The sequence below is a fragment of the Thalassobius vesicularis genome (assembly GCF_004799325.1).
GTDB lineage: Bacteria > Pseudomonadota > Alphaproteobacteria > Rhodobacterales > Rhodobacteraceae > Thalassobius > Thalassobius vesicularis.
Genome location: NZ_SSMD01000002.1, coordinates 436,320 through 490,770, shown reverse-complemented (window position 1 = coordinate 490,770; position 54,451 = coordinate 436,320). Strand labels below are relative to the sequence as shown.

The 54,451-nt window shown below is 62.6% G+C and carries 58 protein-coding genes and 1 tRNA gene; 37 read left to right on the top strand and 22 right to left on the bottom strand.

Annotation, left to right across the window (positions count from 1 at the left end):
• The first annotated feature begins 13 nt into the window (after window positions 1–13).
• The 23 genes from rpsN to E7681_RS06170 all read left to right on the top strand — a co-directional run bounded on the left by rpsN (window position 14) and on the right by E7681_RS06170 (window position 18,324).
• Window positions 14–319: a 30S ribosomal protein S14 gene (gene rpsN, locus E7681_RS06280; RefSeq protein WP_136338408.1), complete on the top strand. Its 306-nt coding sequence runs from the start codon at window positions 14–16 to the stop codon at window positions 317–319.
• A 13-nt stretch (window positions 320–332) separates the two neighbouring features.
• Complete coding sequence (gene rpsH / locus E7681_RS06275; RefSeq protein ID WP_136338407.1) at window positions 333–725, top strand: 30S ribosomal protein S8; 393 nt, start codon at window positions 333–335, stop codon at window positions 723–725.
• A 12-nt stretch (window positions 726–737) separates the two neighbouring features.
• Entirely contained in the window at window positions 738–1,271 is a 534-nt protein-coding gene (rplF, locus tag E7681_RS06270) for a 50S ribosomal protein L6 (RefSeq protein WP_136338406.1), read from the top strand.
• A gap of 11 nt (window positions 1,272–1,282) precedes the next feature.
• Complete coding sequence (gene rplR, locus E7681_RS06265) at window positions 1,283–1,642, top strand: 50S ribosomal protein L18 (protein WP_136338405.1); 360 nt, start codon at window positions 1,283–1,285, stop codon at window positions 1,640–1,642.
• Between the two features lie 117 nt (window positions 1,643–1,759).
• Complete coding sequence (gene rpsE / locus E7681_RS06260) at window positions 1,760–2,320, top strand: 30S ribosomal protein S5 (protein WP_136338404.1); 561 nt, start codon at window positions 1,760–1,762, stop codon at window positions 2,318–2,320.
• 12 nt (window positions 2,321–2,332) lie between these two features.
• A complete protein-coding gene (rpmD, locus tag E7681_RS06255) occupies window positions 2,333–2,521 on the top strand; it encodes a 50S ribosomal protein L30 (RefSeq protein ID WP_136338403.1) in 189 nt (62 codons plus the stop codon).
• Window positions 2,522–2,754: 233 nt separating this feature from the next.
• Window positions 2,755–3,222, top strand: a complete 468-nt coding sequence (rplO, locus tag E7681_RS06250) for a 50S ribosomal protein L15 (protein ID WP_136338402.1) — start codon at window positions 2,755–2,757, stop codon at window positions 3,220–3,222.
• A gap of 108 nt (window positions 3,223–3,330) precedes the next feature.
• Entirely contained in the window at window positions 3,331–4,692 is a 1,362-nt protein-coding gene (secY, locus tag E7681_RS06245) for a preprotein translocase subunit SecY (RefSeq protein ID WP_136338401.1), read from the top strand.
• Entirely contained in the window at window positions 4,689–5,264 is a 576-nt protein-coding gene (locus E7681_RS06240) for an adenylate kinase (protein WP_136338400.1), read from the top strand. The genes secY and E7681_RS06240 overlap by 4 nt, the downstream gene beginning before the upstream one ends.
• 209 nt (window positions 5,265–5,473) lie before the next feature.
• Window positions 5,474–5,842 carry a 30S ribosomal protein S13 gene (gene rpsM, locus E7681_RS06235; RefSeq protein WP_136338399.1) on the top strand — a complete coding sequence of 123 codons (369 nt, stop codon included), beginning with the start codon at window positions 5,474–5,476 and terminating at the stop codon, window positions 5,840–5,842.
• Window positions 5,843–5,857: 15 nt separating this feature from the next.
• Complete coding sequence (gene rpsK, locus E7681_RS06230; RefSeq protein WP_136338398.1) at window positions 5,858–6,253, top strand: 30S ribosomal protein S11; 396 nt, start codon at window positions 5,858–5,860, stop codon at window positions 6,251–6,253.
• A gap of 111 nt (window positions 6,254–6,364) precedes the next feature.
• Complete coding sequence (locus tag E7681_RS06225; RefSeq protein ID WP_136338397.1) at window positions 6,365–7,381, top strand: DNA-directed RNA polymerase subunit alpha; 1,017 nt, start codon at window positions 6,365–6,367, stop codon at window positions 7,379–7,381.
• A 133-nt stretch (window positions 7,382–7,514) separates the two neighbouring features.
• Entirely contained in the window at window positions 7,515–7,940 is a 426-nt protein-coding gene (gene rplQ, locus E7681_RS06220; RefSeq protein ID WP_136338396.1) for a 50S ribosomal protein L17, read from the top strand.
• 120 nt (window positions 7,941–8,060) lie between these two features.
• Complete coding sequence (locus E7681_RS06215; RefSeq protein ID WP_136338395.1) at window positions 8,061–9,440, top strand: trypsin-like peptidase domain-containing protein; 1,380 nt, start codon at window positions 8,061–8,063, stop codon at window positions 9,438–9,440.
• Between the two features lie 3 nt (window positions 9,441–9,443).
• Window positions 9,444–10,751, top strand: a complete 1,308-nt coding sequence (locus E7681_RS06210; protein WP_136338394.1) for a replication-associated recombination protein A — start codon at window positions 9,444–9,446, stop codon at window positions 10,749–10,751.
• 79 nt (window positions 10,752–10,830) lie between these two features.
• The gene (gene crcB / locus E7681_RS06205) at window positions 10,831–11,208 is read left to right on the top strand and encodes a fluoride efflux transporter CrcB (protein ID WP_136338393.1); all 378 of its coding nucleotides are present in this window, start codon (window positions 10,831–10,833) and stop codon (window positions 11,206–11,208) included.
• Window positions 11,205–12,248 carry an RluA family pseudouridine synthase gene (locus E7681_RS06200; RefSeq protein WP_136338392.1) on the top strand — a complete coding sequence of 348 codons (1,044 nt, stop codon included), beginning with the start codon at window positions 11,205–11,207 and terminating at the stop codon, window positions 12,246–12,248. The genes crcB and E7681_RS06200 overlap by 4 nt, the downstream gene beginning before the upstream one ends.
• The gene (locus E7681_RS06195) at window positions 12,245–12,925 is read left to right on the top strand and encodes an HAD-IA family hydrolase (protein ID WP_136338391.1); all 681 of its coding nucleotides are present in this window, start codon (window positions 12,245–12,247) and stop codon (window positions 12,923–12,925) included. The genes E7681_RS06200 and E7681_RS06195 overlap by 4 nt, the downstream gene beginning before the upstream one ends.
• Entirely contained in the window at window positions 12,922–13,635 is a 714-nt protein-coding gene (locus tag E7681_RS06190) for an ATP12 family chaperone protein (protein ID WP_136338390.1), read from the top strand. The genes E7681_RS06195 and E7681_RS06190 overlap by 4 nt, the downstream gene beginning before the upstream one ends.
• A 201-nt stretch (window positions 13,636–13,836) precedes the next feature.
• Window positions 13,837–14,853, top strand: coding sequence for an amino acid ABC transporter substrate-binding protein (locus E7681_RS06185; protein ID WP_136338389.1), 1,017 nt, complete (start codon window positions 13,837–13,839; stop codon window positions 14,851–14,853).
• A 129-nt stretch (window positions 14,854–14,982) separates the two neighbouring features.
• Window positions 14,983–16,230, top strand: coding sequence for an amino acid ABC transporter permease (locus E7681_RS06180; RefSeq protein ID WP_136338388.1), 1,248 nt, complete (start codon window positions 14,983–14,985; stop codon window positions 16,228–16,230).
• A gap of 1 nt (window position 16,231) precedes the next feature.
• Window positions 16,232–17,521, top strand: coding sequence for an amino acid ABC transporter permease (locus E7681_RS06175; RefSeq protein ID WP_136338387.1), 1,290 nt, complete (start codon window positions 16,232–16,234; stop codon window positions 17,519–17,521).
• Window positions 17,522–17,532: 11 nt separating this feature from the next.
• On the top strand, window positions 17,533–18,324 hold the full coding sequence (locus E7681_RS06170; protein WP_136338386.1) for an amino acid ABC transporter ATP-binding protein: 792 nt from the start codon (window positions 17,533–17,535) through the stop codon (window positions 18,322–18,324).
• A gap of 141 nt (window positions 18,325–18,465) precedes the next feature.
• On the opposite strand, the gene E7681_RS06165 is transcribed toward E7681_RS06170, so the two are convergent.
• From E7681_RS06165 to argB, 3 genes are read right to left on the bottom strand one after another with little or no spacing between them, the layout of a single operon-like run.
• A complete protein-coding gene (locus E7681_RS06165) occupies window positions 18,466–18,966 on the bottom strand; it encodes a SixA phosphatase family protein (protein WP_136338385.1) in 501 nt (166 codons plus the stop codon).
• Window positions 18,963–19,601, bottom strand: coding sequence for a ferredoxin (locus tag E7681_RS06160; RefSeq protein ID WP_136338384.1), 639 nt, complete (start codon window positions 19,599–19,601; stop codon window positions 18,963–18,965). Before E7681_RS06160 ends, E7681_RS06165 begins: the two co-directional genes overlap by 4 nt.
• Window positions 19,598–20,482: an acetylglutamate kinase gene (argB, locus tag E7681_RS06155; RefSeq protein ID WP_136338473.1), complete on the bottom strand. Its 885-nt coding sequence runs from the start codon at window positions 20,480–20,482 to the stop codon at window positions 19,598–19,600. The genes E7681_RS06160 and argB overlap by 4 nt, the downstream gene beginning before the upstream one ends.
• Before the next feature lie 133 nt (window positions 20,483–20,615).
• Here argB and E7681_RS06150 point away from each other — a divergent pair, with 133 nt between their 5' ends.
• Window positions 20,616–21,350, top strand: a complete 735-nt coding sequence (locus E7681_RS06150) for an SDR family NAD(P)-dependent oxidoreductase (protein WP_136338383.1) — start codon at window positions 20,616–20,618, stop codon at window positions 21,348–21,350.
• Window positions 21,351–21,407: 57 nt separating this feature from the next.
• Here the strand turns inward: E7681_RS06150 and yihA are convergent, their stop codons facing one another.
• The 8 genes from yihA to rpmH form a co-directional block, all read right to left on the bottom strand.
• Window positions 21,408–22,058: a ribosome biogenesis GTP-binding protein YihA/YsxC gene (gene yihA, locus E7681_RS06145; RefSeq protein WP_136338382.1), complete on the bottom strand. Its 651-nt coding sequence runs from the start codon at window positions 22,056–22,058 to the stop codon at window positions 21,408–21,410.
• Entirely contained in the window at window positions 22,058–22,807 is a 750-nt protein-coding gene (locus tag E7681_RS06140) for an MOSC domain-containing protein (RefSeq protein ID WP_136338381.1), read from the bottom strand. Before E7681_RS06140 ends, yihA begins: the two co-directional genes overlap by 1 nt.
• The gene (gene yidC / locus E7681_RS06135) at window positions 22,804–24,591 is read right to left on the bottom strand and encodes a membrane protein insertase YidC (protein WP_136338380.1); all 1,788 of its coding nucleotides are present in this window, start codon (window positions 24,589–24,591) and stop codon (window positions 22,804–22,806) included. Before yidC ends, E7681_RS06140 begins: the two co-directional genes overlap by 4 nt.
• Window positions 24,592–24,698: 107 nt before the next feature.
• Window positions 24,699–26,222 carry a putative bifunctional diguanylate cyclase/phosphodiesterase gene (locus E7681_RS06130; RefSeq protein ID WP_136338379.1) on the bottom strand — a complete coding sequence of 508 codons (1,524 nt, stop codon included), beginning with the start codon at window positions 26,220–26,222 and terminating at the stop codon, window positions 24,699–24,701.
• A 56-nt stretch (window positions 26,223–26,278) separates the two neighbouring features.
• The gene (gene ttcA, locus E7681_RS06125) at window positions 26,279–27,151 is read right to left on the bottom strand and encodes a tRNA 2-thiocytidine(32) synthetase TtcA (protein ID WP_136338378.1); all 873 of its coding nucleotides are present in this window, start codon (window positions 27,149–27,151) and stop codon (window positions 26,279–26,281) included.
• 2 nt (window positions 27,152–27,153) lie between these two features.
• Entirely contained in the window at window positions 27,154–27,387 is a 234-nt protein-coding gene (gene yidD / locus E7681_RS06120; RefSeq protein WP_136338377.1) for a membrane protein insertion efficiency factor YidD, read from the bottom strand.
• Window positions 27,384–27,800 (bottom strand): ribonuclease P protein component, encoded by a 417-nt coding sequence (gene rnpA / locus E7681_RS06115; RefSeq protein WP_136338376.1) that lies wholly within the window; start codon window positions 27,798–27,800, stop codon window positions 27,384–27,386. The genes yidD and rnpA overlap by 4 nt, the downstream gene beginning before the upstream one ends.
• A 20-nt stretch (window positions 27,801–27,820) precedes the next feature.
• The gene (rpmH, locus tag E7681_RS06110) at window positions 27,821–27,955 is read right to left on the bottom strand and encodes a 50S ribosomal protein L34 (RefSeq protein WP_043868490.1); all 135 of its coding nucleotides are present in this window, start codon (window positions 27,953–27,955) and stop codon (window positions 27,821–27,823) included.
• A gap of 330 nt (window positions 27,956–28,285) precedes the next feature.
• Between rpmH and E7681_RS06105 the strand changes: the two genes are divergently transcribed.
• The 4 genes from E7681_RS06105 to E7681_RS06090 all read left to right on the top strand — a co-directional run bounded on the left by E7681_RS06105 (window position 28,286) and on the right by E7681_RS06090 (window position 31,963).
• Complete coding sequence (locus tag E7681_RS06105) at window positions 28,286–28,975, top strand: TVP38/TMEM64 family protein (protein ID WP_136338472.1); 690 nt, start codon at window positions 28,286–28,288, stop codon at window positions 28,973–28,975.
• A complete protein-coding gene (locus E7681_RS06100; RefSeq protein WP_136338375.1) occupies window positions 28,975–30,387 on the top strand; it encodes a dihydrolipoyl dehydrogenase family protein in 1,413 nt (470 codons plus the stop codon). The genes E7681_RS06105 and E7681_RS06100 overlap by 1 nt, the downstream gene beginning before the upstream one ends.
• Window positions 30,388–30,405: 18 nt before the next feature.
• Window positions 30,406–31,791 (top strand): sensor histidine kinase, encoded by a 1,386-nt coding sequence (locus E7681_RS06095; protein WP_136338374.1) that lies wholly within the window; start codon window positions 30,406–30,408, stop codon window positions 31,789–31,791.
• 95 nt (window positions 31,792–31,886) lie between these two features.
• Window positions 31,887–31,963, top strand: a tRNA-Arg gene (locus tag E7681_RS06090).
• A 200-nt stretch (window positions 31,964–32,163) separates the two neighbouring features.
• Here E7681_RS06090 and E7681_RS19260 read toward each other — a convergent pair.
• The 9 genes from E7681_RS19260 to mntR form a co-directional block, all read right to left on the bottom strand.
• Window positions 32,164–32,613, bottom strand: coding sequence for a helix-turn-helix domain-containing protein (locus E7681_RS19260; protein WP_281277649.1), 450 nt, complete (start codon window positions 32,611–32,613; stop codon window positions 32,164–32,166).
• 58 nt (window positions 32,614–32,671) lie between these two features.
• A complete protein-coding gene (locus E7681_RS06080) occupies window positions 32,672–34,123 on the bottom strand; it encodes a S1C family serine protease (protein ID WP_246032419.1) in 1,452 nt (483 codons plus the stop codon).
• Between the two features lie 185 nt (window positions 34,124–34,308).
• Window positions 34,309–34,764, bottom strand: coding sequence for a helix-turn-helix domain-containing protein (locus tag E7681_RS06075; RefSeq protein ID WP_136338372.1), 456 nt, complete (start codon window positions 34,762–34,764; stop codon window positions 34,309–34,311).
• A 264-nt stretch (window positions 34,765–35,028) separates the two neighbouring features.
• Entirely contained in the window at window positions 35,029–35,343 is a 315-nt protein-coding gene (locus E7681_RS06070) for a winged helix domain-containing protein (RefSeq protein WP_136338371.1), read from the bottom strand.
• A gap of 98 nt (window positions 35,344–35,441) precedes the next feature.
• A complete protein-coding gene (locus E7681_RS06065) occupies window positions 35,442–35,627 on the bottom strand; it encodes a helix-turn-helix transcriptional regulator (RefSeq protein ID WP_136338370.1) in 186 nt (61 codons plus the stop codon).
• A gap of 103 nt (window positions 35,628–35,730) precedes the next feature.
• Window positions 35,731–36,531, bottom strand: coding sequence for a hypothetical protein (locus E7681_RS06060; protein ID WP_136338369.1), 801 nt, complete (start codon window positions 36,529–36,531; stop codon window positions 35,731–35,733).
• Complete coding sequence (locus tag E7681_RS06055) at window positions 36,532–37,824, bottom strand: tyrosine-type recombinase/integrase (protein WP_136338368.1); 1,293 nt, start codon at window positions 37,822–37,824, stop codon at window positions 36,532–36,534.
• Between the two features lie 536 nt (window positions 37,825–38,360).
• Window positions 38,361–40,886: a calcium-binding protein gene (locus tag E7681_RS06050; RefSeq protein WP_168733163.1), complete on the bottom strand. Its 2,526-nt coding sequence runs from the start codon at window positions 40,884–40,886 to the stop codon at window positions 38,361–38,363.
• Between the two features lie 122 nt (window positions 40,887–41,008).
• Window positions 41,009–41,437 (bottom strand): manganese-binding transcriptional regulator MntR, encoded by a 429-nt coding sequence (mntR, locus tag E7681_RS06045; protein ID WP_136338366.1) that lies wholly within the window; start codon window positions 41,435–41,437, stop codon window positions 41,009–41,011.
• Window positions 41,438–41,590: 153 nt separating this feature from the next.
• On the opposite strand from mntR, the gene E7681_RS06040 reads away from it, so the two are divergent.
• A complete protein-coding gene (locus tag E7681_RS06040; protein WP_136338365.1) occupies window positions 41,591–42,880 on the top strand; it encodes an Nramp family divalent metal transporter in 1,290 nt (429 codons plus the stop codon).
• Here the strand turns inward: E7681_RS06040 and E7681_RS06035 are convergent.
• Window positions 42,877–43,845, bottom strand: coding sequence for an AraC family transcriptional regulator (locus E7681_RS06035; protein ID WP_136338364.1), 969 nt, complete (start codon window positions 43,843–43,845; stop codon window positions 42,877–42,879). The genes E7681_RS06040 and E7681_RS06035 overlap by 4 nt on opposite strands.
• A 118-nt stretch (window positions 43,846–43,963) precedes the next feature.
• Between E7681_RS06035 and E7681_RS06030 the strand changes: the two genes are divergently transcribed.
• The 8 genes from E7681_RS06030 to uvrC all read left to right on the top strand — a co-directional run bounded on the left by E7681_RS06030 (window position 43,964) and on the right by uvrC (window position 52,634).
• Window positions 43,964–44,731: a 3-hydroxyacyl-CoA dehydrogenase gene (locus tag E7681_RS06030; RefSeq protein WP_136338363.1), complete on the top strand. Its 768-nt coding sequence runs from the start codon at window positions 43,964–43,966 to the stop codon at window positions 44,729–44,731.
• Window positions 44,732–44,743: 12 nt separating this feature from the next.
• Window positions 44,744–45,931: an acetyl-CoA C-acetyltransferase gene (locus tag E7681_RS06025; RefSeq protein ID WP_136338362.1), complete on the top strand. Its 1,188-nt coding sequence runs from the start codon at window positions 44,744–44,746 to the stop codon at window positions 45,929–45,931.
• Window positions 45,931–47,058: an acyl-CoA dehydrogenase family protein gene (locus tag E7681_RS06020; protein ID WP_136338361.1), complete on the top strand. Its 1,128-nt coding sequence runs from the start codon at window positions 45,931–45,933 to the stop codon at window positions 47,056–47,058. The genes E7681_RS06025 and E7681_RS06020 overlap by 1 nt, the downstream gene beginning before the upstream one ends.
• Window positions 47,059–47,125: 67 nt before the next feature.
• On the top strand, window positions 47,126–47,632 hold the full coding sequence (locus E7681_RS06015) for an SRPBCC family protein (RefSeq protein WP_136338360.1): 507 nt from the start codon (window positions 47,126–47,128) through the stop codon (window positions 47,630–47,632).
• A gap of 100 nt (window positions 47,633–47,732) precedes the next feature.
• On the top strand, window positions 47,733–48,527 hold the full coding sequence (locus tag E7681_RS06010; RefSeq protein WP_136338359.1) for a S49 family peptidase: 795 nt from the start codon (window positions 47,733–47,735) through the stop codon (window positions 48,525–48,527).
• Between the two features lie 172 nt (window positions 48,528–48,699).
• Window positions 48,700–49,662, top strand: a complete 963-nt coding sequence (locus E7681_RS06000) for a calcium/sodium antiporter (protein ID WP_136338357.1) — start codon at window positions 48,700–48,702, stop codon at window positions 49,660–49,662.
• Window positions 49,663–49,673: 11 nt separating this feature from the next.
• A complete protein-coding gene (locus tag E7681_RS05995; RefSeq protein WP_136338356.1) occupies window positions 49,674–50,453 on the top strand; it encodes an SDR family oxidoreductase in 780 nt (259 codons plus the stop codon).
• 300 nt (window positions 50,454–50,753) lie between these two features.
• Window positions 50,754–52,634, top strand: coding sequence for an excinuclease ABC subunit UvrC (gene uvrC, locus E7681_RS05990; protein ID WP_136338355.1), 1,881 nt, complete (start codon window positions 50,754–50,756; stop codon window positions 52,632–52,634).
• Here the strand turns inward: uvrC and E7681_RS05985 are convergent, their stop codons facing one another.
• Window positions 52,635–54,356, bottom strand: coding sequence for a histidine kinase N-terminal 7TM domain-containing protein (locus tag E7681_RS05985; RefSeq protein WP_168733162.1), 1,722 nt, complete (start codon window positions 54,354–54,356; stop codon window positions 52,635–52,637).
• Between the last annotated feature and the right edge of the window lie 95 nt (window positions 54,357–54,451).

Below are 54,451 nucleotides of genomic sequence, written 5' to 3'. Positions count from 1 at the left end.
GGGAGAGAGAATTATGGCTAAGAAATCCATGATCGAACGCGAGAAGAAGCGCGAAAAGCTGGTGGCTCAGTACGCCGCAAAGCGTGCTGCTCTCAAAGAGGTCATCTACGATCAAGACAAGCCCATGGAAGAGCGTTTCCGCGCTTCTCTGAAGCTTGCGAACCTGCCGCGCAACAGCTCGGCAACCCGTCTGCACAACCGTTGTCAGCTGACCGGTCGTCCCCACGCTTACTACCGTAAGCTCAAGGTCAGCCGTATCATGCTGCGGGAACTGGGCTCGTTTGGCCAGATCCCCGGTCTGGTGAAATCCAGCTGGTAAGGGAGAGAGTGATATGAACGATCCTATCGGCGATATGCTCACCCGTATCCGCAACGCCCAGCTGCGCGGCAAATCGACCGTTTCGACCCCCGCGTCGAAACTGCGCGCATGGGTCCTGGATGTGCTGGCTGACGAAGGCTACATCCGCGGCTACGAAAAAGGCACCGACACCAACGGTCACCCGACCCTGGAAATCGGCCTGAAATACTACGAAGGCACCCCTGTCATTCGCGAACTGAAGCGGGTCTCGAAGCCCGGTCGTCGCGTGTACATGGGCGTCAATGACATCCCCGTCGTCCGTCAGGGCCTGGGCGTGTCGATTGTCAGCACTCCGAAAGGTGTGATGTCGGACGCAAGCGCTCGCTCCAACAATGTTGGCGGCGAAGTTCTCTGCACCGTCTTCTAAGGAGGGTCTGCAATGTCTCGTATTGGTAAGAAACCGGTTCAGCTGCCCAGCGGTGTTACCGCTTCGCTGTCCGGCCAGACCATCGAAGTGAAGGGTCCGAAAGCGACCCAGACCTTCACCGCAACCGATGATGTTTCCATCACCGTTGACGGCAATGTTGTCACCGTGACGCCGCGCGGCAAGTCCAAGCGCGCCCGTCAGCAGTGGGGCATGTCGCGTACGATGGTGGCGAACATGGTCAAAGGTGTGACCGAAGGCTTCAAAAAAGAGCTGGAGATCACCGGTGTGGGTTACCGCGCACAGATCCAGGGCAACACCCTGAAGCTGAGCCTGGGCTACTCGCATGACGTCAACTTCGAAGTGCCGGCCGGCGTGACCGTGACCTGCCCGAAGCAGACCGAGATCGTCATCGAAGGCAATGACCCCCAGCTTGTGGGCCAGGTCGCGGCAAACATCCGCGAATGGCGCGCGCCCGAGCCCTACAAGGGTAAAGGCATCAAGTACAAGGGCGAGTACATCTTCCGTAAGGAAGGTAAGAAGAAGTAAGGACGAGCAAAATGGCAAACAGCAAACGGACCCTGTTCCTGAAGCGCCGTCTGCGCGTTCGGAACAAGCAGCGGAAAGTGAACGTCGGCAAGCTTCGCCTGTCGGTTCACCGCTCGAACAAGAACATCAGCGTTCAGCTGATCGACGACGTCAAGGGCATCACCCTGGCGGCAGCCTCGTCCTTGGAAAAGGATCTGGGCGTGGTCGGCAAGAACAACGTGGAAGCAGCAGCCAAAGTGGGCGCGGCGATTGCCGAGCGCGCCAAGGCAGCCGGTGTCGAAGAGTGCTACTTCGACCGTGGCGGCTTCCTGTTCCACGGCAAGGTGAAGGCTCTGGCCGACGCTGCGCGTGAAGGTGGCCTGAAGTTCTAAGACCTGCGGGGGGCGCTTGTCGCCCCTCCGATGATCCGGGTCCCGCGCGCCTGTCGTGCGGGACACCAGGATTGAGTTTGACGGCGCAGCCGCGCCACCATCAAAAGGACTGTCCATATGGCAGAACGTGAAAACCGCCGGGACCGCCGCAACGACCGCGAGGAAGCTGCCCCGGAATTCGCAGACCGTCTGGTCGCGATTAACCGTGTGTCGAAAACCGTTAAAGGTGGTAAGCGCTTTGGCTTCGCTGCTCTGGTTGTCGTCGGCGATCAAAAAGGCCGCGTTGGTTTCGGCAAAGGCAAAGCGAAAGAGGTCCCCGAGGCCATCCGCAAAGCCACCGAGCAAGCCAAGCGCAGCATGGTCCGCGTCCCTCTGAAGGACGGCCGTACCCTGCACCACGACATGGAAGGCCGTCATGGCGCCGGTAAGGTTGTCATGCGTACCGCTCCGGAAGGTACCGGGATCATCGCCGGTGGTCCGATGCGCGCCGTGTTCGAGATGCTGGGCATCAAGGACGTCGTGTCGAAGTCGCTGGGTTCGCAGAACCCCTACAACATGATCCGCGCCACCATCGACGGGCTGAAAAAAGAAGCCAGCCCCCGTTCGGTCGCCGCGCGTCGTGGCAAGAAAGTTGCTGACATCCTGCGCAAGGATGAAGCAGCTTCCGCAGAAGCGTAAGGAGAGCGTCCCATGGCTAAAACCATCGTTGTCAAGCAGATCGGCTCGCCGATCCGTCGCCCCGATGTGCAGCGTCAGACCCTGATCGGTCTGGGCCTGAACAAGATGCACAAGACCCGTGAACTGGAGGACACCCCCTCGGTCCGCGGTATGGTTGCGAAGATCCCGCACCTGGTCGAAATCATCGAAGAGCGCGAGTAATCGCTTTCTTGCAAAGAAAGCGATCCGGAATTTTCTGAAAATTCCGGGTCCGCCTTTTGAAACGCCTCGCTTAGTGCGGGGCGTTTTGATGTTTGCGGGGCAGGGGTCTTGCTTTGCGGGCAGGCTGCGTCTATACGCCCCCGGTGGCCTTGTGGCCGCATAAGAATCAATCAAGAAACGCCGTGTTTGCCCGCTCCGTCGCTGGAGGGCAGTTCCGGCAAAGGAGAAGCGACATGAAATTGCATGAACTGCGCGACAACGCTGGCGCCGCACCGAAGAAAAAGCGCGTTGCACGCGGCCCCGGCTCGGGCAAGGGTAAAACCGCTGGCCGTGGTATCAAGGGTCAGAAATCGCGCTCGGGCGTGGCCATCAATGGCTACGAGGGCGGCCAGATGCCGCTGTACCAGCGTCTGCCCAAACGTGGCTTCAGCAAGCCCAACCAGAAGCAGTTCGCCGTAGTGAACCTGGGCCTGATCGCCAAGTTCATCGAAGCCGGCAAGCTGGACGCCTCGGCTGTCATCACCGAAGACGCACTGGTCGCTTCGGGTCTGGTGCGCCGCAAGCTGGACGGCATCCGCGTTCTGGCCAAGGGCGAGATCACCGCAGCCGTCAATCTGGACGTCACCGGCGCCTCGAAATCGGCCATCGAAGCAGTGGAAAAAGCTGGTGGTTCGCTGAAGGTCGCTGCCGCGGCTGAATAACAGGTTGTGGGCGGCGCCAAGGCCGCTTAGATACAACCCAGTTTTCCCTAGAACGCCGCCAGAGCTGGAAAACGCTCCGGCGGCGTTGCTACTAAGAGAGACCGCTTTATGGTATCTGCAGTCGAACAAATGGCAGCGAACACCAGCTGGGCACAGCTGGCCAAGGCCTCGGACCTTCGCAGCCGAATCTTCTTCACCCTCGGGCTTCTGATCGTTTGCCGTATCGGGACGTTCATCCCGGTGCCGGGCATCGACGGCGCGGCGCTTCGCGACTTCATGGAAGGCGCAGCAGCCGGTCTGGGCGGCATCCTGTCGATGTTCACCGGCGGCGCACTGGGCCGCATGGGGATCTTCGCGCTCGGGATCATGCCGTATATCTCGGCCTCGATCATCGTGCAGCTGCTGACCTCGATGGTTCCCGCGCTGGAACAGCTGAAGAAAGAGGGCGACGCAGGCCGCAAGAAGATCAACCAGTACACCCGCTATGCCACCGTGGCGCTGGCGACCCTGCAGGCCTATGGCCTGGCCGCGTCGCTGGAGGCAGGCGAGCTGGTGACCGATCCGGGCATGTTCTTCCGTCTGTCCTGCGTTGTGACGCTGGTTGGCGGGACCATGTTCATGATGTGGCTGGGCGACCAGATCACCAGCCGCGGCATCGGCAACGGTATCTCTCTGATCATTTTCGTCGGCATCATCGCCGAGGTTCCCGCAGCACTGGCCCAGTTCCTGAGCCAAGGCCGTTCGGGCGCCGTCAGCCCTGCCGTGATCGTGGGCGTCTTCGTGATGGTCGCCGTCGTGATCGCCTTTGTGGTGTTCATGGAACGCGCCCTGCGCAAGGTGCACATCCAGTATCCGCGCCGTCAGGTGGGGATGAAGGTCTATGATGGCGGGTCGTCTCACCTGCCGATCAAGGTCAACCCGGCGGGCGTGATCCCGGCGATCTTCGCCAGCTCGCTGCTGCTGCTGCCGACCACGATCAGCACGTTCTCGGGCTCGCAGACCGGGCCGGTCATGTCGACCATCCTGGCCTATTTCGGACCCGGCCAGCCGCTGTACCTGGCGTTCTTCATCGGCATGATCGTGTTCTTCGCCTACTTCTACACCTTCAACGTTTCGTTCAAGCCGGACGAAGTTGCGGACAACCTGAAGAACCAGAACGGTTTCGTGCCCGGCATTCGCCCCGGCAAGAAAACCGCCGAGTATTTCGAGTACGTCGCCAGCCGCGTTCTGGTGCTGGGTTCTGCTTACCTTGCGGCAGTTTGTCTCTTGCCCGAGATTCTGCGTAGCCAACTGGCGATCCCCTTCTATTTTGGCGGGACCTCGGTTCTGATCGTCGTTTCCGTGACCATGGATACGATCCAGCAGGTGCAAAGCCACCTTCTGGCCCATCAGTACGAAGGGCTGATCGAGAAGTCGCAGCTTCGCGGCAAAGGCAAGAAACGCGTACGCAAGGGACCCGCACGTCGATGAACATCATTCTGCTTGGACCGCCGGGGGCGGGCAAAGGAACTCAGGCCGGCCATCTGGTTGAAACTCGTGACATGATCCAGCTCTCGACGGGCGACATGCTGCGCGAAGCCAAGGCCAGCGGCTCGGAAATGGGTCAGGTTGTTGCAAAGGTCATGGATAGCGGCGGTCTGGTGACCGACGAGATCGTGATCGGCCTGATCCGTGAAAAGCTGCAGGGCGAAAAGAAGGGTGGATTCATCTTCGACGGTTTCCCGCGCACCCTGGCCCAGGCAGACGCCCTGGCCGCGCTGCTGCAAGAACAGGGCGAGACGCTGGACGCCGTGATCGAGCTGCAGGTGGATGACGAGGTTCTGGTTGGCCGCATCGTTGGCCGCGCCGAAGAGGCCCGCGCTGCCGGCAAGCCCGTCCGGGCAGACGATAACGAGGAAAGCCTGCGTTTCCGTCTGATGGAATACTACAAGAAGACGGCGCCGCTGATTGGCTATTACCACGCCAAGGGCAACCTGTCGTCGGTCGATGGCCTGGGCGCCATCGACGAGGTTCAGACCGCCATCGCGGCAATTCTGGACTAATCTGGTCAAGGTTGGGGAAGGGGGCTTGACGCCCCCTCTTTTTCTAAATACCCAGCCCTATCTCGCATGAGAACGTGATTCTCGGCGCGCTATTGCGTCGGTAATCTTATCACCTGGATCAGCTGCGGCCCGGCGGAAAAAATCGTCGGGCTTACGTTGTGAAAAAAGGTTCTGGAGCTACGGAACCGCAACGAAAAGGAAAGTGACACGTGGCACGTATCGCCGGCGTAAACATCCCGACTTCCAAACGGGTACCGATCGCCCTCACCTATATCACCGGCATTGGCCCCGCATCGGCCAAAGCTATCTGCGAAGCTGTGAACATCGAAGCGACCCGTCGTGTAAACGAACTGTCGGACGCCGAAGTTCTGGCCATCCGCGAGCACATCGACGCAAACTACACCGTCGAAGGTGACCTGCGTCGCGAAGTGCAGATGAACATCAAGCGTCTGATGGATCTGGGCTGCTACCGCGGTCTGCGCCATCGTCGCAACCTCCCGGTGCGCGGTCAGCGGACCCACACCAACGCCCGCACCCGTAAGGGCCCGGCCAAGCCGATCGCCGGCAAGAAGAAGTAAGGGAGGGTATTACCAATGGCACGCGATACTCGCCGCGCTGGCGGCAAGAAAAAGGTTTCCAAGAACATCGCCGCTGGCGTTGCTCATGTGAACTCGTCGTTCAACAACACCAAGATCCTGATCTCGGACGTGCAGGGCAACGCCATTTCGTGGTCGTCGGCTGGCACCATGGGCTTCAAGGGCTCGCGTAAGTCGACCCCCTACGCCGCCCAGATGGCCGCCGAAGACGCTGGCCGCAAGGCTCAGGAACATGGCGTGAAAACCCTGGAAGTCGAAGTTCAGGGCCCCGGCTCGGGCCGTGAATCGGCACTGCGCGCACTGGCCGCAATCGGTTTCAACATCACCTCGATCCGTGATGTGACCCCGATCGCACACAACGGCTGCCGCCCGCCGAAACGCCGCCGGGTGTAATCGGAAAATCAACGTTTGGGGCTGTGCCTGCGCACGGCCCCATTCCGTCATTTTGAAACCTCGGGCGTCTTGGCCTTCGGACATGGGGACAAGACAGGAATGGAGGGACGCATGATCCACAAGAATTGGGCAGAACTGATCAAGCCGACCCAGCTGGACGTGAAGTCGGGTAACGACCCGCAGCGCCAGGCAACCGTCGTTGCCGAACCGCTGGAGCGTGGCTTTGGTCTGACTCTGGGCAACGCACTGCGCCGCGTGCTGATGAGCTCGCTGCAAGGCGCGGCCATCACCAGCGTGCAGATCGACAACGTGCTGCACGAGTTTTCGTCGGTCGCCGGTGTGCGTGAAGACGTCACCGACATCATCCTGAACCTGAAACAGGTTGCCCTGCGCATGGACGTCGAAGGGCCCAAGCGCCTGTCGATCTCGGCCAAGGGCCCGGGTGCCGTCACCGCGGGTGACATCAGCGACAGCGCTGGCATCGAGATCCTGAACAAGGATCACGTGATCTGCCATCTGGACGATGGCGCCGACCTGTACATGGAACTGACCGTCAACACCGGCAAAGGCTACGTCCCCGCGGACCGCAACAAGCCGGAAGACGCACCCATCGGCCTGATCCCGATCGACGCGATCTACTCGCCGGTCAAGAAGGTGTCGTATGACGTGCAGCCGACCCGCGAAGGCCAGGTTCTGGACTACGACAAGCTGACGCTGAAAATCGAAACCGATGGCTCGATCAGCCCGGATGACGCCGTGGCCTACGCCGCGCGCATCCTGCAGGACCAGCTGTCGATCTTCGTGAACTTCGACGAACCCGAAGCCGCCGGCCGCCAGGACGAGGATGACGGTCTGGAGTTCAACCCGCTGCTGCTGAAGAAAGTGGACGAGCTGGAGCTGTCCGTCCGTTCGGCAAACTGCTTGAAGAACGACAACATCGTCTATATCGGCGACCTGATCCAGAAAACCGAAGCCGAGATGCTGCGCACCCCGAACTTCGGCCGCAAGTCGCTGAACGAGATCAAAGAAGTGCTCTCGGGCATGGGTCTGCACCTGGGCATGGACGTCGAGGACTGGCCGCCAGACAACATCGAAGAACTGGCGAAGAAGTTCGAAGACGCCTTCTAAGATTACGGGGTGGGTGCCTAGCCCACCCTGCCAATGCCCGGGCCTGCCGGGGAACAACAGGGCCAATGCCCCAAGGAGAGCCGGTGACACGCATCGCTGGCCGGACAAAGCAAAACGCTAAAGGAGATACAAAATGCGTCACGCACGTGGCTACCGCCGCCTGAACCGTACTCATGAACACCGCAAGGCGCTGTTCGCAAACATGGCCGGCTCGCTGATCGAGCACGAGCAGATCAAGACCACCCTGCCCAAGGCCAAGGAACTGCGTCCGATCATCGAAAAGCTGATCACCCTGGGCAAGCGCGGCGATCTGCACGCACGCCGTCAGGCCGCTGCTCAGCTGAAGCAGGACGCCTACGTCGCCAAGCTGTTCGAAGTGCTGGGCCCGCGCTACGCCGAGCGTCAGGGCGGTTACGTCCGCATCCTGAAAGCTGGCTTCCGTTACGGCGACATGGCTCCGATGGCGATCATCGAGTTCGTGGACCGCGACGTTTCGGCCAAAGGCGCAGCCGACAAGGCACGCGTCGCAGCTGAAGAAGCAGTTGCCGAAGAAGAATAAGATTTCCGGCCCTCGCGCCGAAATCCGCCCCCGCCTGAGCCTCAGGCGGGGGTTTTTCTTTGTCGGCTTGCATTCGTGCGCCTGCCTTCGCATATCTGGACCAAGCAGACGGAGGATGGCATGTTTCGCATTCTGATGATCGCGCTGCTGGCGATCTCTGGCCCCGCATTGGCCGACACCCGCGTTCCGGCAAGTCAGATGGAGATCCAGCTTGGCTTTGCGCCGCTGGTCAAACAGGCCGCGCCCGCCGTGGTGAACATCTATGCCAAGCGGATCGTGGCCGAACGCTCCAGCCCGTTCCAGAACGATCCGTTTTTTCGGCAGTTCTTTGGCGATGTCGGGCCGACGCGTCAGCGTGTACAGAATTCGTTGGGGTCGGGTGTGATCCTGTCGGCGGACGGCATCGTGGTGACGAATTTCCACGTGGTGGGCGAGGCGACCGAGATCCGGGTCGTGCTGAACGACCGGCGGGAGTTCGACGCCAAGGTCATGCTGGCCGATCAAGAGGCCGACCTTGCGATCCTGCATCTGGAGGGCGCGCAGGACATGCCGCATCTGGCCCTGCGCGACAGTGATCTGGTCGAGGTCGGCGAGCTGGTTCTGGCCATCGGCAACCCGTTCGGCGTGGGCCAGACCGTCAGCAGCGGCATCGTATCGGGGCTTGCGCGATCGGGGGCGGCCGTGGGTAATGCGCGCGGCTATTTCCTGCAAACGGATGCAGCGATCAACCCGGGCAACTCGGGCGGTGCGCTGATCGACATCAACGGCCATCTGATCGGGGTGAACACGCGAATTTTGACGCGCTCGGGCGGCTCGAACGGGATCGGATTTGCCATCCCCTCGAACCTGGTGGCCGAGTTTCTGGCACAGGCGGCGGCAGGCAATCACAGCTTTCAGCGCCCCTGGGCGGGGATGAGCGGCCAGCCCGTGGATGCCGATATGGCCGCCGGTTTGGGGCTGGACCGTCCGGGTGGGATCGTGATCTCGGACCTGCACGCCGACAGCCCCTTTGCCAAGGCTGGGCTGCGCACCGGCGACGTGGTGCTGGAAGTGCAGGGCGAGGCGGTGAACACGCCCGCCGAGATGGTGTTTCGCATGACCGTGGCGGGCATGGGGGCTGATGCGCGCGTGGTTTACGCCCGCGATGGCAAGAACCATGAGGTCTCGGTGCCGATGATCGTCGCCCCGGAAACGCCTTCGCGGGACACGCGCACCCTGACGAAGGCGGCGGTTTTGCCCGATGTGACGCTGTCGAACGTTAATCCCGGCGTTCTGGCGCAGTTCGGCTTACCGTTGTCGGCGACTGGGGTGGTGGTCGAAAACCCGGGCCCCTATGGCGCGCGTGCCGGCCTGCAGCCCGGTGACATCCTGTTGCGCGTCAATGGCGACGAGGTTCCGGATACGCAAGCGGCCGAGCGCGCCCTGACTGCACGGATGAAAACCCTGTCGCTGGACGTGCAACGTGGCTTGCAGCGGGTCAGCATGCGGTTCAGGCTGTAACGCATGGCTGACCTGTTTAACTCTGATGCGCCCGTCGCGTCCCATCCTGCGCACCGCCCCTTGGCGGATCGGTTGCGTCCGCGCAGCTTGGCCGAGGTGATCGGACAAGAACAGGTGTTGGGGGCAGAGGCGCCGTTGGGGGTGATGCTGGCCTCGGGCTCGTTGTCGTCGCTGATCCTGTGGGGGCCTCCGGGGGTGGGGAAAACCACAATCGCGCGGTTGCTGGCGGCTGAAACAGAGCTGCATTTCGTCCAGATCAGCGCGATTTTCACTGGCGTGCCGGACCTTAAAAAGGTGTTCGAGGGCGCGAAGCTGCGGGCGCGGAACGGGCAGGGGACGCTGCTATTCGTCGACGAAATTCATCGGTTCAACAAGGCGCAGCAAGACAGTTTCCTGCCGCATATGGAGGACGGAACGATCCTGCTGGTCGGGGCCACGACCGAGAATCCGTCCTTTGAGCTGAACGCCGCTGTCCTGAGCCGTGCCCAGGTTCTGGTGCTGGAACGGCTGTCGCTTAAAGATCTGGAACGGCTGGCGCAGCGGGCGGAGAAGGAGCTGGATCGCAATCTCCCCCTGACGGGGGAAGCGCGCGAGGCGCTGCTGGAGATGGCGGATGGCGACGGGCGCGCGCTGTTGAACCTGATCGAGCAGGTCGCCGCCTGGAAGGTCGACGGCAAGCTGGACACCGAGGGGCTGTCGACCCGTCTGATGCGCCGCGCGGCCAAGTACGACAAGGGCGGCGAAGAGCATTACAACCTGATCTCGGCGCTGCACAAATCGGTGCGCGGATCGGACCCGGACGCGGCGCTGTACTGGCTGGCACGGATGCTGACAGGGGGCGAGGACCCACGCTATCTGGCGCGCCGGATCGTACGAATGGCGGTCGAGGATATCGGTCTGGCCGACCCGCAGGCGCAATCCATTTGCCTGCACGCCTGGGAGGTATACGAGCGCCTCGGCAGTCCCGAGGGGGAATTGGCGCTGGCGCAGGCGGTGGTTTACTTGGCTTTGGCACCGAAATCGAACGCGGCCTATGCGGGCTACAAGGCGGCGATGGCGTTGGCGCGCAAGACAGGCTCGGCCATGCCGCCCAAACATATCCTGAACGCGCCGACAAAAATGATGAAAGATCAAGGCTATGGCACGGGCTATGCCTATGATCATGACGCCGAGGACGGGTTCTCGGGGCAGAACTATTTCCCTGACGGGGTGGCGCGGCCGGACCTCTATCAACCGGTTGAACGCGGGTTCGAGCGCGAGCTGAAAAAACGTGTCGAGTATTTCAGCAAGCTGCGTGACCGGCGCGGTTGACGCGGCAGGAACGCATCATTTTCGTTGTAAATAAGCTGGTTTGCTTGACTTTCCGCCCGTGCACGATCAGGAGGGGGCCATGTTGACAACGCTACTGCAAGTCGCCCTCGGGGGCGCGATCGGTGCCTCGGGGCGCTATTTGACGGGCTTCGCCGCGCTGCGGTTGATGGGGCCTGGGTTCCCGTGGGGGACGCTGACGGTGAATGTCGTCGGCAGTTTTGTCATGGGCGTGATCGTCGTGGTGCTGGGCCATCTCAGCGCCAACCGCTTTGCGCCGCTTCTGATGACCGGCGTGCTGGGCGGGTTCACCACGTTCTCGGCCTTCTCGCTGGATGCAGTAACGATCTGGGAGCGCGGAGAAACCACGACCGCCGCCGTTTATGTCCTTGTTTCTGTGGTGTTTTCCATCAGCGCACTGATGCTGGGACTGATGGTTGCCCGGGGGATCGTGCAATGAGCCGTGTACAGACTGTGATTGTCGGACCGGGCGAAGGGGACCAGCGGCTGGACCGTTGGCTGAAACGAAAGTTTACCCACCTGACGCAAGGGAATGTCGAAAAAATGTGCCGCAAGGGCGAGCTGCGCGTCGACGGCGCGCGGTGCAAAGCCAGCACGCGGCTGGAGGTCGGGGTCGAGGTGCGCATCCCCCCTCTGCCCGAGCCGGATGAGCAAAAGCCCCTGCAAAAACTGCGGGTTAGCAATGCTGACGCCAAGATGATCCAGGACGCCGTTCTGTACAAGGACGACGATATCATCGTGCTGAACAAGCCGGCTGGCTTGCCGACGCAGGGGGGCAGCAAACAGACCAAACACGTGGACGGATTGGCCGAGGCGTTAACCTTTGGCTACGACGAAAAACCCCGTCTGGTGCACCGTCTGGACAAGGACACCAGCGGCATTCTGGTGCTGGCGCGGACCCGTGCGGCCGCTGCGGCGCTGACCGCCGCCTTCCGCCACCGCAACACGCGCAAGATCTACTGGGCGCTGGTCGCCGGCGTGCCGCACCCCTATCTGGGCGAGATCAAGTACGGGCTGGTCAAGGCCCCCGGCCACGGCAAAAGCGGTGAGGGCGAAAAGATGATCGCCGTGCACCCGCGCGACATGGACGCAACGCCGGGCGCGAAACGCGCGCATACGCTTTATGCGACGCTGTACCGGGTCGGCAGCCGGGCCGCCTGGGTGGCGATGGAGCCGCTGACCGGGCGCACCCACCAGCTGCGCGCGCATATGGCAGAAATCGGCCATCCCATTGCCGGGGATGGGAAATATGGCGGCTCGGGCCAGGAAAACCTGGGCGACGGATGGGGCGCGCAACTGGGCGGGGTCATCAGCAAAAAGCTGCACCTGCACGCGCGCAGCCTGACCATCGAACACCCGGTCAGCCGCAAGATCGTGACCTTTACCGCCCCGCTGCCGCCGCACATGGCCCACAGCTGGGAGACCTTCGGCTGGACCGAGGACCTTGCCGCCGAGGACCCGTTCGAGAGCCTGCGATGACCAAGCCACTGCGGCTGATCGTGTTCGATGTCGACGGCACGCTGGTGGACAGCCAGCAGGATATCGTCGCCTCGATGCGTGGCGCCTATGAGGCGGCCGGTCTGGAAGCCCCGGACCGGGCGGCGATTCTGGCGATTGTCGGGCTGTCGCTGAACGTGGCGATCCCGCGGTTAACCCCCGGTTTACCTGCCGAATCGTATGATTTCCTCGAGAAATCGTACAAGGAGATTTACCATCAACGGCGCTCCTCTCAGGGGACGTTGGTCAGCAGCCCGATGTATCCGGGCGTGCGGGAAATGCTGGGGCAGGTCGCCTCGGTCCCCGAGCATCTGCTGGGCGTGGCGACGGGCAAGTCGCGGCGTGGGCTGGACGCGCTGATCGCGGGCCACGGGCTGGAGGGGCTGTTCCTGACACAACAGGTGGCGGACCATCACCCTTCGAAACCGCATCCGGCGATGCTGCTGGCGGCGCTGGCGGAAACCGGCGTGGACGCGGCGAATGCCGTGATGATCGGCGATACCGAGTTCGACATCCAGATGGCGCGGGCCGCCGGAATGCGCGCGATCGGGGTCAGCTGGGGCTATCACACCCCCGACAGGCTGGACGGCGCGGACGTGGTGGTGCATGAGGTGGCGCAACTGGCGGACACGATCACACGACTATGGGGGCAGGCATGAGCGGCTGGACGGCGAAACGGTTCTGGAAACAGGCAACGGCCGAGGCATGCGAGGGCGGGTTCACCGTGTTGCTGGACGGACGTCGGGTGAAAACGCCGGCGAAGACTCCGCTGGTGGTGCCGACGCTGGCGATGGCGCAAGCGATCGCCGAGGAGTGGGACGCACAAGAGGGCGAGATCAAGCCGCAGATCATGCCGGTCACCCGCAGCGCCAACGCCGCGCTGGACAAGGTGGCGACGCAACACGCCGAAGTGGCCGGGCTGATCGCGGATTACGGCGGGACGGACCTGCTGTGCTATCGGGCGACCTCGCCCGAGGAGCTGATCGCGCGGCAGGCGGCGACCTGGGATCCGGTTCTGGACTGGGCTGCCGAAAATCTGGGCGCGCGCCTGAACGTGGGCGCGGGCGTCATGCATGTCGAGCAGGACGAGGTGATTCTGGCGGGGCTGCATCAGCGCGTGCGGGATATGGATTCGTTTGCACTTGCGGCGTTCCATGACCTGGTCGGGCTGAGCGGGTCGCTGATCCTGGGATTCGCCGCGATTTACGACACATATCCGGCCGAAACCTTGTGGGACATGTCCAGAGTCGACGAGACCTGGCAAGAGGAACAATGGGGCGTCGACGAGGAAGCCGCCGAGCTGGCCGCGACGAAAAAACAGGCCTTCCTGCACGCGAAACGATTCTTTGATCTGAGCCGCCTCGCGTAATTTGATCATTTTTTTGCATTGCCCTGACGTAAACCGGCCGAAGCGAGCGCCGTTTTGCACATCAGTCCCTTGACCTTTGGGACTGAATCCGCCCAATCTTCGGACACTGAGGGGCGAGAGCCCTTTCAAGTTTCTAGCCCGATCTGAGAGGATCGGATCAACCGCCAAAATAATCAGGCGGAAAATCAGGAAGAGGTAAAAATGAAAAAATCCGTATTTCTGGGCGCTTTGACTGTCGCCGGTCTGGCCGCAGGCGTTGCCGCAGCCGGAACCCTGGAGGACGTGAAGGCCCGCGGCAAACTGCGTTGCGGCGTGACCACCGGTCTGGTGGGCTTTGCGGCACCTGACGCGAACGGCCACTGGGACGGTTTCGACGTCGGCATGTGCCGCGCCGTTGCTGCCGCCGTTCTGGGCGATGGCGAAGCCGTGGAATTCGTGCCGACCACCGGCAAGACCCGCTTTACCGCGCTGGCGTCGGGCGAAGTCGACCTGCTGGCCCGTAACACCACCTGGACCTACTCGCGCGATGTCGACCTGAAGTTCGAATTCGTCGGCACCAACTACTACGACGGTCAGGGCTTCATGGTTCCCAAGGCACTGGGCGTGTCCTCGGCCAAAGAGCTGGACGGCGCCACCGTGTGTATCCAGACCGGCACCACCACCGAGCTGAACCTGGCGGACTTCTTCCGCGCCAACAACATCAGCTACGAGCCGGTTCCGATCGAAACCAACGCCGAAGCTCAGCAGCAGTTCCTGGCCGGTGCGTGCGACGTGTACACCACCGACGCCTCGGGCCTGGCCGCAACCCGCGCCACCTTTGAGAACCCGGGCGACTTCGTCGTGCTGCCGGAAATCATCTCGAAAGAGCCGCTGGCACCGCTGGTCCGCCATGGCGACAGCGAATGGGCCGACGTCGCCCGCTGGACCCTGAACGCGCTGATCGCAGCCGAAGAGTATGGCATCACCTCGGCCAACATCGACGAGCTGGCCAAAGGCACCAACAACCCGGAAATCAACCGCGTTCTGGGCACCGAAGGCAACCTGGGCGAAATGCTGGGCCTGTCGGCTGACTGGGCCTACAAGGCGATCAAGGTCAACGGCAACTACGGTGAACTGTTCGAAAAGACCATCGGTTCGAACACCCCGATCGGTCTGTCGCGCGGTCTGAACGCACAATGGACGGATGGCGGCCTGCTCTACAGCCCGCCCTTCCGCTAAGAGCTTGAAAAACAGAGGGGCGCGGGGAAATCCCGCGCCCTTCCTCCTCTTGTGACAAGTGAATAATTCGGCCACCGGCCCATCAGGGACCGCAGAAAAACCACCGGCCGAAAGACGGGGAAACACCCAATGACCACATTGACCGACCCTCCGAAGGAGTCGTTTCGGCTATCTATGCTGATTTACGACACCCGGTACCGATCCATGACCATTCAGGTCGTGGCGATGCTGGGATTCATGCTGCTGTTCGCCTGGCTGATCAACAACACGGCGCAGAACCTGCACGATCTGGGCAAAGAGCCCTCGTTCAGCTTTCTGGCCGATCCGGCCGGCTATGACATCAACCAGCGCCTGATCGACTACGATTCCCAAAGCACCCACCTGCGTGCCGCAGTGATCGGGTTCCTGAACACCATCCTGGTGGCCGTCATGGGCTGCATCACCGCGACGGTGCTGGGTGTGTTCATCGGCGTCGCTCGCCTGTCCAAGAACTGGCTGATCGCCCGGATCATGACCATCTACGTGGAAACCTTCCGCAACGTGCCCGTGCTGTTGTGGATCGTGTTCACCATGGCCATCCTGATCGAGACGCTGCCCGCACCCCGCGCCTATAAGGGGGTCGAGACGGGTGCCCTGGTTCTGACCAACAGGGGGGTCTACGTTCCCGAGCCGCTGTTCACCAACAGCCTGGGCAACCTGCATTTCTTTGCCGGGTCGCCCGCTCGTTTCGACGTTTCGCTGGACCTGATCGCGGTGCTGATCGCGCTGGCCGGCGGCCTGATCGCGCGGCACTTCATCAATGCCCGCGCCCACCGCATTCAGAATGTCACCGGCAAGCGCCCGAAGACCTGGCATATCAACATGGCCGTCGTGGTGCTGCCCGTGGTCGCGGTGCTGGTCGCGCTGGGGTTCTACCTGGGTTACCCGCAACTGAAGGGCTTCAACTTCCAGGGCGGGATTTACATGCGCAACTCGTTGATCGCGTTGTGGCTGGCCCTGTCGCTGTACACCGCCGCCTTCATCGCGGAAAACGTGCGCGCCGGTATCCTGGCTATCTCCAAGGGTCAGACCGAGGCCGCAAGCGCCCTGGGCCTGCGTCCCAAGCGAGTGATGAGCCTGGTGATCCTGCCGCAGGCGCTGCGGGTGATCATCCCGCCGCTGATCTCGCAGTATCTGAACCTGACCAAGAACTCGTCCCTGGCAATCGCCGTGGGCTACATGGATCTGACCGGCACCCTGATGGGCATCACGCTGAACCAGACCGGCCGCGAGCTGGAGACGGTTCTGATCGGCATGCTGATCTACCTGACCATCAGTCTGAGCATCTCAGCCGTGATGAACTGGTACAACAACCGCGTCAAACTGGTGGAGAGGTAACATGAGCGATATCTCTTTTGTTCGCACGGAAATGCTGCCGCAGCAGGCCCCGCCCGCAACCTCGGTCGGTGTCATCGGCTGGATGCGCGCAAACCTGTTCTCGGGCTGGCTGAACTCGGTCCTGTCCGTCGTCAGCGGTGCATTCATCCTGTACGTCGTCTGGTTCCTGCTGTCCTGGACGCTGTCGCCGACCTGGGCTGCGGCCTCGTTGAACGAATGCCGGGAAATCCTGGCGGGTCACGAAGGCGCCTGCTGGGGCGTGATCCGGGACCGCTGGGTGCAGCTGCTGTTCGGGTTCTACCCGTCCGAGCTGTACTGGCGTCCGATCCTGACCTTTGTGCTGCTGTTCGTGGCACTGGCCCCGGTGCTGTTTTCCGAAAAAGTACCGGCCAAGCTGATCTACTTCTCGGCGGCCTTCCCGTTCATCATGCCGTGGATGCTGTGGGGCGGGACGATCTGGGGGCCGCTGACCGCAGCCGCCGGTTTCGTGATCGGCTACGTGGTGTTCAAGGCCGTTGACCGCGCCGTCGGCAGCCTGGCCGGGATCATCGCAGGCGTTGCCGCATCGCTGGTGTGGTGGCTGCTGCTGGCCGGCCCGGTCTCGGGTACGCTGGGTGACGTGCTGAACATCGGCCTGACCCCGGTCGAAAGCCGCTATTTCGGCGGGATGATGCTGTCGATCACCATCGGCGTCGTCGCCATCGCCTGCTCGCTGCCGATCGGCATCGTGCTGGCACTGGGGCGCCGGTCGGACCTGCTGATCGTCAAATCGCTGTGCGTCGGCTTTATCGAGTTCATCCGGGGCGTTCCGCTGATCACGCTGCTGTTCGTGGCGTCGACCCTGCTGAACATCTTCATGCCGCCGGGCACCAACTTCGACATCATCATGCGCGTCATCATCATGGCCACGCTGTTCGCATCCGCCTACATGGCCGAGGTGATCCGCGGCGGTCTGGCGGCCCTGCCCAAGGGCCAGTACGAAGGCGCGGATTCGCTGGGGCTGGACTACTGGCAGTCGCAACGTCTGGTCATCATGCCCCAGGCGCTGAAGATCTCGATCCCCGGCATCGTGTCCACGTTCATCGGCCTGTTCAAGGACACCACGCTGGTGTCGGTGATCGGCCTGCTGGACCCGCTGGGCCTGTCGAACGCCATCCGCGCGGACGCCGCATGGAACGGGGTCGTTTGGGAACTGTACGGCTTCATCGCCTTCCTGTTCTTCGTCTTCTGTTTCTCCATGTCCCGCTATTCCATGTACCTCGAGCGCAAGCTCAGGACCGACCATCACTAAGGAGATCGCACATGTCTGAACTTGCTATCGACCGCGATATCGACCGCTCGAAAATGACCGTCTCGGACGAGGTGGCCATCGAGATTTCCAACATGAACAAGTGGTACGGGTCCTTTCACGTGCTGCGCGACATCAACCTGACCGTCAACCGCGGCGAACGCATCGTCATCGCGGGCCCCTCGGGGTCCGGCAAATCGACGCTGATCCGCTGCATCAACCGCCTGGAAGAACACCAGTCGGGCAAGATCGTCGTGGACGGGACAGAGCTGACCTCGGATCTGAAGAACATCGACAAGATCCGCTCCGAGGTGGGGATGTGCTTCCAGCACTTCAACCTGTTCCCGCACCTGACCATCCTGGAAAATTGCACGCTGGCCCCGATCTGGGTCCGCAAGGTCCCCAAGAAAGAGGCCGAGGCGACCGCGATGCACTTCCTGGAAAAGGTGAAAATCCCGGACCAGGCGCATAAGTACCCCGGCCAGCTGTCCGGTGGTCAGCAGCAACGTGTGGCGATCGCCCGCTCGCTGTGCATGAAGCCGCGGATCATGCTGTTCGACGAACCGACCTCGGCGCTGGACCCCGAGATGATCAAAGAGGTGCTGGACACCATGATCGAGCTGGCCGAGGAAGGCATGACCATGCTCTGCGTGACGCACGAGATGGGCTTCGCCCGCCAGGTCGCCAACCGAGTGATCTTCATGGACCAGGGCCAGATCGTGGAACAGAACGAACCCGAAGAGTTCTTCAACAACCCGAAATCCGAGCGGACCAAACTGTTCCTGTCGCAGATTCTGGGTCACTAAACCCACATCCAAACCAACCAAAGGCGCGCCACACCGGGCGCGCCTTTTCTGTTTCTTTCTGACTGGAAATACTCCCGCCGGAGGCCCGGAAAATTTCAAATTTTCCGGACAAAATTCTTTGAAAGAATTTTGCCCCCGACCTCAGCCATCGATCACTTCCCGGGGGACAGCGAAATCGACAGCGGTGCCGGTACCGAAAGAGACGTCGGCCCAATCGGCAACCGGAAAATTCGCAACCAGCGTGGCGCAGGTCGGGTAGTCGTAAAACCGCGGATGGGTCACCGGACGGGTCAAAAGGCGCTCGGCGAATTCGGCGATGCCGGGGTTGTGGCCCAGCATCAACACGCACCCCGCCGTTCCCGCGCCCTGCAGCACGTCCATCATCATGGCCGGCCCCGCGTGATAGAGGCGCGGCAGGAACTGCGCTTCTGCCTCCAGCTTCAGCCGGGCAAAGGTTTCGCGGGTGCGGGTGGCGTCCGAGACCAGCGCCAGGTTGGGCAGATCCCCTCGCGCGCGCAGCCAGTCGCCCATCGCCGTGGCCGAGGCCCGTCCACGCGGGTTCAGCGGGCGGGCGTGGTCGGGCTGGGTGGGGTCATCCCAATCGGATTTCGCGTGGCGCATCAGGATCAGGCGCAGGCTCATAGGAAGGCCCTCATGTGGAATGCGGATTGCGCCTCGATCCGGCCGAAGCTTTGGCTGATCGGGCAGGCGCGGCGGGCGGCGCAGCCGCGCTCCAGGCAGTCGCGGCCTTCGGGTGTGGCAAGGTAGGCCTTGCACGCGGGCACGTCGTAGCCGCCCCCGGCGAAGGCATCCACCGGGCAGGTGGTGGCGCAGGGTTGGGCGCAGCTGGGGCAGGGCGAGGTGGGCAGGGGTGGCAGCTCCAACCGCTCGGCAAAGCCGAGGGCGCCGCGATACGAGATGAACAGGCCTGCGACGTCATGCACCAGAAACTGGATCGGCGAGGGCCAGGCACGGCCGCTGTCGGTGGCCCAGCGAAAGAACGGGGCATGGGGCGGGCCGCCGAAGGGGTAGAAGGGCTGCGCGCCCAGTTCCTTGGCCAGACCGCCGATCACACGGGCGGACCAGCGATCCATCGGCGACGGCTGGCTGTCCTGTGCCTCGGGGCTGGCCGAGAAGACGGGCCAGAAGGCGGGCTCGTCCGGGCCCAGCAGGACCAGCGTGCCGATCCCGGGCAGGTCCGTGGGATGAAACGCCCCCCGGATGCACAGATGCCGCCCAAGGGCGGCATCGGCAATCTGTTGGTAGCTCGCGCTCATTCGTCCGGATGGGTGGGCGTCACCCGTGGCGCGGTCGAGCGGATGATGGAGCCCGCGCCATGCTCGGTGAACAGTTCCAACAGCGAGGCGTTGGGCAGGCGGCCGTCCAGAATGACCACGGCGCGCACGCCCTGATCCAGCGCGGCCAGCGCGGTTTCGGTCTTGGGGATCATGCCGCCAGCAATGGTGCCGTCGGCGATCATCTCGCGCACTTGTTCGGGGGTGATCTGGGTCAGAACCTCGCCGTCCTTGCCCTTGACGCCCGGCACGTCGGTCAGCAGCAGCAGGCGGTCGGCCTTCAGCGCGCCGGCGATGGCACCGGCAGCGGTATCGCCGTTGACGTTGAAGGTTTCGTTATCGGCCATGCCGGTGGCGACGGGTGCGATGACGGGGATGATCCCGGCGGCACACAGATCGCGGATCACCTGCACGTTCATTTCCACGGGGCGACCGACAAAGCCCAGTTCGGGGTCGTCGGCGACGCAGACCATCAGGTCGTCATCCTTGCCCGAGATGCCGACTGCGCGGCCGCCTTCGTCGTTGATCGCCTGCACGATGCGCTTGTTCACCAGACCCGAGAGGATCATCTCGACCACCTCGACGGTGGCCTTGTCGGTGACGCGCTTGCCGCGGACCCATTCGCTGACGATGCCAAGCTTTTTCAGCATGTCGTTGATCATCGGGCCGCCGCCATGCACGACCACGGGGTTCACGCCGACCTGACGCATCAGCACCATGTCGCGGGCGAATTCAGCCATCGCATCATCGTCGCCCATGGCGTTGCCGCCGAATTTGACGACAACCAGCGAGTTGCTGAAGCGTTGAAGGTAGGGCAGGGCCTCGGCCAGGGTGCGGGCGGTGGCGATCCAATCGCGGTTCATGTTCTGCTTCTTCATCATTTGCGTCCCGAAATTCGTCCTGTGTTACAGGGTCTGACTGGGGGTGCCAAGTGCTACGTTGAACTTGGCGATGGCAGTGCTAGGGTTTCAGCTAATCATCCAGGGGTAAAGAGCAATGTCCGAAAGACAAAAAACACTGTTGCTGACAGGGGCCAGCCGGGGCATCGGCCACGCCACCGTGCGCCGTTTCGCACGCGAGGGCTGGCGGGTGATCACCTGCTCGCGCCAGGCGTTTCCAAAGGAATGCCCCTGGGGCGGCGGGTCGGAAAACCACATCCAGATCGACCTGGCCGACCCCACGGACACGATCAACAAGGTCGAGGAAATCCGCGAGAAACTGGACGGCAAGCTGGACGCGCTGGTCAATAACGCCGGGATTTCGCCAAAGGGCCCGGGGGGTGCGCGGCTGAACACGATCGACACGGATCTGATGACCTGGGGCCAAGTGTTCCATGTGAACTTTTTCGCCTCGGTCGTGCTGGCGAGGGGCCTGCGCGAGGAATTGGCCGCTGCGAAGGGCGCGGTGGTCAACGTGACCTCAATCGCGGGGTATCGTGTGCATCCGTTCGCCGGGGCGGCCTATGCGACGTCGAAGGCCGCGCTGAAGGCGCTGACGCGCGAGATGGCCAATGATTTCGGGCCGATGGGCGTGCGGGTGAATGCGATTGCGCCGGGCGAAATCGAAACGGCAATCCTGTCGCCGGGCACGGACAAGCTGATCGAGGACATCCCGATGCGGCGGCTGGGCCAGACCATCGAGGTGGCCAACACGATCTATTTCCTGTGCACCGACGCATCCTCGTACATCTCGGGGACCGAGATCGAGGTGAACGGAGGCCAGCACGTCTGAGCCGGGCGCCGGATTTTTTGAAAAAAATCCGGTCCGAAATCTTTGAAAGATTTCGGGTCAGATCAGGGTGGAGATGATGGCGCGCAAGGTGGGGATGCCGTCGCCTTTTTCCGAGGAGGTCACGATGATCTCGGGGAAGGCGGCGGGGTGTTTGGCCAGCTTTTCGCGCACCTGCTTGAGGATCGCTTCGCGGTCGGCGGCCTTGACCTTGTCGGCCTTGGTCATCACCACCTGAAAGGTGACGGCGGCGCTGTCCAGCAAGGACAGGATTTCCTCGTCCACCTTCTTGATGCCGTGGCGCGAGTCGATCAGCACGAAGGCGCGGCGCAGGTTCTGGCGGCCCGAGAGGTACTGTTTCAGCAGTTTCTGCCATTTCTCGACCACGGCGACGGGCGCGTTGGCGTAGCCATAGCCGGGCAGGTCGACGAGGTAGTGCTCCTCGCCCACGGTGAAGAAGTTGATTTCCTGCGTGCGGCCCGGCGTGTTCGAGGCGCGCGCCAGGCCCTTGCGGCCGGTCAGCGCGTTGATCAGGCTGGATTTTCCGACGTTGGAACGCCCGGCAAAGCAGACCTCGAGCCGGTCCGACGGCGGCAGGCCGGACATGGCGACGACGCCTTTCAGGAAATCGGTCTGGCCCGCGAACATCAGGCGACCCTTTTCCTGGGTCTGGGGATCGGGCTCTTCGGCGATGGGGAACGGCAGGTGCATTACAGGATCTCTACGGGGTCATTGACGGCGACTGTACCGGATTTCGTGACGACAGCGTAGGTGCCGAAATCCTGGTGGCCGTATCGGGTGTTCAGGGCGGCCAGCGTATCGGCATCCTGCACTCCGGTTTCGGGATTGGTGGTGGTGGCGGCGCAGCGGGTGATGCGCTGGACGATCTCCAGCTCGGCCTCGCCAATACGCAGGCGGCGGCCGATCAGATCGAATTCCTGGAAAGGGGCCCAGCCATCGACCCAAAGGTTGCCGCGGAAGCGGTGGACGGACAGGTCCTGGCCCAGATGGCCGCCCAATTCGCGCAGCGAGGCCATGCCCAGCACCGCAAGGAAGGGGTTCGGCCAGTCGGCCAGTGGTTGGCCGGGGATGTGGACAACGCCAGCGGCGGCGGGGCGGGTGTCGGGCCAAAGGGGGCGCACCCAGTCCAGCAGCGCATCGGCCTGGGCAACCGGGTCCAGCGTGATGGTGCCGGCGCGCGGATGCGTCAGGGTGACCAGGCCGGTCGCCTCGTCCAGCGTGGCGCGGATGGCCATCAGCTCGGGCGCGGCAACGCCACGGACGAAGTTGCGCTTGTGCGCCCATTCGGTGGGGTTGGCGCCGAAAGAGGCGGCCTCGTGCGCGATGGCCCACACCCTGTCAAAGGGCAGAGCGCGCCCCCTTGTCAGGGGCGCGCTTTGCAGGGTCTCGTATCCGATGGATTTGATCGGATGCCTTATGATCTGGGCCAGATGGCTCACGTCTTCTTCTTCTTGAAGCTGGACCGGATGTTGCCGAACACATCGGGGCGATACCCGTGGCTACGCATGATCAGGTACTGTTGCGTGAAGGTGATCGTGTTGTTGGTGATCCAGTACAGAACCAGGCCGCTGGCAAAGTTGCCCAGCATGAACATGAACACCCAGGGCATCCAGGCAAAGATCATCGCCTGGGTCGCATCGGTGGGTGCCGGGTTCAGTTTCTGCTGCAGCCACATCGAGATGCCCAGCAGGATCGGCAGGATGCCGAGGCTGACGATCGCGAAGATGCTGTCAGGGCCGGGAACCGGGGTCGACAGCAGGCCGAACAGGTTCAGGATCGAGCTGGGATCGGGCGCCGAAAGGTCCTGAATCCAGCCGAACCACGGTGCGTGACGCAGTTCCAGCGTGACGAAGATCACCTTGTAGAGCGAGAAGAAGATCGGGATCTGGATCAGGATCGGCAGACAGCCCGAGGCGGGGTTCACCTTTTCCTTCTTGTACAGCTCCATCATGGCTTGCTGGACCTTGGCGCGATCGTCACCAGCGGCCTTTTTCAGCTCTTCCATCTTGGGCTGCAGTTCCTTCATCTTCGCCATCGACGAATAGGATTTGTAGGCCAGCGGGAAAACGATCGCCTTCAGCACGACGGTCAGGGCGATGATCGACCAGCCCATGTTGCCGATGAAGCCGTGCAGGAAGTGCAGCAGCTGGAAGATCGGCTTGGTCAGGAAGAAGAACCAGCCCCAGTCGATCGAGTCGACGAATTTCTCGACGCCCTTGTCTTCGTAGGCGCGGATGACTTCCCATTCCTTGGCCCCCGAGAACATCTGGGTCTTGGCCGAAATGGTGGCACCGGGCGCGACGGTTTGCGTCGGCTGCACGGCCTCGGCCTGGAAGATGTCGCGGCGCTCGTCATACTTGATCGCGGATTTGAAGGCGGTGCCCTTGGCCGGGATCAGCGTGGACATCCAGTAGTGATCGGTAAAGCCGATCCAGCCGGTCTCGGTGACCTGGGTCACGTCGGCGCGGGCGCCTTCACGCTCGCTATAGTCCAGATCTTCGAGGTCGCCATAGGTGGTCTCGGTCAGCTCGCCATCGGCCATGCCAACGGTGCCTTCGTGCAGAACGAAGAACTTCTTGGCGTTCTTCGGCTCGCCGTGGCGGACCAGCACACCATAGGGGGCCAGAGAAATCGAAGCGTCGCCAGCGTTGGTGACGGTCTGCTCGACCGAGAACATGTAGTTGTCGTCGATCGACATGATCCGGCGGAAGGTCTGGCCCTTGCCGTTGTCCCAAACCAGCGTGACGGGGGTCGCGGGCGCAAGGGTGCTGCCGCTTTCGACCGCCCAGACGGTGTTCGGGCCGGGCACGCCTTCGGGCGCGATGCCAGCGCCTGCGGCCCAGCCGAACAGCGCGTAATAGGCGTTGTCAGAGCCGACCGGCGACAGGACCTGCACGGTGGGCGAGTCCTTGGCGATGGTTTCGTTGTAGTCCTTCAGGAACAGCTGGTCGATGCGGCCGCCCTGCAGCGAGATCGAGCCCTTCAGGCGCGGAGTGTCGATGGCCAGGCGCGGCGCGTCCGAGGCGGACTCGGCCGTCACGGACTGGCCCGGCGTGGCAGCAGGGGTCGCAGGGGCGACCGGGCTGGTCACCTCGGTGGTGGCGACGGGCGCGTTCGGATCTTCGGCCGGTTTTTCCGGCGGCGGGAAGAGGAGGAACCATACAAGGATAACGACAAAGCTGAGCGCCGTTGCCAAAATGAGGTTCTTGTTCTGATCGTCCATCGGGATCCTAGCCTGTCCTGGTGAAGTTGTGGGTGGTTCAACAGGGGGCGGCTAAAAAGGTCAAGCGGAATCCCCGGATTTCGCCGGGAATGCGGCCTTTCGCTTGTTCAAACCTGCTTGCGTCCGATCAGAGGGGGCTGTTTCAACTTGGCTTCGTGGGCGCGGATCCAGTCCAGCGTCTGGGCAAAGGGCATCGGACGGGCAATGCCGAAGCCCTGCACATAGCCGCAGCCCAGTTGCGCCAGTAGGGTATGTTCGCCCGCGGTTTCCACCCCTTCGGCCAGGGTTTCCAGGCCCAGCCGTTCGGCCATCGACAGGATCGCGGTGACCATGCGCTGTTGTTCGGGGTCGCGGTCCACTTTCATCACGAAGGAACGGTCGATCTTGATCCGTTTCACGGCAAAGCGGCGGATCGAGGAAATCGAGGCATGCCCGGTGCCGAAATCGTCAAGATCGACGGCGCAGCCATATTGCGACAGGGCGTTGATGTTCAGGGCGATCATGTCGTCGGGCGAGGCAGCGACGACGGTTTCCAGCACCTCGATGGTCAGGCGGTCGGGGGACAGTTCGTGTCGGTCCAGCTCCCACTCGATCCGGTTCAGCAGTTTGGGGTTGCGTAGCTCGGCCTCGGAGAAGTTGACGCCGACCGTGGGGATGTGCACCCCGGCGCGATCCCATTCCGCGATTGCGGTGAGGGAGCGGGACAGCATCACCTCGCCCAGCCGTTCCAGCATGCCGGCGCTGGCCAGAACGGGCAGGAAATCGCCCGGCGGGATGATGCCCTGTTGGGGATGAATCCAGCGGGCCAGTGCCTCGAACCCCGAAATCTGGCCGGTATCGGTAGAGATCTGGGGCTGGAACCACGGGTGGATCTGGCCGTCCTCCAGCGCGCGGGCGGCCTGGTCGGTCAGGTTGGCGCGGGTCAGGCGGGGGGCGCGCATGCCTTCGGACCAGGCGCGGATCGCCGAGGGGGCATTGGCGCGCGCGTCGTCCAGCGCGGCCAGCGTGTTCTGCATCATCTTCAGCCCGTTGCGATGGCTGTTCTGTTGGCTGAGGCTGAAACCGATGGAGCAGGACAGGAACACGCTGGTCGAATCCAGCGCGATCGGTTCCTCGACGGCGGCTTGCAGGCGGCGGGCCAGTTGGATCGCGCTTTCCAGATCCAGCAGGCGGACGGGGGCCAAGACGACGGCGACCATGCCCTCTTCGGGGCGCAGGACCAGATCGCCCTGCCGCAGAATCGCGCCGACGCGGTCGGTCACACGCTCCATCACACGTTGGGTGGCGGCGCGGCCGTAGCGATCCAGCAGTTCGTCATGATCGTCCAGCGCGATCAGGTAGATGGCAAAGGCCTTTTGCTGGGCGTGGGCGTCTTGCAGGCGGGATTCGGCGATCACCTCGATCGGGGGCAATTCAGCCGGTTCGACCGGGCGGGCCATCTGACCAAAGCCCCCCGCCAGCGCGTAGAGCATCGGAAAGCCAAGCGAGATGGCCAGCAGATACCCCTCGCCGCCAATCCAGTAGGAGCCCAGCACCGCGGCGGGCAGGAACGCCAGAATATGCGGCCCGGTCAGGGCATAGCGGAGCCTGGTCCGCAGGGGGGGCAGCGCCGGCAGGCGGGTGTGCGACATGGGTGGCCTCTCTTTCCGGTTGTGGGAAAGCTAGGCGCCCGAGTCTCAACGTGGCCTTAACGCAGCTTGGGAATTTCCGTGTCGATTTGCTGAAAATCGTTCTTACCCAGCGCCAGCCCGGCAAAGTCGAACAGCTTGGGGTCCAGCATGTGCGAGGGGCGGATGTTCATCAGCGCGCGGAACATCACCTGACGCCGACCGGGAGAGTTTTTCTCCCATCCATCAAGGATTTGCTTGACCTGCTGGCGCTGCAAACCGTCCTGAGACCCACACAGATCGCAAGGGATGATGGGGTAGTTCATCAGGCGGGCGAACTTCTCGCAATCGGCCTCGGCCACATGAGCGAGGGGGCGGTAAACGAACAGGTCGCCCTCTTCATTGACCAGCTTGGGCGGCATGGTCGCCAGGCGCCCGCCGTGGAACAGGTTCATGAAGAAGGTTTCCAGAATGTCGTCGCGGTGATGGCCCAGCACCACGGCCGAGCAGCCTTCTTCGCGCGCGATTCGGTAAAGGTTGCCGCGCCGCAGACGCGAGCAGAGCGCGCAGTAGGTCCGGCCTTGGGGCACCTTGTCCATGACGACAGAGTAGGTGTCCTGATACTCGATCCTGTGGGGCACGCCCATCTTTTGCAGGAACTCGGGCAGGACGGTGGCCGGGAAACCGGGCTGGCCCTGGTCCAGATTGCAGGCCAGCAGCTCGACCGGCAGCAGACCGCGCCATTTCAGCTCGTGCAGCACGGCCAGCAGGGTGTAGCTGTCCTTGCCGCCCGACAGGCAGACCAGCCAGCGCGCGCCGGGTTCGATCATGCCGTATTGCTCGATCGCTTCGCGGGTGTGGCGGACGATCCGCTTGCGCAGCTTCTTGAAATCGGTGCTGGAGGGCGCACCGTGGAACAGCGGGTGGATGTCGTCGAGATCGTCGTCCAGCATGGTCATTTCTTCTTTGGCTCGGGGACGGGGTCATAGCCGTCGCTGCCCAGGGGGTGACAGCGGCCGATGCGGCGCAGGGCCAGCCAGCTGCCACGGATCGCGCCGTGTTTCTCCAGCGCCTCAAGCGCGTAGGCGCTGCAGGTGGGCTGGTAGCGGCAGTTATACCCGACCCAGGGGCTGAAGATCAGCCGATAGGCGCGCACGGGCAGGGCGGCGATATGGGCGAGGGGCGTCATGAGCGATCCTGATGCAGCTTTTTCAGCGCATAGATAAGGTCGGATTGCAGGTCGACAAAGGGGCGCGCGGCGGTGTCACCGGCGCGGCCGATCAGAACGTAATCCCATCCGGCATGGCCATGCGCGGGCAGGATCATGCGGGCGACCTCTCGCAGCCGCCGTTTGGCGCGGTTGCGGGCGACGGCGTTGCCAACCTTCTTGGAACAGGTAAAGCCCACGCGGATTCCCTGCGCGGGCTCATCAGCGCGACGTTTGCGCGCCTGTACCATCATGCCTTTGGTGCCCTGACGCCGCGCATTGGCGGCTTTCAGGAACTCGGCCCGGGTTTTGAGAACCGTCAGACAAACGGACACCGCCGGGGGCGTATCCCCGGGGCTGGCACTGCCATCCACGGGGGCCTCCGGCGGTGTCATGTCCGTCTGGTCGACCGAGCTTATGCGCTCAGCGACTTGCGGCCGCGTGCACGACGGGCGTTCAGGACCTTGCGGCCAGCTTTGGTTGCCATACGTGCGCGGAAGCCGTGGCGGCGCTTGCGAACCAGGTTCGAGGGCTGGTAGGTGCGTTTCATCGCTCCGTCTCCAAATCAACTGTGGTCATCATTGGGGCAGGCGATCGGATTCGCCGGACCCAGGTATTCGAAGCCCGGTCTATAGGGGGGGCTTTTTCAGAAGTCAAATGCCCATGGCCAGTTTTGCAACAAAAATGCTGCGGTTTTCGTGCGCGAATGTTTCAGTCGACGAATTGGGCCTGAAAAAACGTTACGTGAGCGGTCACCGGCGATCAACCCGGCGTGAACGGGCTATCATCTGACCGGGCCTGCGCGCATCTTGGCCGCACCGAAGAAGGGGAGACTGCCGTGCAAGAGGGACGGATTTCGCAACGCCGGGGCTGGGCCCGGATGCTGCCGCTGGCGGTGATTCTGGCCGTGGCGCTGGTGGGCGGCTACCTGCTGCGCGACGTGCTGGGGTTCGAGGCGCTGCGGGACAACCGGCAGGCCCTGCTGGCGTTCCGCGATCAGCATTACGCGCTGACGGTGCTGGCCTTCATGGCGGCCTATGTGGCGATCGTGGCGTTCTCATTGCCCGGTGCGCTGGTGGCGACGCTGACGGGCGGGTTCCTGTTCGGCACCTTTCCGGGCGTGCTGTTCAACGTCTCGGCGGCGACCATCGGGGCGGTGGGCATCTTTCTGGCCGCGCGCTGGGGGCTGGGTGAACGCCTTGCCGCCCGGATGGAGGCAGGCCACGGCGCCGTCAAACGCATCAAGGACGGCATCGACGAAAACCAGTGGTCCATGCTGTTCCTGATCCGTCTGGTGCCGGCCGTGCCGTTCTTCGTGGCCAACCTGGTGCCGGCGATGGTGGGGGTGCCGCTGGGGCGCTTCGTGGTCTCGACCTTTCTGGGGATCATTCCGGGCGGGCTGGTCTACACCTCGGTCGGGGCGGGGCTGGGCGAGGTCTTTGCCCGTGGCGAGACGCCGAACCTGGGACTGATCTTTGAGCCGCGCATCCTGCTGCCCATTCTGGGCCTGTGCGCGCTGGCGGCGCTGCCGATCGTAATCAAGGCCACCCGTGGCCGGAAAGGACTGTAATGGCTCAGATCAAGACGGATCTGCTGGTGATCGGCGCGGGCTCGGGCGGGTTGTCCGTGGCCGCCGGGGCCGTCCAGATGGGCGCCGATGTGACCCTGCTGGAGGGGCACAAGATGGGCGGCGATTGCCTGAACTACGGCTGCGTGCCGTCCAAGGCGCTGCTGGCGGCGGGTCATGCGGCCCATGCGATGACGGCGGGCGCGGCGATGGGGATCACACCCGTGGCCCCGCAGGTGGATTATGCGGCGGCCAAGGATCATGTGGCCGCCGTGATCGCCCGGATCGCCCCCGTGGACAGCCAGGAACGGTTCGAAGGGCTGGGCGTGCGGGTGATCCGCGAGTTCGGCCGCTTCACCGGGCCGCGCACCGTGCAGGCGGGCGAGGATACCATCACCGCGCGGCGGATCGTGATCGCGACGGGCTCCTCGCCCTTGGTGCCGCCGATTCCGGGGCTGGCGGATGTGCCCTACCTGACCAACGAAACCCTGTTCGATCTGCGCGAAAAGCCCGGGCACCTGCTGATCATCGGCGGCGGCCCCATCGGGATGGAGATGGCGCAGGCGCATGTCCGGCTGGGTTGCAAGGTCACCGTGATCGAGGGCGCGAAGGCGCTGGGCAAGGATGACCCGGAACTGGCCGCCATCGCGCTGGCGGCGCTGCGGGACGAGGGCGTCGAGATCGTCGAGGGCGCTTTGGCCGAGCGTATCAGTGCGGAAAACGGGATCACCGTGCAGACCTCCAAGGGTGCTTTCACCGGCTCGCACCTGCTGGTCGCGGTGGGGCGCAAACCGAATATCGAGCAGCTGAATCTGGACGCCGCCGGCATCGCCCATACCCGCGCCGGGATCACGGTGGACGGGCGCCTGCGGACCTCGAACCGCAAGGTCTATGCCATCGGCGACGTGGCGGGCGGGCTGCAATTCACCCATGTCGCGGGCTATCACGCCGGGCTGATCATCCGCGAGGCGCTGTTCGGCCTGCCCGCGCGCGTGAACACCGCGCATATCCCATGGGCCACCTATACCGACCCCGAGATCGCTCAGGTCGGCCTGACCGAAGCGCAGGCGCGCGAGCAATACGGCGACAAGCTGGAGGTCGCCCGGTTCGACTATCACCACAACGACCGCGCCATCGCCACGCGCCAGACCCGTGGCCTGATCAAGGTGATGGTGGTCAAGGGGCGGCCCGTCGGGGCCTCGATCGTTGGCCATCAGGCGGGCGAATTGATCGCCACATGGTCGCTGGCTATCGCCAACGGGGTCAAAATGGCAGGGATTTCAGCGATGATTGCCCCCTATCCGACCATCGCAGAGCTTAACAAGCGGGCGGCGGGTGCCTATTTCTCTCCGAAACTGTTTGATAACATGACGGTCAAACGGGTGGTGCGGCTGGTGCAACGCTGGCTGCCCTGACCCCGTGACGGAGCGCCGATGCTGAATACCCTTTCGGGCCGATTCCTGATCCTGACGGTCATCTTCGTGATGCTGGCCGAGGTGCTGATCTTTGTCCCCTCGATCGCCCGCTTCCGCGAGGATTACCTGCTGTCGCGCCTGGAACGGGCGCAGATCGCCTCGCTGGCCTTGCTGGCGGACGACATGATCTCGCCTGATCTGGAGGAAGAGCTGCTGCGCAACGCCGAGGTGTTCAACGTCGTGCTGCGCCGGAACGAGGCGCGGCAGCTGATGCTGTCCTCTCCGCTACCGATGCCGATCCACGCGACGTTCGACCTGCGCAACGCCCCCCCGTTCGAGCTGATCCGCGACGCCATGATGGAGCTGTTCGACCCCGAGCCGCACGTCATCCGAGTCATCGGCAACCCCGTGCGCGAGGCCGGTCTGCTGATCGAGATCACGATGGAAACCGCGCCGCTGCGCATGGCGATGATCGACTATGGCTTGCGCATCCTGCTGCTGTCTGCGGTGATCTCGGCCTTCACGGCGGTGCTGTTGTTCCTGGCCGTGCGGGTGTTCCTGGTCAAACCGATCAAGGGCGTGGTGCGGCACATGCAGAACTATGCCGCCAACCCCGAGGACGCCCGGCGCATCATCCAGCCGACCTCGGGCCTGCGCGAGCTGCGCGAGGCCGAAGAGGCGCTGGCGACCATGCAGACTCAGCTGACCGGCGCGCTGAAGCAAAAGGAACGCCTGGCGCAGCTGGGCGGGGCGGTGGCCAAGGTCAGCCACGATCTGCGCAACATGCTGACCAGCGCGCAGCTGTTCACCGACCGGATCGAGATGTCCGAGGATCCCGGCGTCAAACGTCTGGCGCCGAAGCTGGTGAACTCGATCACCCGCGCCGTGCATCTGTGCGAATCCACGCTGGCCTTTGGTAAGGCCGAGGAACCGGCGCCCCGCCTGTCGCGCGTCTACCTGGCCGATATCGTCAGCGACGTGGTGGACAGCGAACGCCTGTCGGTGGGCGAGCACGATATCTCCTTCGCCGAGGACGTCCCCGGCACCCTGCAAGTGCGCGCCGATGCCGAGCAGCTGTACCGCGTGATTTTCAACCTGGTGCGCAATGCCCGGCAGGCGATCGCGCAATCGGGCGAGGCGGGCGAAATCTCGATCCACGCCGAGGAAGACGAGTCGCGCTGGCTGATCCGAATCTCGGATACCGGCCCCGGCCTGCCGAAAAAGGCCCGCGAACACCTGTTCACCCCGTTCCAGGGCGGCGCCACCAAGGGCGGCAGCGGGCTGGGGCTGGCCATCGCGCAGGAACTGATCCGCGGCCACGGCGGCGCTTTGCGGCTGGTCCATACCGGGGCTGAGGGCACCTCGTTTGAGATTTCTTTGCCCAAAGGTGTGGCGGGTCAGTAAAATAAGGGGCCTGCGAGGGGGCGAAAAAACTTCTGCAAAAACTGTTACTTTTGCCCTTGCAAGTATCCGCAGCAGAGTCTAAACCCCGCCTCCACGGACTGGTAGCTCAGTTGGATAGAGTACTTGACTACGAATCAAGGGGTCGGGGGTTCGAATCCTCCCCAGTCCGCCACTTACCCCTGAAAAGATTGAATAAATCGTCCAACTGAGACGCGTACCCGCCAAAAATCCCGCCTAAGAATTTGCGCTTAGATGGGGTGATGTTGGGTAGGGCGTCTCCGTGAATTAGCTGCTGGTGGACGCGCTTTCCAATTTGGTGTGCTCTGTCGGTTTCTTTCCTGCTTGCTGGATAGAGAATGCAAAGAGCGGCCTCTAAAGGTCCAAGTTCTTCGACGCTGTGCGTAACGCCCAGCGAAGTTTCTGCGCTTCGGAAATTCGCCTGCGCCCTTCTTGTGTTCTAGGCCCCGTACTAGCGCCACCATGAAATTTGCAACGCTTCCTTCCTGGCATTGCTTTGGCTTGGCATGGAGCGCCTTTTCGGGTCTTTGCGCCGCAAAGGTGTTTAGTTTGAGGACGGCTTGTTGTTGCTAAGACCCCATCACGTGCGCGCGTAGTGTTCCGAAAAACCCCCAAGCCAAATCGCGGAGCAACCTGAATGCCCAGTGCGGCCAATATCAATCGTGGTCCGTAGGCAAAAGGCCGAACAGTTGGTTTTCTCTCCCAATACTTGACGGTGTCAGGGTGCAAGCCCGCCAGCCTAGCTAGTGAAGAGCGCGAGAGACCATGGCTGTGCCTTAGTGAGCGAAGGCAATCGCCAGACATGCTTATGGGGTGAAGGTCTGACATTGGGGCCGTGAGCAATCTTTCTAACTGACGGACACTATTTGCACTCAATGAATACCGTGAACTGGCTCGCGATCCGCGCAAGCGCAACGGCTTCCATTGGTTCGTCACTGTCGCCCAAAAGTGGTTGAACTCCGTGTTGTGAGAGAAATAGTTTGGCAATCTCACCACGTACCGCAAAGTTCACATTCTGCGGGATGTCTCCGGTGACTTCCGACAGCTTTTTCGCATTCAGCTTCGCAACAACGACGCCCACAACTTCTCCGTCTCGCCCAACCACTGGTCCGCCTGAATTCCCAGGCTGAACTGGGGCGGAAATTTGCATTTGTGTTGCCTCACCTCGGAGGCCGGTGAGGGAAGAAATTGCACCACGCGTAACATTTAAACCGCCCAATAAGCCCGCATAGGGATAACCGACCACAGTCACGTCTGAATTCAGCAGAGCGGGGCTAGGTGAGAATTTGGCGGGTGCTTTACTTGCCGGTAGTTGGGTCAGCAGCAATGCTAGGTCAAAATCAGGTGAACTGCCCACCAGCTGCGAACGCTGTTTGTCGACAAAGATTTCGCGGCATCCATCTACAACGTGGGCGTTTGTTAGGACGTGGCCGGAAGTCGACACTACAAACCCCGATCCACTCCCTGTTGTTTCACGCTTTTCTGTGGGCTTTTTCTGACTGGCCTCTTCGTCTTTTTGGTTTTCGTCAAACCACCTGAAAAGATCCAAAATTGTCCGGTTCAAGTACCCATCTTTGGTTATGTCCAGTGGGGGTGTCCTGCCCACGACGATGCTTGATGAGACTGCTCCCAGCAGGTTTGCATCCTGCTTGTTGGCGTACAACATTACCGTCGACCACTTGCCATTCACAAAGTCTGATCGAGTGTAAAGTGCTTCTCCTGTGGGCTTGGTTGAGCTTGTAACGGCAAGCCCTTGCTTTCTGACGATATAGGGCTTGCCGTAACCTTCATGCCAATTTTCAGTGAAGCTGTGGATTGAGTTTGCGGCGTCCAAGTCCAACGCCCCGACGGAATATGAGAACGAATTTGTTCTATGCCGATAGTTGGCAAACCGTTCCGAAGGTGGATCAACGACTAGCTTCTTTGATGGTACGAGAAGGGAAATGCCAAGGTCGGGTAGGTATCTAAATTGCCAGCCGTCTCTATCGACCTTGTCAATCAGAGACAGGGCCAAAACTACCATATGCCAGTCTCTTGAAGCTTCGTTCAGTTCTCTCGCTGAAAACCGCGCCAAAGCTCTTTGACTTAACCGTCCCCATGCTCCGTCGAGGAGTCCTTGGTAGTCTCCTTCAAACGCAAGGGCGGCTTGAAGAAATCTTTTGTCCCCAACACTTAGGCGGCTGGCATCAAAGCCTTGCAAAAGATTGGCGTAGTCTTGGGCAATTGTGGGGTGTGGTAAAAACCAAGCTGCCAATATCAAGGCAAGAATTCGCGCAAAGCATTTCATTCTGGTACCCGTTTTCAACCAGCACATCTTTGCACACTACTAATCCGCCGATCAATCGGAACGTCTGTCTTTGGCTTGATGGTGATACGGAACGCCAAGGGAATACTCGCGATCCAGTCCCTATGGCTAGATGTAGATGTGGAACAATCACTGTGCCGTTCAGCAAAGGAAAACGGGCTATCACGTCACAATGCTTGTGACAGTAAGGCCATTTATTCATTGGTTTCGGCGTCAACTGGCACAATGGCTGTGCCACCTCGGCACCATGGCTGTGCGGGGGATTTTTTTTCTCGCCAGGAAATGAAACCTTTACGCGCTGGGCATTTGTCTGCGGTCGGAAGCTCATCCAGCGCCCAAACCGACGCTTTCCCAATACCCGACGGCCCAAGATAGGGCGCTTGGGTCAAGTGAATCAGCCCCCGGCGTTCAAGCTCTCTGAAGTATCCGCCAACGGAATTTCGGTGGACGTTGATAGCGGTTGCTGCGTCCCTGTGGCTGAGGATGATTTCCCCGTTGTTTGACCCGTTGTAGCGACGCTTAAGTTCGATGTAGAGCGCCCTAGGGCCGGGGGCGAGCGTCGCCCAGGCTTCGGATGCTTGTAGCCACTCGGACAACTGGACGTGACGCCCAGTTCCTTTCTTTTTGTATTTGTAGGGGCGCTTGTTCATTCAATCGCTCCGTTCACAAGCAGAGATAGCCACAGGCGCAAGGCGACAACTTGGCTAGGGCAACTGCCAAGAACTAGCAAAGCGCCGCCTGTGGCGCTCTCAGAGCCTGTACGGGCGTTGATCTGCCACCGCCCATTGTTTCGCGTTAGTTGGTAGCTGGGTAGTTGTCCCACAGTCTGTCTCCTTCGATTTTATCTGCCCGGAGTCTCGCGCGGCTGTCAGTCGGCTCAAATGCACAGGCATATTTGCCCAAGTTCTGCCCGATCAGTTCCCGTCGCTGCGTGTCTGAAATACAGGTTGGATCAGGCAATCCAGCCACCAGCGTTTGTGCTTGCCGGGGTGTTCGCCCTTGTGGGTTTCCCATTCGTCGCGGATCGGGATGCCGTGAACATGCTTGGCGGTGTAGATGTACGCGGCCCAGCGCGGCCCTAGGGCTTCGCGCCCTGTGCGGCCTTCCGGTCCTGCCTTGCGCAGTTCTTCAACCGCCCAGCGGACACGGCCATTAAGAATTTCGGTCCGGGTGTCCCCGTTGGCGTCGGTGATTTCGTAGGGGATCGGCCCCCATTTTTTGGATGACATGATTTAGTCCTTTGACGTTGTGCCAGAGGACGGGCGGGGCTAGTTTGTGAATGTGAGATTTTGCCCTCGGCCCCGTCCAGAAATGGCGGGGCTTTCCTTTAGGCAGGATTGGCCCGGTTGCGTTCCCAGGCTTCAATTTCGGACAGCTTCCACCGCGAACATTGCGGCGACAGCTTCACAGGGCGGGGAAAGGTGGCGTCTGTCTTTGCCCAGCGCCACGGCGTTGAGCGGTGAACGCCATAGCGGGCGGCAAGATGTGTGTCTGCTAGATAAGTTTCAGCCATGCGAAGCACTCCAATCGGTTGCAATTAGGAGCATACTGACGCGTCAAAATGGGCTTTGGAACACAGGCAGAACTAGCAAAAGGGAAATCGGGATTTGAGTTGGTTATGCATTACTTTTGCCATCCGTACGCATCTTCAAACCACGTTTGATCGTGTAGATGCTGACGCTTTGTCGCAACGCTTTGGATACCATTTGCTCCACAGTGGCCCATGTGATTCCTAACGCGCCGTGTCCGTTCGGGAAAAGTGCTGTATATACATCTGCTGCCTCTTCTTGCTTTCTTGGGCGGCCGATAGGGGCGGTAATTTCCTCAACTTCATGGGGCCAGCTGAACATTGACGATAGAATTTTTTGTATTCTGTCCACATCTTCGTTGCGGATGCAGACTGACCATCCGTCAAAAGGCGCGGCTGTTCGTGACAATTTACGAACAGCGTCGGCATCTGGGAACGATTGGATTTCCGTTTCAGACGGAACCACGATGCACCCCGTCTGAATATCAAAGATGTAGTATGTGGATTTGCCAGATAGGATTTCTTCGGCGGTTTTTTTCTTGGCGATGTTCACAAGCCCTGCATCAGTTAGGGGCCACTCGAATTCAAACCAGTGCAGCATTTCCTGCGAAAGAAAAAATGTCGGAGACGCCTGCATTGTAGTTCCCGATGGGGCTGAGAGGTACAAAGGTACAGGCTGGCGTTGTAATAAATTGCTAACTAGCCACTCGATTAGGAGCATTCGAGACCGCAGAGCAAATTCGAGAAAATCTCTATCAAACATATCCTTTCCGGTTGGATCATTTTCCGCGACCCAAGGTAAGGCGCATTCTCGAAAAAACCTATCGCCGCGTTCTTGGCACCATTGGAGAGCATAATTGATAGGGGAAAATCCCTCTGGTGCATACATTTAGACTATCCTCACAACTTTGGCTCCGGCCTTGCTGGTTCCGGTCAAATAATCCGCCCAAGCTGCCATCATCGCACGGCGTTTCTCAATCATGTCGCCCCGCCGATATGCCGCCTCTACGGCGTTGCTGACCTTGTGGGCCAAAGCCACCTCGGCCATGTCACCCGGGAAATGAGTGCGCTCGGCCACCCAATCGCGGAACGTGCTGCGTAGGCCATGAGGTACAGCGGGGCGCTTGCTGACGCGATCCACGAAGCCCAAGCCCCCGTCGGCCACGTCTGCCTTGTGAATGCGCTTCATGGTCGCGCTCAGGGTCATGTCGGACAACTGCCCGCCGCGCTGGGCGGGGAATACCAGAGTGTTGTCTGGAAACCGGGGTAGAGCCGCTAGAAGCGCCATTGTTTCATTGCTCAGGGCAACGCGGTGCTCGCGTTCTTTCTTCATCCGGCCTGCCGGAATGGTCCAAACCCCGGCGTCCAGGTCGATTTCATCCCACTGTGCGCCGCGCACTTCTTGCGACCGTGCAGCGGTCAGGGCGGCGAATTCCAAAGCTCTTGCGCCCATGCCGTCTCGGTCGCGGATTGCCGCGAACCAACGCGGAGCGTCGTCTATTTGAATGGCGGGTTGGTTGTCCTGCTTTGCTATCCGGTCAGGTGCGGGCAGAAGCTCTTTCAGGTTTCCGGCCCAGCGGGCGGGGTTGTCTCCTGTCCGGTGTCCGGCAACGGTTGCCCAAGATAGAACCGCCTCAATTCGGCCCCGCAGGCGCTTGGCGGTTTCGGTCTTGGTGCGCCAGATTGGTTCTAACACCCTCAGAACGTCTTGAACGGTGATTTCGTCCACCAGCATGTTCCGCAGATCAGGCATGGCGTAGGTGTTCAGGGTGTTGCGCCACTGGTCGCGGTGCTTTGCGTTCTTGAAGGCGTCCAGCTTCGCAGCAAGACACCTGTCAACGGCGTCTGCAAACGTCAGCCCTCTGCGCTGGGCGGTTTCCAGTGCGGCCCGTGTTGCTTTGCGTTCTTCGACGGGATCAATGCCGCTTCGGATTTTGTCTTTGGTATCACGCGCTCTGTCGCGCGCTTGGGCTAGTGTCACGTCTGGGAAGCCGCCTAGACCGATTTCCCGGCGCTTGCCTCCTACGCTTGCCCGCAGAAGCCAAGAGCGGCCTCCATTGGGTGTAAGTTGCATCAGCAGACCGGACACCCCACCTACCGCAATCGTTATGTTGCCCCCTTTGCCAGGGTGCTGCATCCGTTTCACTTCCAGCGCAGAAAGCTCTTTGGCAACTCGCGGCATTTTTACCCACCATCTTACCCGCCTAAAAATATGTGACGTGTTGCGACAGGTTGCAATGGGTCAAGTCTAAGATGCTTAATAAAATATCGTAAAATAACGGAAATTTTCGATTTGCGGCGCTGGGGTGCAACGTGATATTGGCGGTTCCCCAGTCCGCCACTTTCCCCTGAAAAGATTGAATAAATCGTCCAACTGAGACGCATGCTGGCCAGCGCGCCCGACTGTTCTTATGCATTTTGGCATGGGTTTGAACCGGGGCGGCTGACCCACATGGGGCTGTAAGCCTGAAAGGGTGTTCAAAAGAATTCCGGACTCCGGTCCATGACCCGGCTGAGCTGCGACAGGATGTTCGCCGCCTTGCCGGGATCGGGAAGGCTAGGCCGCGCAGCCGGGCGATCCGCCGGTTCCTGCGGCCGGTGTCCTGCCAGAAGCTGTCGTACGATTTTCACTGAAAAATGTACAATTCCGGGATGGAATAAAAAGAACCGAAGCGGCGCGGGCCGCTTCGGTTTCGTTTTTCGGGCCGATCAGACCGGTCAGGTCATGAACAGCGCGCCCTCCAGCGCGACCAGATCGGTCACCCCCTGAACGATCAGCACTTCGCCGCCGTCGAAGTTGAAGACGGTGTTGCCCCAGGCCGTGACGGTCGCGAACTGGGCGATCACCTCGGCTGCGGTCAAGGTGCCATAGCCGTGATCCGTCCACAGGGCAGTCACCAGCTCGATCATGTCGTTGTCGGCAAAGGTCAGGTCGGTGATGATGGCCGTGTCCTCGCCCGGCTGGAACAGGAAGAAGTCCGCGCCGGAACCGCCGGTCAGGGTGTCGGTGCCCGACCCGCCCCAAAGCCAGTCGTCACCAGCCCCGCCGCGCAGCACGTCGTTGCCTTGCTCGCCCAGCAGGTTGTCCATGTCGGCCCCGCCATCGATCGTGTCATTGCCCCAACCGCCGATCATGTAGTCGTTGCCGTTGGTGCCATACAGCACGTCATTGCCGCCGCCGCCATGCACGATGTCGTCGCCGTCGCCAGCCCAGACCGTGTCATTGCCTTCGCCACCGTTGACGAAGTCGCTGCCCAGACCGCCATAGATCAGGTCGACACCGCTGCCGCCCCAAAGTTGGTCGTTGCCGGTGCCACCGCCGATGGTGTTCTGACCGGCGATGCCATAGATGATGTCGTCGTCATCCATGCCCCACAGCTGGTCGTTTCCGGCGCCACCGCCGAGGGTGTCATTGCCGGCTCCGCCATACAGCAGGTCGTTGCCGCCCTCGCCATACAGCAGGTCGTTGCCCGCGCCGCCGCCGATCTGGTCGTCGCCGTTGCCGCCCCAGGCGGTATCGTCGCCGGTATCGGCCCAGATCTGATCGTTGCCGTCCAAGCCGTGCAGCTCGTCGTTCTCGGTGCCGGCATAGATCGTGTCGGCATCCGAGCCGCCCCAGATCGTGTCGCTGCCCGCGCCGCCGCCAAGGATGTTGGCGCCGCTGACACCGAAGATGTAGTCGTTGCCGTTGCCGCCCCAGATCTGATCATTGCCAGCCCCGGCACCCAGGGTGTCGTTGCCGTCTTCGCCCAGCAGAACGTCATTGCCAGCGCCACCGGCCAGGTTGTCATTGCCCAGACCGCCGCGCAGGGTGTCGTTGCCGTCGCCGCCGTTCAGCACGTCGTCGCCGTCTTCGCCCTCCAGCACGTCATTGCCATAGCTGCCGTCCAGCAAGTCGTTGCCGCCGCCGCCATACAGGGTGTCATTGCCCCAGTTGCCCCAGATCGTGTCGTTTCCGGCCCCGCCGACGCCGATGTCATGGCCGCCCAGCAGGTCGACCGAGCCACCGGAATCGTCCAGCGCGATCACGTCGTCGCCCCAGGTCGGGGTGCCGTTCAGTTCGGGCACCAGGAAGGTGCGGGTGTAGATGCCCTCGGTGCCGCCATTGTCGCCCTGGCTGTACCAGGTGACGATGATCTCGCCGTTCAGGCCCATTTCAGCCCGCGGGCGGATCTGCCAGCCAAGGATGCTGGAGTCGACCATCTGGGCCGGACCGACCGCGGTGCCATCGGCCGCGTACCGCTGGGCGTAGATGTCAAAGCGGTTCGGCGACCAATAGTCATCGACCGTGTAAATGGACAGGAATCCTCCGTCCGGCAGGGCGACCAGTTCGTAATCGCCCAAGGCGCCGCCACCGGGTTGCAGGGGGGTTTCGCTGCCGACCATGGTGCCATCGGCGCCATAGACCTGCAGGTGAGCCGACGGCCAGAAGGTCCAGGCGATCACGTAGCCGCCACCCTCGAGCGCGCAAATGCGCGGCAGACCTTCGCTGCTATCAGTGACAGAGGGCGCAATGCGCTGATCGCCGACCGTGTTGCCCTGATCGTCGAAAATCTGCATCAGCACGCCGTTATAGGCGCCGTCCACGCCGGTTCCGTCCTGCCAGACCACGACGAAGCCGCCGCCATCCAGCGCCACGACCTGCCCATAGCTCTGCCAGCCACTGGCCAGCGAGTTGACCTGTGCCGAGGCGCGCAGGGTGGTTCCGTCGGCCTCGTAGATACGCATGTCCAGATTGGCGTCATTGGTGAAAACCACCACGATCGCGCCATCCGACAGCGTGGTCAGAGAGCCATCATGTTCCCAGCTGGAGGTCACGACAAACCCCGAGTCGCTGACCTGATATGCCTCGACATAGGCGTCGCCCAGCGGGGTGCCGTCGGCTGCGTAATGGCGCATCATCAGGTTGCGGCCGGTGTTGTAGCCCGAGTTGTACTCGACCACCGTCCAGGTCACGGTAAAGCCGCCATCGGCCCGCCAGGTGACATCGGGGTTCCACTGAGCCATCTCGTTGTCGCCCGGATCCAGCACCGGGGTGCTGATCTCGAAGGCCGCGCCCAGCGGCTGGCCATTCGCGCCAACCACGCAGCCCCAGACCTCGGACGCGCCGGTGTCGGGCTCGTTATCCCAGACAACCACATAGTTGCCATTCGTCAGACGCGTTACGTTCAGCGCCTCGGAAAACGACCCAACGATGTCGCCGTTCGGGCCTTCGATCAAAACGTCACTCGTCAGAGGAAACATGAAAGTACTCGGCATAATAATATCCCCCTCTTCAATGACTGCATCCATTGCAGTTGGGGGTATTGTATCCGGTATGCGGCATGTTTGATTTGACCGGTGTCAACAAACGGTCAGGTCGCAAATCACCGCTTTTGGGCCAGATATTTGCCGAAAGCGGCCAGGGTTCTGGCTGACACGTGATGCTCGATCCCTTCGGCATCCAGCTCGGCGATGTCGGCCGGAACGCCCACCGCGATCAGCAACTCGACCACCGTCCGGTGCCGGGCACGGACGTGATCGGCCAGCCGGGCGCCTTCGTCGGTCAGAAAGACGCCGCGATAGGGGCGCGAGGTGGCCAGCCCTTCGCGTTTCAGCCGGGCGATGGCCTTGGTGGCGGTGGGCTGCGCTACACCCATGCGGGCCGCGATGTCGGCAACCCGCGCCTCGCCGAATTCAGCGATCAGATCGCCGATCATCTCGACATAGTCCTCCAGCACGGCCTTGGCCTGCGCCTCGCGGGCGCGGGCAAAACGGTCGGCCTGGTCCTGGAACTCTGGAGGGGTGTCGGGCATGGAATCTCGGGCAAAGGGGTGCATGAGTTATAGCCGTGGCTTTACTGTTTCACCAGCGCGCAGATGCTTCACAAATTCAGCTTTTTGAAATTTTCCGGTTGCAAGAGTTATAGCCGTGGCTATGAATCGCCTCGAAACGCGCTAGGGGTGACCATGAGCGGAATGACACATCGGACACGGACCGGAATCGCAGCCGTCTTGCGCGGCGAGCGTCACGGGCTGCGTGCGCGTCTGTTGTTCGCGGGGCCGGCGATCATCGCGTCGGTGGCCTACATGGACCCGGGCAATTATGCGACAAACATTCAGGCCGGTGCGGGCTATGGCTATCGCCTGTTGTGGGTGGTGCTGCTGGCCAACCTGATCGCCATGCTGTTTCAGGCGCTGTCGGCCCGGCTGGGCATCGTGACGGGCCGTAACCTGGCCGAGCTGTCACGGGATCACCTGCCGCGTCCGTTGGTCTGGGTGATGTGGGCCGTGTCCGAGATCGCCGCGATGGCCACCGACCTGGCCGAGTTCCTGGGCGGTGCGATCGGTCTGGCGCTGCTGTTCAACCTGCCGCTGATGGTGGGGATGGGGATCACCGCGATCGTGACCTACGGCATCCTTGTGTTCGAAGGACGTGGGTTCCGCCCGATGGAGTTGATCATCGGCGCCTTGGTTGCCGTTATCGGGCTGTGCTATCTGGCCGAGGTTCTGATCGCCCCCATCGATTGGGCAGAGGCGGGCGCGGGCCTGCTGACCCCCGATCTGCCGGATGCCGCCGCGCTGACGATTGCCGTGGGGATCATCGGAGCCACCGTGATGCCGCACGCGATCTATCTGCATTCGGGCCTGACCCAATCGCGCGCCGATCTGCGCGACGATGCCGACCGGCGCAAGGTTCTGCGGTTCTCGAACGTCGAGGTGGTGCTGGCGCTGGCCGTCGCCGGGTTGGTCAACATCGCCATGGTGATGATGGCCGCCAGCGCGTTCCACCGGGGTCACACCGAGGTGGCCGAGATCGAGACCGCCTATCACACCCTGACGCCCTTGCTGGGGGCGGCGGCTGCGGGGATTTTCCTGACGTCGCTGATCGCCTCGGGGATTTCCAGCTCGGTCGTGGGGACGATGGCGGGGCAGATGATCATGCAAGGCTTCCTGCATATCCGCATCCCGATCTGGCTGCGCCGCGCGATCACCATGCTGCCCGCCTTTGCCGTGGTGGCGGCGGGGGTGAACGCGACGCAGGCGCTGGTTGTCAGTCAGGTGATCCTGTCAATTGCCCTGCCGGTGCCGATGCTGGCGTTGCTGCATTTCTCGGCCCGCCGGGATCTGATGGGCGAATTCGCCGTGGGGCTGGTGCTGCGGGGGCTGGCCCTGCTGGGGGCGGCCGTGGTGCTGGGGCTGAACTTCGTGCTGCTGGCCGATGTGTTCGGCCTGCCGGTGCCGTTCCTGGCCGGTTAATCCCCGCGCGGGCTGCGGCCGGTCCATTTGCGGTAGGCCCGGAAAAACGCGCTGGGTTCGCTGTAGCCGACCTGGGCCGAGATTTCGGCCACACTCAACCCGCCCGCCTCCAGCATCCGTTGCGCGCGGGCCAGACGCAGATCGTCCTTGATCGCCTGATAGCTTTGCCCATCGGCGCGCAGCTGGCGGCGTAGCGTTGCCGGGGACAGGGACATCGCGCGGGCCAGAGCCTCGAAATCGGGCCAGTCGGCGGGGGGGAGCGCGCCCAGATGCGCGCGGACCCGGATCGCCATGCCCTGATCGTGCCGAAAGCGGACAAGGATGTTCGCCGGGGCCTCGCGCAGGAAAGTCCGAAGGGCCGCCGCGTCGCGGATCACCGGCAGGCCCAGATGGGCCGCGTCGAATCGCATTGCCGTGGTGGGCGCGTCAAAGTGGACGGGCGCGCCAAAGAACTGGCGGTATTCGCTACGATGCTCGGGTGCGGGGCAGGCGAAATCCAGACCGCGCAACGGGATGCGCCGCCCGACCAGCCAGCAGGTCACGCCCATCAGGATCAGCCAGTAGGTGCGATAGGCAAAGGCACTGCGCGGGGTGGTCGAGGTCAGCTCGATCCGGGCCTCGCCGTCCTGGATGTGCAAGGTGCCGCGCGGGTCGTCCAGGGCCACGGACAGGAACAACAGCGCCCGGTGCAGCGCCTGTTTCAGCGTCTTGGTTTGTAGAACGGCGTGGCAGAGCAGGGTGAAACTGCCCGGACGCATCGGGCGGGCGCCCAGACCAAAGAACTCGTCCTGCATCTGCTGCGCGATCAGCCACCACAGACGGCCGTAAAGCGCGTTGCTGACGGGGTGGGTCACGGGGGCGCTCAGCCCCAGCTCGGCCAGCAGGGCGGTCGGGTCGTGACCAGCCGCACGCACGCAATCCAGCGCGTCGTCGACGAATTCAGCGGTGATCGGTGTGGCGGTCATCGGTCTGGGATACTGGCAAATTCGATCACAAATCAAGTCATGAGCTGTCATTGATTGCCATGCGCCGATCAGTATCTTGCGCCCAGAGGAGAGGGCCCCTGGCCCGCAGGAGGATGATATGCAGATCGACGGTAAAGTATTCCTTGTGACGGGTGGTGGCTCGGGTCTGGGCGCCGCTGTTGCCGAAATGGTGGTCGGGGCCGGTGGCAAGGTCGTGCTGGTGGACATCAACGCACTGGCGGGCGCCGCAATGCAGGAAAAGCTGGGCGAGGACGCGCGCTTTGTGAAGACCGACGTGACCAAGGACGAGGACGGCCGCGCCGCAGTGGCCGCTGCGCAGAGCGCGTTTGGCCGCATCGACGGGCTGGTCAATTGTGCGGGCGTCGCACCGGGCGAAAAGATCGTGGGCCGCAAGGGCGCGCATGATCTGGACACGTTCGCGCGGACCGTCTCGATCAACTTGGTCGGCACGTTCAACATGCTGCGCCTTGCAGCCGAGGCCATCGCACAGCAACCCGCTGGAGAGGGCGGCGAGCGCGGCGTGATCGTCAACACCGCTTCGATCGCGGCCTATGATGGCCAGATCGGGCAGGCGGCCTATGCCGCGTCGAAGGGCGGGGTTGCCTCCCTGACTTTGCCCGCCGCGCGCGAGCTGGCTCGCTCGGGCATCCGGGTGGTGACGATCGCGCCGGGCATTTTTGCGACGCCGATGATGGCAGGCATGCCGGACGAGGTGCAGGACGCGCTTGGGGCCTCGGTTCCGTTCCCGCCGCGTCTGGGCAAGCCCACGGAATACGCGGCGATGGTCAAGCACATCATCGAAAACCAGATGCTGAACGGCGAGGTGATCCGTCTGGACGGCGCGCTGCGCATGGCACCGAAATAAGGAGTTATGGACATGACTGTTGATCCGATCGTGATCGTGGGTTCGGCTCGTACGCCGATGGGTGGGTTCCAGGGCGATTTCGCCGAGGTTGAGGCCTCCAAACTGGGCGGGGCAGCGATCTCGGCCGCGCTGGCCGGGGCAGGGCTGTCGGCCGAGGCCGTGCAAGAGGTGATCATGGGCTGCGTGCTGCCCGCCGGTCAGGGCCAGGCGCCCGCGCGGCAGGCAGGCATGGCGGCTGGTTTGCCGCTGGGGGCCGGGGCCACGACCATCAACAAGATGTGCGGCAGCGGCATGCGGGCGGCGATGTTCGCTCATGACATGCTGGTCGCTGGCAGCGCCGACGTGATCGTCGCCGGCGGGATGGAGAGCATGTCGAACGCGCCCTACCTGCTGCCCAAGGCGCGCGGCGGGTATCGCATGGGGCATGGCGCGGTCATGGACCACATGTTCCTGGACGGGCTGGAAGACGCCTATGACAAGGGCCGCCTGATGGGCACTTTTGCCGAGGATTGTGCGCAGGCCTACCAGTTCACCCGCGAGGCGCAGGACGAGTTCGCCATCACCTCGCTGACCCGCGCGCAAAAGGCGATCAGCGACGGCAGTTTCGTGCGTGAAGTCGCGCCCGTCACGGTGAAGACCCGCAAGGGCGAGACCGTGGTCAGCATCGACGAGCAACCCGGCAACGCCCGTCTGGACAAGATCCCGACGCTGAAACCCGCCTTCCGCAAGGACGGGACGGTGACGGCGGCGAATGCCTCGTCGATTTCCGATGGTGCGGCGGCGCTGGTGATGATGCGTCAGTCCGAGGCCGAAAAGCGCGGCCTGACCCCGCTGGCGCGGATCGTCGGCCATTCGACCCACGCGATCGAGCCCTACAACTTCCCCACCGCACCTATCGGCGCGATGCAGAAGCTGGCCGAGAAAACCGGCTGGGCCATGAAAGACGTGGACCTGTTCGAGATCAACGAAGCTTTTGCCGTGGTCGCCATGGCAGCGATGCGGGATCTGGACTTGCCGCATGACAAGGTCAACGTGCATGGTGGGGCTTGTGCGCTTGGCCATCCGATTGGTGCGTCCGGCGCGCGGGTGATGGTGACGCTGCTGGCAGCGTTGGAGAAATATGACCTCAAACGTGGCGTCGCGTCGCTGTGCATCGGCGGCGGGGAGGCCACGGCGATTGGTCTGGAAAGGATCGCGTGATGATGCTGGACGAAACCAACGAAATGGTGCGCGATGCCGTTCGGGCCTTTGCGCAAGAGCAACTGGCCCCCGGTGCCGCCAAGCGCGACGAGGAGCACGCCTTTCCCAAGGCTGAACTGGCCGAGATGGGTAATCTTGGCTTCATGGGGATGCTGGTGCCCGAGGAATTCGGCGGCTCGGACATGGGCATGGTGTCCTACGCCCTGGCGCTGGAGGAGATCGCGGCGGCGGATGGCGCGTGCTCGACCATCGTGTCGGTGCACAGTTCCGTGGGCTGCGTGCCGATCCTGAAATACGGCACGGACGCACAAAAGGCGCGGTTCCTGCCGAAAATGGCGGCGGGCGAATGGATCGGCGGCTTTGCCCTGACCGAACCGCAGGCCGGCTCTGACGCGTCCGGGCTGAAAACCCGCGCGCGTCTGGACGGTGATCACTACGTGATCGACGGGGCCAAGCAGTTCATCACCTCGGGTAAGAATGGCGACGTGGTGATCGTGTTCGCGGTCACTGATCCGGCGGCGGGCAAGAAGGGCATCAGCGCCTTCATCGTGCCCACGGATACGCCCGGCTACGAGGTCGTTTCGGTCGAGCGTAAGCTGGGTCAGCACAGCTCGGACACGTGTTCGCTGGCGTTCACCAACATGCGCATCCCGGTCGAGAACCGTCTGGGCGCCGAGGGCGAGGGCTACAAGATCGCGCTGGCCAACCTTGAGGGCGGACGCATCGGCATCGCCTCGCAATCCGTGGGCATGGCGCGGGCCGCGTTCGACGCGGCGCGGGCCTACGCACATGAGCGGGTCACGTTCGGCAAGCCGATTATCTCGCATCAGGCGGTGGGGTTCAAACTGGCCGACATGGCGACCAAGATCGAGGCCGCGCGCCACATGGTCCTGCACGCGGCGCAGCTGCGTCAGGCCGGGCTGCCATGCCTGACCGAGGCGTCGATGGCCAAGCTGTTCGCATCGGAAATGGCTGAACAGGTCTGCTCGGCCGCAATCCAGATCCACGGCGGCTATGGCTATCTGGCCGACTACCCCGTCGAGCGGATCTATCGCGACGTCCGCGTCTGCCAGATCTACGAAGGCACCAGCGAGGTGCAGCGACTGGTGATCGCCCGCGGGCTGTAACGCATTCCGTGGCTTGGCCTTCCGCGTTGGCTGCTCTAGCTTGGCGGCGAACAGGAAAGGACATCCCATGGAAATGAGCGACAGCCGCGTGATCAAGGCGGACCGGGCCACGGTCTGGGCCGCCTTGCTGAGCCCCGAAGTGCTGAAAGAGTGCGTCCCCGGCGCGCAAGAGGTGACGGGCACCCCCGAGGACGGGTTCGAGGCGACGGTCGTGCAAAAGGTCGGCCCGGTGAAGGCGACGTTCAAGGGGCAGGTCACCGTCTCGGACGTGGTGGAACTGACCAGCCTGACCTTGTCGGGCGAAGGCAAGGGCGGCGCTGCTGGCTTTGCCAAGGGCGGGGCCAAGGTGGTGCTGGCCGATGATCCCGACGGCACGTTGCTGAGCTACGATGTCGAGGCCAAGGTCGGCGGCAAGCTGGCCCAGCTGGGCAGCCGTCTGATCGACAGTTTCGCCAAGAAAATGGCCGACGATTTCTTTGCCCGCTTTCAGTCGGCGCTGGAAGGCGACGCCGAAGAGGCCCCCGAAGGTGACGAAAAACCCAAGGGCTGGTTTTCCAAGCTGCGTGGAAAATAAGCCGGATTTCCTTACGAAACCTGCCGATTTTTCCCGGCAAGGGGCGGCATTAGGTGGCCTCACCTTGTTTGTCGCCTTCCGGCAATCTACATGGGCCTGTATGAAGCGTTTCATCCCCTTTCTGAACCCGGCGCCCAAGGTTGCGGTGATCCGGCTGAACGGCGTGATCGGCACCGGCCGCGCGCCGTTGAACGATGCCGCCCTGGCCCCGGTGATCGAGCGCGCCTTTCGCAAGGGCAAGCCCAAGGCGGTGGCGCTGATCATCAACTCGCCCGGCGGATCGCCTGTGCAATCGGCGCTGATCGCCGCGCGCATCCGGCGTCTGTCCGAGGAAAAAGACATCCCCGTTCACGCCTTTGTCGAGGACGTGGCGGCCTCGGGTGGCTATTGGCTGGCGGCGGCGGCAGATCAGATCTGGGCGGATTACGGCTCGATCGTGGGGTCGATCGGTGTGATCTCGTCCAGCTTCGGCGCACATGAGTTCATCGCGAAGCACGGGATCGAGCGGCGGGTCTATACCTCGGTCAAATCGAAATCCATGCTGGACCCGTTCCAGCCGGAAAAACCCGCGGATGTCGAACGGCTGAAGGACATTCTGGGCGACATGCACAAAGGGTTCGAAGCCTATGTGCGCGAGCGCCGGGGCGAGAAACTGGCCGACGATCCCGACCTGTTCAGTGGCCGTGTCTGGCTGGGCGAAAAGGCGCAGGCGCTGGGGCTGATCGACGGGCTGGCCCACGCTGAACCCAAGCTGAAAGAGCTGTATGGCGACAAGGTGCGCTTTGTGCGTTACGGGCGCAAACGGGGCCTGCTGTCGCGCTTTGGCGCGGCCTTTGCGCAAGACGCCATCGCCGGGATCGAGGAGCGCGCGGCCTACGCGCGTTTTGGCCTCTGAGTTGATCCTGCGCGTCGTCATATTGTTCCTGATCGGCATGGCCGTGCTGGCCATGTTCGGCAAATTGCGCCTGCCGGGTCAAAAGAAACTGCAATCCCACCGCTGCCCGAATTGCGGCCGGTTCAGGATAGGCAAGGGCCAATGCCCCTGCCGCAAAGGAGAACGCTGAGCAATGGATTGGCTTTATGCGGGTGTCGGTTTGGTGATCCTGCTGCTGGCAGGGGACGCACTGGTCAAGGGCGCCGTGAACCTGAGCCTGCGCATCGGGATTCCGGCGTTGATCGTCAGCCTGACCATCGTGGCCTTCGGCACCTCGGCGCCTGAATTGCTGATCTCGATCACCGCCGCGCTAGAGGGGGTGCCGGGCATCGCGCTGGGGAACGTGGTCGGCTCGAACACCGCGAATATCCTGCTGGTTCTGGGCATTCCGGCGCTGCTGGCCACCATGCATTCCAGCGAATGCGAGACCCGCAAAAGCTTTGTCATGATGATGGCGGCCTCGGTGCTGTTCATCGGTCTGGCCTTTGGCGGCATGTTCAACTGGGTCACCGGGTTGATCCTGCTGGGCGCGCTGGCGCTGGTGCTGATCGACGCGGTGCGCGATGCCCGGGCGCATCGTGCGGCCTGCAATGGCGCCCCGGCCTGCGCCGACGATGATCTGGAGGATCCCGAGGGCGCGGACCCGGACATGCCGTGGTGGCGCATCGTCCTGTTCCTCGGCCTTGGGCTTGTCGGCCTGCCGCTGGGCGCGGACCTGCTGCTGGAGGGGGCGGTGAATATTGCCCGCGATTTTGGGGTCAGCGAAACCGTCATCGGCCTGACGCTGGTCGCCGTGGGCACCTCGCTGCCCGAGCTGGCGACGACTGTCATGGCGGCCCTGCGCCGGCAGGCGGACGTGGCTTTGGGCAACGTGATCGGGTCGAACATGTTCAACCTGCTTGCGATCATCGGGATTGCCTCGCTGGTCAGCCCGATCCCCGTCGCACCCGAGTTCCTGCGTTTTGACCTGTGGGTGATGCTGGGCGCCTCGGCGCTGCTGTTCCCCTTCGTGTTCATGCGCCGCGACATCACCCGGACCTGGGGCGTGATCCTGACGGCCCTTTACGCCGCTTACGTCATAGCTGTTCTGAGCTGAGGAGGAAGGTCATGCCGCTCGCGCTGGTAACCGGAGGCGCCAAAAGACTGGGGCGCGCGATGGCCGAGTATCTGGCCGGGCGGGGTTGGGATGTGGCCGTGCACTACGCCAGCTCCGAGGCGGAGGCGGCAGAGGTGGTGCAGGCGATCCGCAACAAGGGCGGCAACGCACATGCCTTTCAGGCCGACCTGCTGGACGAGGCGCAGGTTCAGGCCCTGATGCCCGTCGTGGTCTCGCATTTCGGGCAGCCGGTGACGTGCCTGGTCAACAACGCCTCGATCTTTGAATACGACCGGCTGGAGACCGCCAGCCGCACCAGCTGGGACCGGCATTTTGAATCCAACCTGCGCGCGCCCTTCGTGCTGACGCAGGCGATGGCCCGGCATGTGCCCGATCCGGTGACCGACGAGAACGGAGAGCCGCTAGCGCAGGGGCTGGTCGTCAATCTGATCGACCAACGGGTGCGCAAACTGACGCCCGAATTCATGACCTATACGTTGGCCAAGATGGGCTTGTGGGCCTTCACGCAAACCGCGGCACAGGCGCTGGCGCCGCGCGTCCGGGTCAACGCGATCGGGCCGGGGCCGACCTTGCAAGGCGGGCGGCAAAGCGACGACCACTTTCGCAGGCAGCGTGAAAACACCGTCCTGGGGCGCGGCGCGAACGCTTCGGATATCACCGCCGCGCTGGGGTTTTTCATCGACTCGCCGGGTGTCACCGGACAGCTGATTTGCGTCGATGGCGGGCAGCATCTGGGCTGGAAAACCCCGGATATTCTGGGCCTAGAGTAGCATTTCGCGTGCACCTATCTGAAAGTTGTGCACCGTTCACACGGGTGTTACGGAAGCGTTACAAAAACCTTAATGATATCAATGTTTTGCCATTGGATAAAAAAACTATCTAAAGATATCAATGATTTGGGGGAGTGCCTAATTTTTGGGCAATTCAAGGAACCCGCCGCGAAACAAGGAAAAAATGGCGATACCTACAAGTTATCTGCAGACTTATCCACAGATTTGGTGGGTTCTTTCTCCCTTGCCTAGACCCAGCAAAGATTGCAGCCATATTCCAAGAATCATAACAATTGAAACATGACGCCCGAGGCCCCCTCTTCCCCCGCTGAACCTGCCCTGACAGGGCACGCGCTGATCCAGTCGTACCTGCGGGTTCTGGATGCCTCTCCGGGGGTGTATCGGATGCTGGATGCGCAGGCGCGTGTCCTTTACGTGGGCAAGGCGCGGAACCTGAAGGCGCGGGTGTCGAACTACGCGCGGCCCTCGGGGCATTCGGGGCGGATCGAGCGGATGATTCGGGAAACCGCCTCGATGATGTTCCTGACGACCAAGACGGAAACCGAGGCGCTGCTGCTGGAGCAGAACCTGATCAAGCAGCTGAAGCCGCGTTACAACGTGCTGCTGCGCGACGACAAATCCTTTCCGAATATCCTGGTCACGACGGGGCACCCGTTCCCGCAGATCAAGAAACACCGCGGAGCCAAAAGCGCGAAGGGCACCTATTACGGCCCCTTCGCCAGCGCCGGCGCGGTCAACCGGACGCTGAACCAGTTGCAGCGCGTGTTCCTGCTGCGCAACTGCCCGGACTCGCAATTCGACACGCGCACGCGGCCGTGCCTGCTGTTCCAGATCAAGCGGTGCTCGGGGCCGTGTGTGGACCGGATCAGCGCCGAGGAATACGCAGCCTCGGTGAAGGATGCGCAGCGGTTCTTGTCGGGACGCTCGACCGAGATCCAGGAGGCACTGGCGACCCAGATGATGGCCGCGTCCGAGGCGATGGAGTTCGAGCGCGCCGCGGCCCTGCGCGACCGTATCCGCGCGCTGACGCAGGTGCAGACGGCGCAGGGCATCAACCCGCGCACCGTGGACGAGGCGGACATCGTCGCCCTGCATCTGGAGGGCGGCCAAGCCTGCGTTCAGGTGTTCTTTATCCGGGCGGGGCAGAACTGGGGGAACCGCGATTTCTATCCGCGCGCCGGGGCCGAGATCGAGGCCGCCGAGGTGCTGGAGGCGTTCCTGGGCCAGTTCTATGACACCAAGGAGCCGCCCCGGCAGGTGATCCTGTCGCATCCGATCGACAATGCTGACCTGATGGAACAGGCGCTGGCCCAGAAACTGGGCCGCAAGGTGGAACTGCTGGTCCCGCAGCGCGGCGAAAAGGCCGAGCTGGTGGCCGGTGCCGCCCGCAACGCCCGTGAAAGCCTGGCGCGGAAGATGGCGGAATCCTCGGCCCAGTCGAAGCTGCTGGCGGGGCTGGCCGAGGCGTTTGCGCTGGACGGCCCGCCGCAGCGGATCGAGGTCTACGACAACTCGCACATCCAGGGCACCAACGCGGTCGGCGCGATGATCGTGGCGGGCCCCGAGGGGTTCATGAAGAACCAGTACCGCAAGTACAACATCAAGGGCGACGCACTGACCCCCGGCGACGATTTCGGCATGATGAAAGAGGTGCTGACGCGGCGCTTTTCACGGCTGCTGAAGGAAGACCCAGACCGCGAAAAGGGCCTATGGCCCGACCTGTTGCTGATTGACGGCGGGGCAGGGCAGGTCAGCGCGGTTCAGCAGATCATGGAGGAATACGGGGTCGAGGATATCCCGATGGTCGGCGTCGCAAAGGGTGTGGACCGGGACCACGGCAAAGAGGAATTCCACCGCCCCGGCGAACGCCCCTTTGCGCTGCGGATGAACGACCCGGTGCTGTATTTCGTGCAGCGTCTGCGGGACGAGGCGCACCGCTTTGCCATCGGCACCCATCGGGCCAAGCGCGCCAAGGCCGTGGGCGCCACGCCGCTGGACGAGGTGCCGGGCGTCGGTGCCACGCGCAAGCGGGCGTTGCTGGCGCATTTCGGCTCGGCCAAGGCGGTCAGCCGGGCAAACCTGGCGGACCTGAAGGCGGTCGAGGGGATCTCGGACGCGCTGGCCGAAACGATCTACGGTTTCTTTCACGAAAACGGGTGATCAGGCGGCGGGCAGGCTGACGACAAAGGTCGTGCCTTTGCCCAGCTGGCTTTCGTAATGGATCGTTCCCCGATGGGCGGCCAGGATTTCCTGCGTGATGTTCAGCCCCAGGCCCGACCCGCCGCGCGACCGTGTCGCCGCCGAGTCGACTTGGCTGAATCGGCCGAAAACCTTGTCCTCGCAGCCCGGCGGGATGCCCACGCCGTGATCCGTCACCAGGATCGAGACCGAGCCGTTTTCCGGGCGCAGCGCGATATCGACGGTCTTGCCGTTGTCCGAGAATTTGGCCGCGTTCGACATCAGGTTCGCCATGACCTGCATCAGGCGTTTCTGGTCGCCGTGCACCACGCAAGGCGTTTCCGGCAGGTTCGCCACGGCGATCACGCCGTAGCGGTCCAGATACCCTTTGTTGGCGCTGATGGATTCCTCGAGCAGGGGCACAAGGTCCACCTCTTCCATCTGGAACTCCATGAGGCCCTGTTCGATCTTCTGCAGGTCCAGCAGGTCGTCGATCAGCGATTTCAGGCGGCGGGTGTTGTTGGCCGCGATGCTGAGAAGCTGGGCGGTCTGCTCGGGGATTTTGTCCCCGGCGGTCATCTGGACGATATCCAGTGCCCCCTGGATCGAGGTCAGCGGCGTGCGAAGCTCGTGACTGACGGTGGCCAGGAAATCGGATTTCGCCCGGTTGGCGGCCTCGGCCTGCTCGGCGGCTTGTTTCATCAACTCGCCGTAGGCTTGCTGCTCGGTGATGTCGATGAAGGCAATCGTCCAGCCCACCGGCGCGCTGTCGGGGTTGATGGGGCTGGGGATCGGCGTCAGGCGTGCGTGATAGGCGCGGTCGTCCCACAAGATGGTGGACATCTGCGCCTGGGCGCCCCTGAGCAGGACGTCCCCGACGATCGGGCCGATTTTTGGCACGGTTGTCAGGTTGGTCCCGATCGCGCGGTGATCGCGCCCCAGTAGACGCTTGGCGGCGGGGTTCATCCCGGACAGCAGCCCTTCGTCGTCGAAAATCAGGATCGGGCTGGTGGTCGAGGCGAACAGAAGATCGCGCGAAATCGCGGTGATATCCATCATGCGGTTGTTCACCACCAGCCAGCCAAAGGCCATGATGACGAACGAGAACATGAACGGCGTGGGGTCAAATCCAAACAGCGTGAACCCACCAAGGATATAGGCCAGGTTGGCCGAGATGGGGACCAGCGTGATGACCAGCATCATCACGAAGAACCCCCGGAGTTGCGGCATGGCGCGGCGGACTGCGGTCACTCCGACCCCGATCGAGGCAAGCATGAACGCATACACATACGACACCGCCAGATAGAACAGCGGGCCGTGGTCAAAGACACCGGACGGGCGGCCGTTGACCTCGGCCAGGTGGGTGTTCTCGGTGTACATCAAGTGGTGCAGGTCATTGGAAATCGCGATCAGCCCGATGATGCTGGGGCCGACCCAGTACGAGAATTTCTTGAGCTGCGGCAGGGAATCGTCCTGGCCGATGGCGTAGTGGAACAGGAAAATCGCCCAGGCCGAGGGCATCAGGACGATGCCCGGCCATGCGAACTGGCTCCAGAACAGTTTGCAGGTCAGGGATGCGCTGGACAGCTCCATCGTGGCGGTCAGCAGCCACCACAGCATGCCGATTTCAGCGATCATGAAGGCGCGCTTGCCTGCGAATTGGTGATTCACCCAGACCCAGACGGCGAACAGCACAGATGCCACGAAAACGGCGAAGGTCCCCAAAACGGGGACGTCAAAATAACTCGGAGCAAGACAAGTCACACTCAAATCCTATTCCCTAAGCATCCCAGGGGCGC

Coding starts and splice junctions, on each gene's coding strand:
- rpsN (WP_136338408.1), top strand. CDS start 14: ATGGCTAAGAAATCCATGATCGAACGCGAGAAGAAGCGCGAAAAGCTG.
- rpsH (WP_136338407.1), top strand. CDS start 333: ATGAACGATCCTATCGGCGATATGCTCACCCGTATCCGCAACGCCCAG.
- rplF (WP_136338406.1), top strand. CDS start 738: ATGTCTCGTATTGGTAAGAAACCGGTTCAGCTGCCCAGCGGTGTTACC.
- rplR (WP_136338405.1), top strand. CDS start 1,283: ATGGCAAACAGCAAACGGACCCTGTTCCTGAAGCGCCGTCTGCGCGTT.
- rpsE (WP_136338404.1), top strand. CDS start 1,760: ATGGCAGAACGTGAAAACCGCCGGGACCGCCGCAACGACCGCGAGGAA.
- rpmD (WP_136338403.1), top strand. CDS start 2,333: ATGGCTAAAACCATCGTTGTCAAGCAGATCGGCTCGCCGATCCGTCGC.
- rplO (WP_136338402.1), top strand. CDS start 2,755: ATGAAATTGCATGAACTGCGCGACAACGCTGGCGCCGCACCGAAGAAA.
- secY (WP_136338401.1), top strand. CDS start 3,331: ATGGTATCTGCAGTCGAACAAATGGCAGCGAACACCAGCTGGGCACAG.
- E7681_RS06240 (WP_136338400.1), top strand. CDS start 4,689: ATGAACATCATTCTGCTTGGACCGCCGGGGGCGGGCAAAGGAACTCAG.
- rpsK (WP_136338398.1), top strand. CDS start 5,858: ATGGCACGCGATACTCGCCGCGCTGGCGGCAAGAAAAAGGTTTCCAAG.
- E7681_RS06225 (WP_136338397.1), top strand. CDS start 6,365: ATGATCCACAAGAATTGGGCAGAACTGATCAAGCCGACCCAGCTGGAC.
- rplQ (WP_136338396.1), top strand. CDS start 7,515: ATGCGTCACGCACGTGGCTACCGCCGCCTGAACCGTACTCATGAACAC.
- E7681_RS06215 (WP_136338395.1), top strand. CDS start 8,061: ATGTTTCGCATTCTGATGATCGCGCTGCTGGCGATCTCTGGCCCCGCA.
- E7681_RS06210 (WP_136338394.1), top strand. CDS start 9,444: ATGGCTGACCTGTTTAACTCTGATGCGCCCGTCGCGTCCCATCCTGCG.
- crcB (WP_136338393.1), top strand. CDS start 10,831: ATGTTGACAACGCTACTGCAAGTCGCCCTCGGGGGCGCGATCGGTGCC.
- E7681_RS06200 (WP_136338392.1), top strand. CDS start 11,205: ATGAGCCGTGTACAGACTGTGATTGTCGGACCGGGCGAAGGGGACCAG.
- E7681_RS06195 (WP_136338391.1), top strand. CDS start 12,245: ATGACCAAGCCACTGCGGCTGATCGTGTTCGATGTCGACGGCACGCTG.
- E7681_RS06190 (WP_136338390.1), top strand. CDS start 12,922: ATGAGCGGCTGGACGGCGAAACGGTTCTGGAAACAGGCAACGGCCGAG.
- E7681_RS06185 (WP_136338389.1), top strand. CDS start 13,837: ATGAAAAAATCCGTATTTCTGGGCGCTTTGACTGTCGCCGGTCTGGCC.
- E7681_RS06180 (WP_136338388.1), top strand. CDS start 14,983: ATGACCACATTGACCGACCCTCCGAAGGAGTCGTTTCGGCTATCTATG.
- E7681_RS06175 (WP_136338387.1), top strand. CDS start 16,232: ATGAGCGATATCTCTTTTGTTCGCACGGAAATGCTGCCGCAGCAGGCC.
- E7681_RS06170 (WP_136338386.1), top strand. CDS start 17,533: ATGTCTGAACTTGCTATCGACCGCGATATCGACCGCTCGAAAATGACC.
- E7681_RS06165 (WP_136338385.1), bottom strand. CDS start 18,966: ATGAGCCTGCGCCTGATCCTGATGCGCCACGCGAAATCCGATTGGGAT.
- E7681_RS06160 (WP_136338384.1), bottom strand. CDS start 19,601: ATGAGCGCGAGCTACCAACAGATTGCCGATGCCGCCCTTGGGCGGCAT.
- argB (WP_136338473.1), bottom strand. CDS start 20,482: ATGAACCGCGATTGGATCGCCACCGCCCGCACCCTGGCCGAGGCCCTG.
- E7681_RS06150 (WP_136338383.1), top strand. CDS start 20,616: ATGTCCGAAAGACAAAAAACACTGTTGCTGACAGGGGCCAGCCGGGGC.
- yihA (WP_136338382.1), bottom strand. CDS start 22,058: ATGCACCTGCCGTTCCCCATCGCCGAAGAGCCCGATCCCCAGACCCAG.
- yidC (WP_136338380.1), bottom strand. CDS start 24,591: ATGGACGATCAGAACAAGAACCTCATTTTGGCAACGGCGCTCAGCTTT.
- E7681_RS06130 (WP_136338379.1), bottom strand. CDS start 26,222: ATGTCGCACACCCGCCTGCCGGCGCTGCCCCCCCTGCGGACCAGGCTC.
- ttcA (WP_136338378.1), bottom strand. CDS start 27,151: ATGCTGGACGACGATCTCGACGACATCCACCCGCTGTTCCACGGTGCG.
- yidD (WP_136338377.1), bottom strand. CDS start 27,387: ATGACGCCCCTCGCCCATATCGCCGCCCTGCCCGTGCGCGCCTATCGG.
- rnpA (WP_136338376.1), bottom strand. CDS start 27,800: ATGACACCGCCGGAGGCCCCCGTGGATGGCAGTGCCAGCCCCGGGGAT.
- rpmH (WP_043868490.1), bottom strand. CDS start 27,955: ATGAAACGCACCTACCAGCCCTCGAACCTGGTTCGCAAGCGCCGCCAC.
- E7681_RS06105 (WP_136338472.1), top strand. CDS start 28,286: ATGCTGCCGCTGGCGGTGATTCTGGCCGTGGCGCTGGTGGGCGGCTAC.
- E7681_RS06100 (WP_136338375.1), top strand. CDS start 28,975: ATGGCTCAGATCAAGACGGATCTGCTGGTGATCGGCGCGGGCTCGGGC.
- E7681_RS06095 (WP_136338374.1), top strand. CDS start 30,406: ATGCTGAATACCCTTTCGGGCCGATTCCTGATCCTGACGGTCATCTTC.
- E7681_RS19260 (WP_281277649.1), bottom strand. CDS start 32,613: ATGTCTGGCGATTGCCTTCGCTCACTAAGGCACAGCCATGGTCTCTCG.
- E7681_RS06080 (WP_246032419.1), bottom strand. CDS start 34,123: ATGTGCTGGTTGAAAACGGGTACCAGAATGAAATGCTTTGCGCGAATT.
- E7681_RS06075 (WP_136338372.1), bottom strand. CDS start 34,764: ATGAACAAGCGCCCCTACAAATACAAAAAGAAAGGAACTGGGCGTCAC.
- E7681_RS06070 (WP_136338371.1), bottom strand. CDS start 35,343: ATGTCATCCAAAAAATGGGGGCCGATCCCCTACGAAATCACCGACGCC.
- E7681_RS06065 (WP_136338370.1), bottom strand. CDS start 35,627: ATGGCTGAAACTTATCTAGCAGACACACATCTTGCCGCCCGCTATGGC.
- E7681_RS06060 (WP_136338369.1), bottom strand. CDS start 36,531: ATGTATGCACCAGAGGGATTTTCCCCTATCAATTATGCTCTCCAATGG.
- E7681_RS06055 (WP_136338368.1), bottom strand. CDS start 37,824: ATGCCGCGAGTTGCCAAAGAGCTTTCTGCGCTGGAAGTGAAACGGATG.
- E7681_RS06050 (WP_168733163.1), bottom strand. CDS start 40,886: ATGTTTCCTCTGACGAGTGACGTTTTGATCGAAGGCCCGAACGGCGAC.
- mntR (WP_136338366.1), bottom strand. CDS start 41,437: ATGCCCGACACCCCTCCAGAGTTCCAGGACCAGGCCGACCGTTTTGCC.
- E7681_RS06040 (WP_136338365.1), top strand. CDS start 41,591: ATGAGCGGAATGACACATCGGACACGGACCGGAATCGCAGCCGTCTTG.
- E7681_RS06035 (WP_136338364.1), bottom strand. CDS start 43,845: ATGACCGCCACACCGATCACCGCTGAATTCGTCGACGACGCGCTGGAT.
- E7681_RS06030 (WP_136338363.1), top strand. CDS start 43,964: ATGCAGATCGACGGTAAAGTATTCCTTGTGACGGGTGGTGGCTCGGGT.
- E7681_RS06025 (WP_136338362.1), top strand. CDS start 44,744: ATGACTGTTGATCCGATCGTGATCGTGGGTTCGGCTCGTACGCCGATG.
- E7681_RS06020 (WP_136338361.1), top strand. CDS start 45,931: ATGATGCTGGACGAAACCAACGAAATGGTGCGCGATGCCGTTCGGGCC.
- E7681_RS06015 (WP_136338360.1), top strand. CDS start 47,126: ATGGAAATGAGCGACAGCCGCGTGATCAAGGCGGACCGGGCCACGGTC.
- E7681_RS06010 (WP_136338359.1), top strand. CDS start 47,733: ATGAAGCGTTTCATCCCCTTTCTGAACCCGGCGCCCAAGGTTGCGGTG.
- E7681_RS06000 (WP_136338357.1), top strand. CDS start 48,700: ATGGATTGGCTTTATGCGGGTGTCGGTTTGGTGATCCTGCTGCTGGCA.
- E7681_RS05995 (WP_136338356.1), top strand. CDS start 49,674: ATGCCGCTCGCGCTGGTAACCGGAGGCGCCAAAAGACTGGGGCGCGCG.
- uvrC (WP_136338355.1), top strand. CDS start 50,754: ATGACGCCCGAGGCCCCCTCTTCCCCCGCTGAACCTGCCCTGACAGGG.